This is a genomic window from Massilia sp. UYP32 (assembly GCF_050434365.1).
Classification (GTDB): Bacteria; Pseudomonadota; Gammaproteobacteria; order Burkholderiales; family Burkholderiaceae_D; genus Telluria; species Telluria timonae.
The window spans coordinates 1-56,726 of sequence record NZ_JBNDIK010000005.1 but is presented as its reverse complement, the minus strand read 5'-3'; the positions used below and the strand labels follow the sequence as shown (position 1 = coordinate 56,726).

General features: G+C 67.2%; 46 protein-coding genes, 2 tRNA genes and 1 pseudogene (1 of these 49 running past the window's edge). 25 read left to right on the top strand and 24 right to left on the bottom strand.

Annotated elements, in window-relative coordinates; translation table 11 throughout:
• Window positions 1–574, top strand: the 3' portion of a protein-coding gene (locus ABIB42_RS05275) for a hypothetical protein (protein WP_005670282.1). It extends 344 nt beyond the left edge of the window; 574 of the gene's 918 nt are visible here — the last part of the coding sequence; its start codon lies off the left edge, out of view; its stop codon occupies window positions 572–574.
• A 62-nt stretch (window positions 575–636) separates the two neighbouring features.
• On the top strand, window positions 637–1,428 hold the full coding sequence (locus ABIB42_RS05270; protein ID WP_429248003.1) for an alpha/beta fold hydrolase: 792 nt from the start codon (window positions 637–639) through the stop codon (window positions 1,426–1,428).
• Window positions 1,429–1,436: 8 nt separating this feature from the next.
• Here ABIB42_RS05270 and ABIB42_RS05265 read toward each other — a convergent pair whose 3' ends face one another.
• Entirely contained in the window at window positions 1,437–1,715 is a 279-nt protein-coding gene (locus ABIB42_RS05265) for a hypothetical protein (protein ID WP_184237413.1), read from the bottom strand.
• A 135-nt stretch (window positions 1,716–1,850) separates the two neighbouring features.
• Between ABIB42_RS05265 and dcd the strand changes: the two genes are divergently transcribed.
• The gene (gene dcd / locus ABIB42_RS05260) at window positions 1,851–2,417 is read left to right on the top strand and encodes a dCTP deaminase (protein WP_005670287.1); all 567 of its coding nucleotides are present in this window, start codon (window positions 1,851–1,853) and stop codon (window positions 2,415–2,417) included.
• A 188-nt stretch (window positions 2,418–2,605) separates the two neighbouring features.
• Here dcd and ABIB42_RS05255 read toward each other — a convergent pair whose 3' ends face one another.
• The 13 genes from ABIB42_RS05255 to wrbA form a co-directional block, all read right to left on the bottom strand.
• Complete coding sequence (locus ABIB42_RS05255) at window positions 2,606–4,864, bottom strand: arginine/lysine/ornithine decarboxylase (protein ID WP_071363048.1); 2,259 nt, start codon at window positions 4,862–4,864, stop codon at window positions 2,606–2,608.
• A 174-nt stretch (window positions 4,865–5,038) separates the two neighbouring features.
• Entirely contained in the window at window positions 5,039–5,671 is a 633-nt protein-coding gene (locus tag ABIB42_RS05250; protein ID WP_184237407.1) for a DUF4337 domain-containing protein, read from the bottom strand.
• Window positions 5,671–6,168: a dihydrofolate reductase gene (locus ABIB42_RS05245; protein ID WP_005670292.1), complete on the bottom strand. Its 498-nt coding sequence runs from the start codon at window positions 6,166–6,168 to the stop codon at window positions 5,671–5,673. The genes ABIB42_RS05250 and ABIB42_RS05245 overlap by 1 nt, the downstream gene beginning before the upstream one ends.
• Window positions 6,165–6,959, bottom strand: coding sequence for a thymidylate synthase (locus tag ABIB42_RS05240; protein ID WP_005670294.1), 795 nt, complete (start codon window positions 6,957–6,959; stop codon window positions 6,165–6,167). The genes ABIB42_RS05245 and ABIB42_RS05240 overlap by 4 nt, the downstream gene beginning before the upstream one ends.
• A 4-nt stretch (window positions 6,960–6,963) precedes the next feature.
• Entirely contained in the window at window positions 6,964–8,079 is a 1,116-nt protein-coding gene (locus ABIB42_RS05235) for a threonine aldolase family protein (RefSeq protein WP_005670296.1), read from the bottom strand.
• Between the two features lie 81 nt (window positions 8,080–8,160).
• Window positions 8,161–10,182: a methyl-accepting chemotaxis protein gene (locus tag ABIB42_RS05230; RefSeq protein ID WP_429248002.1), complete on the bottom strand. Its 2,022-nt coding sequence runs from the start codon at window positions 10,180–10,182 to the stop codon at window positions 8,161–8,163.
• A gap of 157 nt (window positions 10,183–10,339) precedes the next feature.
• Window positions 10,340–12,187 (bottom strand): ABC transporter transmembrane domain-containing protein, encoded by a 1,848-nt coding sequence (locus ABIB42_RS05225; RefSeq protein ID WP_005670301.1) that lies wholly within the window; start codon window positions 12,185–12,187, stop codon window positions 10,340–10,342.
• Window positions 12,188–12,229: 42 nt separating this feature from the next.
• Window positions 12,230–13,297: a lipocalin-like domain-containing protein gene (locus tag ABIB42_RS05220; RefSeq protein ID WP_005670303.1), complete on the bottom strand. Its 1,068-nt coding sequence runs from the start codon at window positions 13,295–13,297 to the stop codon at window positions 12,230–12,232.
• Window positions 13,297–15,846, bottom strand: coding sequence for an FtsX-like permease family protein (locus ABIB42_RS05215; RefSeq protein WP_429248001.1), 2,550 nt, complete (start codon window positions 15,844–15,846; stop codon window positions 13,297–13,299). The genes ABIB42_RS05220 and ABIB42_RS05215 overlap by 1 nt, the downstream gene beginning before the upstream one ends.
• Window positions 15,834–16,262, bottom strand: coding sequence for a DUF4124 domain-containing protein (locus ABIB42_RS05210; RefSeq protein WP_429248000.1), 429 nt, complete (start codon window positions 16,260–16,262; stop codon window positions 15,834–15,836). Before ABIB42_RS05210 ends, ABIB42_RS05215 begins: the two co-directional genes overlap by 13 nt.
• 13 nt (window positions 16,263–16,275) lie before the next feature.
• On the bottom strand, window positions 16,276–17,697 hold the full coding sequence (locus ABIB42_RS05205; protein WP_429247999.1) for an FAD-binding oxidoreductase: 1,422 nt from the start codon (window positions 17,695–17,697) through the stop codon (window positions 16,276–16,278).
• Window positions 17,690–18,091 (bottom strand): DUF2069 domain-containing protein, encoded by a 402-nt coding sequence (locus ABIB42_RS05200; protein ID WP_071363037.1) that lies wholly within the window; start codon window positions 18,089–18,091, stop codon window positions 17,690–17,692. Before ABIB42_RS05200 ends, ABIB42_RS05205 begins: the two co-directional genes overlap by 8 nt.
• Complete coding sequence (gene wrbA / locus ABIB42_RS05195) at window positions 18,091–18,702, bottom strand: NAD(P)H:quinone oxidoreductase (protein ID WP_184237383.1); 612 nt, start codon at window positions 18,700–18,702, stop codon at window positions 18,091–18,093. The genes ABIB42_RS05200 and wrbA overlap by 1 nt, the downstream gene beginning before the upstream one ends.
• A gap of 71 nt (window positions 18,703–18,773) precedes the next feature.
• On the opposite strand from wrbA, the gene ABIB42_RS05190 reads away from it, so the two are divergent.
• Together ABIB42_RS05190 and ABIB42_RS05185 are read left to right on the top strand one after the other, a co-directional pair.
• Window positions 18,774–20,183 (top strand): YihY family inner membrane protein, encoded by a 1,410-nt coding sequence (locus ABIB42_RS05190; RefSeq protein ID WP_429247998.1) that lies wholly within the window; start codon window positions 18,774–18,776, stop codon window positions 20,181–20,183.
• A 196-nt stretch (window positions 20,184–20,379) separates the two neighbouring features.
• A pseudogene (locus ABIB42_RS05185) lies at window positions 20,380–20,928 on the top strand (cytochrome-c peroxidase); the annotation flags it as partial.
• A 25-nt stretch (window positions 20,929–20,953) separates the two neighbouring features.
• On the opposite strand, the gene ABIB42_RS05180 reads toward ABIB42_RS05185, so the two are convergent.
• The 3 genes from ABIB42_RS05180 to ABIB42_RS05170 form a co-directional block, all read right to left on the bottom strand.
• Window positions 20,954–21,988, bottom strand: coding sequence for an alpha/beta hydrolase family protein (locus ABIB42_RS05180; protein WP_005670319.1), 1,035 nt, complete (start codon window positions 21,986–21,988; stop codon window positions 20,954–20,956).
• Between the two features lie 85 nt (window positions 21,989–22,073).
• Window positions 22,074–22,883 (bottom strand): alpha/beta fold hydrolase, encoded by an 810-nt coding sequence (locus ABIB42_RS05175; RefSeq protein ID WP_429247997.1) that lies wholly within the window; start codon window positions 22,881–22,883, stop codon window positions 22,074–22,076.
• A 1-nt stretch (window position 22,884) separates the two neighbouring features.
• The gene (locus ABIB42_RS05170) at window positions 22,885–24,195 is read right to left on the bottom strand and encodes an O-acetylhomoserine aminocarboxypropyltransferase (protein ID WP_429247996.1); all 1,311 of its coding nucleotides are present in this window, start codon (window positions 24,193–24,195) and stop codon (window positions 22,885–22,887) included.
• Between the two features lie 200 nt (window positions 24,196–24,395).
• Here ABIB42_RS05170 and ABIB42_RS05165 point away from each other — a divergent pair, with 200 nt between their 5' ends.
• Complete coding sequence (locus ABIB42_RS05165) at window positions 24,396–24,848, top strand: CBS domain-containing protein (RefSeq protein ID WP_005670324.1); 453 nt, start codon at window positions 24,396–24,398, stop codon at window positions 24,846–24,848.
• A 59-nt stretch (window positions 24,849–24,907) separates the two neighbouring features.
• Here the strand turns inward: ABIB42_RS05165 and ABIB42_RS05160 are convergent, their stop codons facing one another.
• Window positions 24,908–27,154 carry a GGDEF/EAL domain-containing response regulator gene (locus tag ABIB42_RS05160; protein ID WP_005670325.1) on the bottom strand — a complete coding sequence of 749 codons (2,247 nt, stop codon included), beginning with the start codon at window positions 27,152–27,154 and terminating at the stop codon, window positions 24,908–24,910.
• A 203-nt stretch (window positions 27,155–27,357) separates the two neighbouring features.
• On the opposite strand from ABIB42_RS05160, the gene aroC reads away from it, so the two are divergent.
• Window positions 27,358–28,452, top strand: a complete 1,095-nt coding sequence (gene aroC, locus ABIB42_RS05155; protein ID WP_273027812.1) for a chorismate synthase — start codon at window positions 27,358–27,360, stop codon at window positions 28,450–28,452.
• Window positions 28,453–28,511: 59 nt separating this feature from the next.
• Here the strand turns inward: aroC and ABIB42_RS05150 are convergent, their stop codons facing one another.
• Together ABIB42_RS05150 and ABIB42_RS05145 are read right to left on the bottom strand one after the other, a co-directional pair.
• The gene (locus ABIB42_RS05150) at window positions 28,512–30,029 is read right to left on the bottom strand and encodes an HDOD domain-containing protein (RefSeq protein ID WP_429247995.1); all 1,518 of its coding nucleotides are present in this window, start codon (window positions 30,027–30,029) and stop codon (window positions 28,512–28,514) included.
• Entirely contained in the window at window positions 30,026–31,777 is a 1,752-nt protein-coding gene (locus ABIB42_RS05145; RefSeq protein WP_143054593.1) for a putative bifunctional diguanylate cyclase/phosphodiesterase, read from the bottom strand. Before ABIB42_RS05145 ends, ABIB42_RS05150 begins: the two co-directional genes overlap by 4 nt.
• 348 nt (window positions 31,778–32,125) lie before the next feature.
• Between ABIB42_RS05145 and ABIB42_RS05140 the strand changes: the two genes are divergently transcribed.
• From ABIB42_RS05140 to ABIB42_RS05125, 4 genes are all read left to right on the top strand, one after another.
• Complete coding sequence (locus ABIB42_RS05140; RefSeq protein WP_273027824.1) at window positions 32,126–33,817, top strand: isovaleryl-CoA dehydrogenase; 1,692 nt, start codon at window positions 32,126–32,128, stop codon at window positions 33,815–33,817.
• 96 nt (window positions 33,818–33,913) lie between these two features.
• Window positions 33,914–34,564 (top strand): uracil phosphoribosyltransferase, encoded by a 651-nt coding sequence (gene upp, locus ABIB42_RS05135; RefSeq protein ID WP_005670336.1) that lies wholly within the window; start codon window positions 33,914–33,916, stop codon window positions 34,562–34,564.
• Between the two features lie 9 nt (window positions 34,565–34,573).
• Window positions 34,574–34,945 carry an Hpt domain-containing protein gene (locus tag ABIB42_RS05130; RefSeq protein WP_005670338.1) on the top strand — a complete coding sequence of 124 codons (372 nt, stop codon included), beginning with the start codon at window positions 34,574–34,576 and terminating at the stop codon, window positions 34,943–34,945.
• Window positions 34,946–35,287: 342 nt separating this feature from the next.
• Window positions 35,288–35,491, top strand: coding sequence for a cold-shock protein (locus ABIB42_RS05125; RefSeq protein WP_005670341.1), 204 nt, complete (start codon window positions 35,288–35,290; stop codon window positions 35,489–35,491).
• Between the two features lie 111 nt (window positions 35,492–35,602).
• Here ABIB42_RS05125 and ABIB42_RS05120 read toward each other — a convergent pair whose 3' ends face one another.
• Complete coding sequence (locus ABIB42_RS05120; RefSeq protein WP_184237356.1) at window positions 35,603–36,508, bottom strand: LysR family transcriptional regulator; 906 nt, start codon at window positions 36,506–36,508, stop codon at window positions 35,603–35,605.
• A 171-nt stretch (window positions 36,509–36,679) separates the two neighbouring features.
• On the opposite strand from ABIB42_RS05120, the gene aceB reads away from it, so the two are divergent.
• Entirely contained in the window at window positions 36,680–38,269 is a 1,590-nt protein-coding gene (gene aceB, locus ABIB42_RS05115; protein ID WP_273035497.1) for a malate synthase A, read from the top strand.
• Window positions 38,270–38,318: 49 nt separating this feature from the next.
• Here aceB and gloB read toward each other — a convergent pair whose 3' ends face one another.
• Entirely contained in the window at window positions 38,319–39,119 is an 801-nt protein-coding gene (gene gloB / locus ABIB42_RS05110) for a hydroxyacylglutathione hydrolase (RefSeq protein WP_429247994.1), read from the bottom strand.
• Between the two features lie 26 nt (window positions 39,120–39,145).
• Here gloB and ABIB42_RS05105 point away from each other — a divergent pair, with 26 nt between their 5' ends.
• The 7 genes from ABIB42_RS05105 to ABIB42_RS05075 all read left to right on the top strand — a co-directional run bounded on the left by ABIB42_RS05105 (window position 39,146) and on the right by ABIB42_RS05075 (window position 42,891).
• Complete coding sequence (locus tag ABIB42_RS05105) at window positions 39,146–39,916, top strand: class I SAM-dependent methyltransferase (protein WP_219863938.1); 771 nt, start codon at window positions 39,146–39,148, stop codon at window positions 39,914–39,916.
• Window positions 39,913–40,383, top strand: coding sequence for a ribonuclease HI (gene rnhA, locus ABIB42_RS05100; RefSeq protein ID WP_312488470.1), 471 nt, complete (start codon window positions 39,913–39,915; stop codon window positions 40,381–40,383). Before ABIB42_RS05105 ends, rnhA begins: the two co-directional genes overlap by 4 nt.
• A 73-nt stretch (window positions 40,384–40,456) precedes the next feature.
• Entirely contained in the window at window positions 40,457–41,164 is a 708-nt protein-coding gene (gene dnaQ / locus ABIB42_RS05095; RefSeq protein WP_005670354.1) for a DNA polymerase III subunit epsilon, read from the top strand.
• Window positions 41,165–41,201: 37 nt separating this feature from the next.
• Window positions 41,202–41,276 (top strand) — tRNA-Val (locus ABIB42_RS05090).
• Between the two features lie 163 nt (window positions 41,277–41,439).
• Window positions 41,440–41,514, top strand: a tRNA-Val gene (locus tag ABIB42_RS05085).
• A gap of 480 nt (window positions 41,515–41,994) precedes the next feature.
• Complete coding sequence (locus tag ABIB42_RS05080; protein WP_429247993.1) at window positions 41,995–42,432, top strand: BPSL0067 family protein; 438 nt, start codon at window positions 41,995–41,997, stop codon at window positions 42,430–42,432.
• A 12-nt stretch (window positions 42,433–42,444) separates the two neighbouring features.
• Window positions 42,445–42,891, top strand: coding sequence for an STY0301 family protein (locus ABIB42_RS05075; RefSeq protein ID WP_429247992.1), 447 nt, complete (start codon window positions 42,445–42,447; stop codon window positions 42,889–42,891).
• Between the two features lie 92 nt (window positions 42,892–42,983).
• On the opposite strand, the gene ABIB42_RS05070 is transcribed toward ABIB42_RS05075, so the two are convergent.
• Window positions 42,984–43,613 carry an SAM-dependent methyltransferase gene (locus tag ABIB42_RS05070; protein ID WP_005670358.1) on the bottom strand — a complete coding sequence of 210 codons (630 nt, stop codon included), beginning with the start codon at window positions 43,611–43,613 and terminating at the stop codon, window positions 42,984–42,986.
• A gap of 143 nt (window positions 43,614–43,756) precedes the next feature.
• On the opposite strand from ABIB42_RS05070, the gene ABIB42_RS05065 reads away from it, so the two are divergent.
• The gene (locus tag ABIB42_RS05065) at window positions 43,757–45,751 is read left to right on the top strand and encodes an MHYT domain-containing protein (protein WP_429247991.1); all 1,995 of its coding nucleotides are present in this window, start codon (window positions 43,757–43,759) and stop codon (window positions 45,749–45,751) included.
• Here the strand turns inward: ABIB42_RS05065 and ABIB42_RS05060 are convergent.
• Window positions 45,748–47,757: a diguanylate cyclase gene (locus ABIB42_RS05060; RefSeq protein WP_429247990.1), complete on the bottom strand. Its 2,010-nt coding sequence runs from the start codon at window positions 47,755–47,757 to the stop codon at window positions 45,748–45,750. The two genes, ABIB42_RS05065 and ABIB42_RS05060, sit on opposite strands and share 4 nt — an antisense overlap.
• 373 nt (window positions 47,758–48,130) lie before the next feature.
• On the opposite strand from ABIB42_RS05060, the gene ABIB42_RS05055 reads away from it, so the two are divergent.
• The 5 genes from ABIB42_RS05055 to cphA all read left to right on the top strand — a co-directional run bounded on the left by ABIB42_RS05055 (window position 48,131) and on the right by cphA (window position 56,447).
• Window positions 48,131–49,528: an amino acid permease gene (locus tag ABIB42_RS05055; protein ID WP_040777768.1), complete on the top strand. Its 1,398-nt coding sequence runs from the start codon at window positions 48,131–48,133 to the stop codon at window positions 49,526–49,528.
• Window positions 49,529–49,637: 109 nt separating this feature from the next.
• Window positions 49,638–50,252, top strand: coding sequence for an isochorismatase family protein (locus tag ABIB42_RS05050; protein ID WP_429247989.1), 615 nt, complete (start codon window positions 49,638–49,640; stop codon window positions 50,250–50,252).
• Between the two features lie 95 nt (window positions 50,253–50,347).
• Window positions 50,348–52,123, top strand: a complete 1,776-nt coding sequence (locus ABIB42_RS05045; RefSeq protein ID WP_429247988.1) for a thiamine pyrophosphate-requiring protein — start codon at window positions 50,348–50,350, stop codon at window positions 52,121–52,123.
• A 146-nt stretch (window positions 52,124–52,269) separates the two neighbouring features.
• A complete protein-coding gene (locus tag ABIB42_RS05040) occupies window positions 52,270–53,724 on the top strand; it encodes an iron-containing redox enzyme family protein (protein WP_157225697.1) in 1,455 nt (484 codons plus the stop codon).
• Window positions 53,725–53,813: 89 nt separating this feature from the next.
• Window positions 53,814–56,447, top strand: a complete 2,634-nt coding sequence (cphA, locus tag ABIB42_RS05035) for a cyanophycin synthetase (protein WP_429247987.1) — start codon at window positions 53,814–53,816, stop codon at window positions 56,445–56,447.
• Window positions 56,448–56,726: the final 279 nt, after the last annotated feature.

Sequence of the window (56,726 nt, the reverse complement as noted above, 5' to 3'; positions counted from 1 at the left end):
GGCCAATGCCCTGATCCTGTCCGGCATCGTGCGCAGCGATATTCGCGCCAGCGTGGGTGGCGCCAGCGGCGTGGCCCAGGGCGTGCCGCTGGTGATCCGGCTGAAGATCGAGAACGTGACCCAGGGCTGCGCCGCGGCCGGCGGCGCGGCCGTCTATCTGTGGCATTGCACGCGCGAAGGCGGCTACTCGATGTACTCGAGCGGCATCGTGGACGAGAACTACCTGCGCGGCGTGCAGGAAGCCGACAGCGAAGGCTGGGTCACGTTCACGACCATCTTCCCGGGCTGCTATGACGGCCGCATGCCGCACGTGCACTTCGAGGTCTATCCAAGCCTGGCCAAGGCCAACAGCGCGGCCAACCGGATCAAGACCTCGCAGTTCGCCTTCCCGCAGGCGACGCTCATTGATGCCTACGCCAGCAGCGGCTACGCCAGCAGCGTGCGCAACCTGGCCCGCATCAGCTACGCGACGGACAACGTCTTCAGCGACGGCACGGCGCTGCAGATGGCGAGCGTAACAGGCAATGCGGTCCAGGGCTATACCGCCGAGCTGGTAGTAGGCGTTTCCTTCTAAAGGCGGAGCGCCCGGCGGCGCTGGACATTACAATGGGGCGCTCCTGCATTCGATCGCGCCCCATGTCCAGACCCCTGCTTCATTTCGCCCATGGCAACAGCTACCCGGCCGGCACCTACAACCGTTTGCTGGCGCTGCTGCGCGAGCACTACGACGTGCGCACCCTGGACATGCACGGCCACGATCCGCGCCATCCGGTCGCCGACGGCTGGGGCGCGCTGGTCGACGAACTGGTCGAACACCTGGAAGGCTATGGCCAGCCGGCGATCCTGGTCGGCCATTCGCTGGGCGGGATGCTGTGCATGCTGGCGGCCAAGCGCCGCCCGGACCTGGCGCGCTGCGTGGTGATGCTCGATTCGCCGGTGGTGGCGGGTTGGCGCGCGCTGGGCTGGCGCCTGGCCAAGCTGGCCGGCTGGGGCGAACGCCTGTCGCCGGCGCGTTTCGCCCGCAAGCGCCGCGAGCTGTGGCCCAGCCGCGAAGCCGCGTATGCGCATTTCAGCGCCAAGCCGATCTTCCAGGCCTGGGCCCCGGGCGCACTGGACGACTACCTGGAACACGGCCTGGCGCCGCACCCGGACGGCGTCACCCTGCGCTTCCGGCGCGACGTCGAATCGGCCATCTACCAGACGCTCCCGCACCACATGGATGCGGTGCTGCGCGCACCGTTCCCGGTGCCGGTCGGCTTCATCGCAGGCACCCGCTCGGAAGAAATGCGCCAGGCCGGCATGGGCCCGACGCGCAAGCTGGTGGGAGAGAACCTGGTGATGATCGAAGGCGGCCACCTGTATCCGCTGGAGAAGCCGCAGGAGACGGCGCGCCTGGCGCACGCCATGATCGAGCGGCTGCTGGCTTAGCCGCTATCTCAGTTGCTGTTGAGCGGCCTGACGGAGGTGTCGAGCGCATTGCGCGCGTCCTGCGCGCCGACGGTCTTGACGGTGCGGTCGCCGCCATCCGCATTGCGCTTGCGGATGCGCGAGCCGGTCATCGGTTCGTCGAGCGGCGCATTGGCGGCGGTTTGCTGCGCGGCCGCGGCCGGGGGCGACGCGGGCGCCTGCTCGGTGGCGGGCGGGGAAGCGCATCCGGCGAGGGCGGCCAGGAGCAGTACCAACGGGACTTTCGAGACGACCATATGAATCTCCATGTAGTGTATTGACTTATGGTATTCAACATCGCGTCGGTGGGCAATCAAATATTCCTGGCGCATGCGCGCCGACCCGCACCGGCGCCGGCATTTCGCGTAAAATCGCGGGATTTTCTTCCTGCTGGAATACCAATAATGACTATCAAGAGCGATAAATGGATCCGCCGCATGGCGGAGAGCACCGGCATGATCGAGCCGTTCGAGCCGAAGCAGGTCCGGGAGCAGGACGGCCGCCGCATCATCTCCTTCGGCACCTCCTCGTACGGCTACGACATCCGCTGCGCCGACGAATTCAAGGTGTTCACCAACATCAACAGCACCATCGTCGACCCGAAGAACTTCGATTCGAACTCCTTCGTCGACGTCAAGAGCGACGTCTGCATCATCCCGCCGAACTCGTTCGCGCTGGCGCGCACCATCGAATACTTCCGCATCCCGCGCAACGTGCTGACCGTCTGCCTGGGCAAGTCGACCTATGCGCGCTGCGGCATCATCGTCAACGTGACGCCGTTCGAGCCGGAATGGGAAGGCTACGTGACCCTGGAGTTCTCGAACACGACCCCGCTGCCGGCCAAGATCTATGCCGGCGAGGGCTGCGCCCAGGTGCTGTTCTTCGAAAGCGACGAAGTCTGCGAGACCTCGTACAAGGACCGTGGCGGCAAGTACCAGGGCCAGCACGGCGTGACCCTGCCGAAGACCTGATCGGTCATCAGTCTTCCTGGCGCGCCGCGCGCGCCGGCAGGAAGCGCAGCACCTTCTCCTGAGCGAAGATCAGGTTCATCGTGGCCGGACGCCTGGTCGGTCGCGTTCATGCGCTGCGACGACACGCGAAAAAAAAGGCCCGGAATCGCTCCGGGCCTCTCTCGGCGGGCGGAGGGCTCGCCCCCCGCTTACGCGTCCTGCATCACGCAATCGACGAAGTAGCCGCGCTTGCCGTCGACTTCGCGCTTGACCAGGCCGTGGACGTCGGTCTCGAAGCCCGGGAAGCGTTCATTGAAGTCGCGCGCGAAGCGCAGGTAGTCGACGATGGTCTTGTTGAAGCGCTCGCCCGGGATCAGGAGCGGAATGCCCGGCGGGTAAGGCGTCAAGAGGATCGCCGTGATGCGGCCTTCCAGTTCGTCGATCGCGACGCGCTCGATTTTCCGGTGCGCCATATTGGCGAAGGCGTCCGACGGCTTCATGGCAGGCACCATGTCCGACAGGTACATCTCGGTCGTCAGGCGCGCCACGTCGCGCGACTTGTAGAAGGTGTGGATCTCGGTGCACAGGTCGCGCAGGCCGCGGGTCTCGTAGCGCGGGTTGGCCGAGGCGAACTGCGGCATCACGCGCCACATCGGCTGGTTGCGGTCGTAGTCGTCCTTGAACTGCTGCAGCGCCGTCACCAGCGTGTTCCAGCGGCCCTTGGTGATGCCGATGGTGAACATGATGAAGAACGAGTACAGGCCGCACTTCTCGATGATGACGCCGTGCTCGGCCAGGTACTTGGTGACGATCGAGGCCGGGATGCCGGTCTCGCCGAACTGGCCCGACAGGTCCAGGCCCGGGGTCACGATGGTGGCCTTGATCGGGTCGAGCATATTGAAGCCTGGCGCCAGCTTGCCGAAGCCGTGCCAGTTCTCTTCGGCGCGGATCATCCAGTCGTCCTGGGTGCCGATGCCTTCTTCCGAGAACTTATCCGGACCCCAGACCTGGAACCACCAGTCGTCGCCGAAGTCCTCGTCGACCTTCCTCATCGCGCGGCGGAAGTCCAGCGCTTCCAGGATCGATTCCTCGACCAGGGCGGTGCCGCCCGGCGCTTCCATCATGGCCGCGGCGACGTCGCACGACGCGATGATCGAGTACTGCGGCGAGGTCGAGGTGTGCATCAGGTAGGCTTCGTTGAAGGCGTCCTGGTCGAGCTTGACCGATTCGGATTCGCGCACCAGCACCTGCGATGCCTGCGACAGGCCGGCCAGCAGCTTGTGCGTCGACTGGGTCGAGAAGATCATCGACTCCTTGGCGCGCGGGCGGTCCTGGCCGATCGCGTGCATGTTCTTGTAGAAGTCGTGGAAGGTCGCGTGCGGCAGCCAGGCTTCGTCGAAGTGCAGGGTGTCGATCTTCCCGTCCAGCATTTCGCGCAGGGTCTCGACGTTGTACACGACGCCGTCGTAGGTCGACTGGGTGATGGTGAGGATGCGCGGCTTCTTGTTGACGGCGTCGCGCGCGAACGGATTCGCCTCGATCTTGCGGGCGATCGATTCGGGCGTGAACTCTTCGAGCGGGATCGGGCCGATGATGCCCAGGTGATTCCGGGTCGGCATCAGGAACACGGGGATCGCGCCGCACATGATGATCGAGTGCAGGATCGACTTGTGGCAGTTGCGGTCCACGACGACGATGTCGCCCGGCGCCACGGTCGAGTGCCACACCATCTTGTTCGAGGTCGAGGTGCCGTTGGTCACGAAGTAGCAGTGGTCGGCGCTGTAGATGCGCGCGGCGTTGCGCTCGGACTTGGCCACCGGGCCGGTGTGATCGAGCAGCTGGCCCAGTTCCTCGACCGCGTTGCAGACGTCGGCGCGCAGCATGTTCTCGCCGAAGAACTGGTGGAACATCTGGCCGATCGGCGACTTCAGGAAAGCCACGCCGCCCGAGTGGCCCGGGCAGTGCCACGAATAGGAGCCGTCGTAGGCGTAGTTGACCAGCGCGCGGAAGAACGGCGGCGCCAGGCTGTCGAGGTAGGCCTTGGCCTCGCGGATGATGTGGCGCGCCACGAATTCCGGGGTGTCCTCGAACATGTGGATGAAGCCGTGCAGCTCCTTCAGGATGTCGTTCGGGATGTGGCGGCTGGTGCGGGTCTCGCCGTAGATATAGATCGGGATGTTGGCGTTCTTGTGACGGATTTCCTTCACGAAGGCGCGCAGGCCGGTCAGCGCGAAATCGGTCTCTTCGAGCGAGCCGCCGCCGAATTCCTCGTCGTCGATCGACAGGACGAAGGCCGATGCGCGCGATTGCTGCTGGGCGAACTGGGACAGGTCGCCATAGCTGGTCACGCCGACGACCTCCATGCCTTCCTGTTCCATCGCGGCCGCCAGGGCGCGAATGCCGAGACCGGAGGTGTTCTCCGAGCGGAAGTCCTCATCGATGATGACGATAGGGAAACGAAATTTCATGGACAGCTCCAAAACGAAGCGCCGTGGAAGCGGCAGGTCCGCCGGTCATTCCGGGGGAGCTGGCCGCCGCGCACGGCACCGTAGAAAAATGAGAAGCGGATTTTCGCAGAAAACGCGGGTCCCGGTGCAAGTTTTTTTGCTAGGTTAGCCACTGTTCCGGAAGGGTGGCGCACTCTAGTCGATTCTTCGGCCCGCGCGCCGGATGCCCTCGGTCAGCAGCGCCGCCGCCAGCGCGCCGACCAGCGGGATCGGCGACAGCGCGGTGACGCTGCCGTGCACGAAGGCGAACAGCCCCAGCGTGATGCCGAAGGCCGCCACCGCGCCGGTGAGCGTGAGCAGCCAGGTGCGGCGCGCCAGCAGCGCGACGGCGGCCAGCGAGATCGCGATCTGCTGGGCCACCGAGGCCGCGGCCCACTGGCGCTGGCGGTGCAGGGCTTCCTCGGAGCGGCGGTTCGACTCGCTCGACGCCGCTTCCCAGCGCTCGGCTTCCTTGCGGATGACGTCCTTCTCTTCGCGGTAGCGCTCGGCCTCGCCGCGGTAGCGCGCGCCGTCGACCCCGGGCAGGGTCGCGGCCAGCTCGGCCAGGTTCTGACGGCTCGACTTGGCCTGGTAGTGGCTCCAGGCATTGGCGGCGCTGGTCTTTTCCATCGCCGCCTGGGTCTTGTGCAGGCTGGCGTCGTTGTGCGACGAGGTGCCCAGGAAGGCGAACAGGGTGCCGAGCGTGGCCAGCACCGCGATCAGTACCGCGACGCGGGCGGCGAATCCGTCGCCGCCGCGCGAGCCCGGTGGGCGTGCGGTTTCGCTCATCAGGCGGCCCTGCGTTCGTAGGTCACGAAGGCATAGTCGAATCCCTGCTCTTCGGCGCGGTGGGTTTCGCGCGCGGTCTCGACCCATACGTCCGGGTCGATCGGCGGGAAGAAGGCATCGCAGCGGAAGGCGTGGTCGATGTGGGTGACGATCATGGCGTCGGCGACGTTCATGGCTTCGATGAAGACCTGGGCGCCGCCGATGATGCTGGCCGGCTCGCCATCGAGCAACGCGATGGCGGCGCCCAGCGAGGCCGCGCTGTCGACGCCTTCGTGCGACCAGCCGGCATTGCGGGTGACCACGATGTTGCGGCGCTTGGGCAGCGGGCGGCCGATCGAGTCGAAGGTCTTGCGGCCCATGATGATGGGCTTGCCCAGGGTGACGCGCTTGAAGTGCGCCAGGTCTTCGGGCAGGTGCCAGGGCAGCTGGTTGTCCAGGCCGATGCCGTTGTTGGCGTCGACCGCGACCACGAGGGTCAGGCGGGGCGCGCTGTTCATACGGCCACCGGCGCCTTGATCGCGGGATGCGGATCGTAACCCGTGATCTCGAAGTCCTCGAAGCGGTAGTCGAACAGCGAGTCCGGCTTGCGCTTGATCTCGAGGCGCGGCAGCGCGCGGGTCTCGCGCGACAGCTGCAGCTCGACCTGCTCCATGTGGTTCGAATACAGGTGGCAGTCGCCGCCGGTCCAGACGAAGTCGCCCACCTCCAGGCCCGCCTGCTGCGCCATCATGTGGGTCAGGATCGCGTACGAGGCGATGTTGAAGGGCACGCCCAGGAAGATGTCGGCGCTGCGCTGGTACAGCTGGCAGGACAGCTTGCCGTCGGCCACGTAGAACTGGAACAGCGCATGGCAGGGCGGCAGCTTCATCTGCGGCACGTCGGCCACGTTCCAGGCCGAGACGATCATGCGGCGCGAGTCGGGCGTGGTGCGGATCTGGTCGAGCACCTGCGCGATCTGGTCGATGTGTTCGCCCGACGGGGTCGGCCAGTTGCGCCACTGGTAGCCATAGATCGGGCCCAGGTTGCCTTCTGCGTCGGCCCATTCGTCCCAGATGCTGACGCCGTTCTCCTTCAGGTAGGCGATATTGGTCGAGCCCTGCAGGAACCAGATCAGTTCATGGATGATCGACTTCAGGTGCACCTTCTTGGTGGTGAGGAGCGGGAAGCCTTCCTGCAGGTCGAAGCGCATCTGGTAGCCGAACACCGAGCGGGTGCCGGTGCCGGTGCGGTCGGTCTTGATGGCGCCATGCTCTTTCACATGGCGCATGAATTCGAGATATTGGCGCATTGCGTTACGGTTTCGGAGAATCTGTCATTTTAGCATTCGCCACCAGTGCCGCGGCAAACCGCCGCAGCGCTTCGCGCACCGTTTCGTCGGACATCGACAGCAGGTTGTCGCCGACGTAGATCTCGACGACGCTCGACGCCGGCAGCGCGCCATGCACGGCGCGGTTGAACATCCAGATGCCGTGCTCGCGCGCCAGCGCATCGCGCACCGCCAGCGCGCGCTCGCGGTCGACCGGCAGGTGGACATGCAGCATATTGGATTGAGGCGCGGCGGGATTGACGCGCAGTTCGGGATGCGCGCGCAAGGCCTGGTAAAGAAAGCGGGTGCGCTCGAAATACGCCGGCATCGCCGCCAGCCGCTCGTCGAACTGCATCGCCGCCGCCACGATGTAGGGCGAGCGGTGGATGACGTTGCCGCCCTGGCGCCGGAACCACTCGGCGCAGCGATCCACGAAGGCGCGGCTGCCGAGCAGCATGGCGCCGCCCAGCCCGCCGATGCCCTTGTACAGCGACACGTACACCGAATCGAAGCCGGCCGCGATCTCGGCCACGCCGCGGCCATGACCGGCTTGCGCCTCCCACAGGCGCGCGCCATCCATGTGCAGGTGGATGCCGCGGCTGCGGCAGTGGCGCTTGATCGCTTCCAGCTCGTCCCAGCTTGATAGCTGGCCGCCGATCTCGCGCATCGGGATCTCGAGGCCAACGGCGCCGAGGCGGTCCGGCACCGCCGCCAGGTCGGCCTCGACCCAGGGGCGGTGACGGTCGCCCACGGACAGCGCCTGGAAATGGTCCAGCATCTGGTAGTTGGAACGTTCGTGAACGAAGATGTGCGAGGTCGGATGCAGGGCCACCAGGCGGCTGCCCCGGTCCGACGCCCCGAGCCGCAGCGCCGTGACCTGGGCCATGGTGCCGCTGATGCAGAACACGGCCGCCTCGAAGCCCAGCAGGGCGGCGACCTTGCGTTCGAAGTCCTGGATCAGGGCGCCGTTGCCATAGACGTCGTGGTCGACGTCGTGCTCCTCGCACCAGGCGGCCATGGCGGCGAACAGTTCGGCCGGACGCCGCTGGCGATGGCCGGGGAAGATGGTGTGGCAGCGGCGCTGCAGGTCGGTGTCGGACAAAACGGGCTCCTGGAAGGCGAGCCGTTACTGTACACCGCCGCCGGCGCGGTTCAAAGAACCGCATGGGGAGCTCTGAGAAACTCAGTTCGCGATCAGCGCGCGGCGGGCAGGGGCCGCCAGCGTGGCGGCCTCGCGCTCGTCGGCCAGGCGGAAGCGGCGCACCGAACGCGCCAGCGCGTCGGCCTGCTCGTGCATGGCCTGGGCGGCGGCGCTGGCCTCTTCGACCAGGGCCGCGTTCTGCTGGGTCACGGTGTCCATCTCGACCACCGAGCGGTTGATCTCTTCGATGCCCTGCGTCTGTTCCTGGCTGGCGCTGCTGATCTCGGACATGATGTCGGTCACGCGCTGCACGCTGTCCAGCACTTCCTGCATCGTGACACCGGCCTGGGCGACCAGCTGGCTGCCGGCATCGACTTCGCTGTTGGACGCTTCGATCAGGACCTTGATCTCCTTGGCGGCGGCGGCCGAGCGCTGGGCCAGGTTGCGCACCTCGCTCGCCACGACCGCGAAGCCGCGGCCCTGTTCGCCGGCGCGCGCCGCCTCCACGGCCGCATTCAGCGCCAGGATATTGGTCTGGAACGCGATGCCGTCGATGACGCTGGTGATGTCCGAGATCTTGCGCGACGCCTGGGAAATCGAATCCATGCGCGCCACCACCTGCGACACCGTGCTGCCGCCTTTCTGGGCGACTTCGGACGCGCTGCGGGCCAACTGGTCGGCCTGGCGCGCATTGTCGGCGTTCTGGCGCACGGTCGTGGTCAGCTGGTCCATCGACGAGGCGGTGGTGGCCAGGCTGGCCGCCTGTTCCTCGGTGCGGCTGCACAGGTCGAGGTTGCCGGTCGAGATTTCCTGCGAGGCGGTGGCGATGTGCTCGGCGCCGTCGCGCACCTGGCCGACCACGCTCGAGAGGCGCGCGCCGATCTCGTTGATGGCGCCGGTGAGGCGGCCGATCTCGTCGTCGCGGCGCGCCTTGACCTGGGCGGTCAGGTCGCCGTCGGCGATGCGGGCGGCGACCGCCTGCACTTCGGCCAGCGGACGGGTGACGGTGGCGCGCACCAGGAAGTACAGCACGCTGGCCAGCACGGCGAGCGCCGCCAGGCCGAACAGGATGAAGCGGTTGCGCAGCTCGGTTGCGGCGGCGGTGATCTCGTCGCGGTAGGTGCCGCCGGCGATGACCCAGTTCCAGTCCTTCATCTCGGAATAGGCCGCGAATTTTTCGCGTGCCTGGAGCTCGCCCGGATTCTGCCAGTCGTAGCTGATCGTGCCCTCCTTCTTCTCCAGCATTTCCTTGATGAAGGCATGGCCGTCGGCCGACTGGCTGTCGAGGATGTTCTCGCCTTCCTTGCTCGGGTGGACGATCAGGTCGCCATAGGTCTTCGGCGCCGACGACAGCACGAAGAAGTAGCCGGTCTCGCCGACCTTGACGGCGCGGATGCGCTCCTTCAGGGCGGCCACGTCGGCGGTGATGTCGACGCCGACGTAGAGCGCGCCGACCACCTTGCCGGAGGCGTCGCGCACCGGCTCGTACTGGGTGATGAACTGCTTGCCGAACAGCGTGGTCAGGCCCACGTAGTTGCGGCCGGCGCGCAGCGCCGGGTAGGCCGGCGAGGCCTTGTCGAGGGCGGTGCCGACCGCGCGCTCGCCGTTTTCCTTCTTGACCGACGTCGACACGCGCACGAAGTCTTCGCCGGACGCGGCGAAGATGGTGGCGTTGCCGCCGGTGCGTTCGGTGAAGGCGTCCGGGGCGCTGAAGTCGAGGTTGAGCGCTTGGCCGGCCACGCTCAGGGTCGGCACCTGGCGGCCGCCGATGTCGACGGTGGTCGCTTCGTCAAGCGCGAAGTCGCCCGGCAGGCCGGCGCGGAAGATGCGGCCGAAGCTGACCGCCTGGCTGCTGACGGTCTTGTTGAACAGCTCGACGGTGCTGGAGACGCCGTGCAGCTCGTTCCTCACGCTGTCGATGGCGCGCCGTTCCAGCATGCCGAAGGTCAGGACGGTGATGGTCGCGATCAGGGCGGCAATGATGGCGCCGGCCAGCAAAAAGGTGACGGCGCTGATGCGCGTGCCAACATTCCAGCTGGCTGGACTAAATTTGCGGTTGCTCATTTATAGCGAGGAAAAATAGAGGGATATAAGCCGCGATCATACCTCGCAAACTTTTCCTACCGCAATATTTAGTGAGTTTTGGAATGCTACCTGGTCGCTCTGTAACAACAGCTTGATGGATTGCTACGTGATACTACGGATTGCCCGGAGCGCCTCGTCATGCTGCCACCGGCGCATGGGTCTGGAACTGCAGCGCAGCCAGGTTGGCATACACGCCACGCAGGGCGATCAGCTCGGCGTGGGTGCCGGATTCGACGATCCGGCCTTCGTCCAGCACGATGATGCGGTCGGCCCGCTGCACGGTGGCCAGGCGGTGGGCGATGATGATGGTGGTGCGGCCGACCATCGCCGCTTCGAGCGCGCGCTGGACCAGGCGTTCGGATTCGGCGTCGAGCGCGCTGGTGGCTTCGTCCAGCAGCAGCAGCGGCGGGTTCTTGAGCAGGGCGCGCGCGATCGCGATGCGCTGGCGCTGGCCGCCCGACAGGCGCACCCCGCGCTCGCCCAGGAACGACGCGTAGCCTTGCGGCAGGCGCTCGATGAAATCGTGGGCCGCGGCCATCCTGGCCGCCGCGATCACCTCGTCGTCGCTCGCGTCCGGACGGCCGTAGCGGATGTTTTCCATGGCGTCGAGCGAGAAGATCACGGTATCTTGCGGCACGATGCCGACCGCGCCGCGCAGCGTCTGCAGCGCCAGGTCACGCACGTCCACGCCGTCGAGGCGGATGCTGCCGGCCTGCGGATCGTAGAAGCGCAGCAGCAGCTGGAACAGGGTGGTCTTGCCGGCGCCGGAAGGGCCGACCACGGCCACCGTCTCGCCGGGGCGGATCTCGAGCGCGAGATGCGACAGGGCGGCTTCGTCCAGGCGCGACGGATAGGCGAAGGTCACGTCGTCGAGCGTCACGCGGGCGCCATTCTCGGTGCGCGCGGGCAGGTTTTTGGGTTGCAGCGGATCCTGGATCTCGGATTGCGCGCCGAGCAGTTCGAGCAGGCGTTCGGTGGCGCCGGCGGCGCGCTGGGCGTCGCCCATCACTTCCGACAGGGCGCCGACCGAACCGGCCACGATGCCGGCGTACAGGATGAACTGGCCCAGGTCGCCGCCGGTCATGGTGCCTTCGAGCACGGCGTGTGCGCCGAGCCACAGCACGAACACGATGGCGCCGAACACCAGCACGATGGCCAGCATGGTGAGCGTGGCGCGGGCGCGGATGCGGCGCATCGCGGTGCTGAAGGCGCCTTCGACTTCCCTCGAGAAGCGGCCCGATTCATGGCCCTCGCGGGTAAATGCCTGCACGGTCGGCATCGCGTTCAGGATCTCGCCGGCCACCGCCGAGGCGTCGGCGATGCGGTCCTGCGAATCGCGCGACAGCTTGCGCACGCGGCGCCCGAACAGCACGATCGGCAGCACCACCAGCACCAGCAGGCCCAGGATGATGGAGGTCAGGCGCGGGCTGGTCACGAACAGCATCACCAGGCCGCCGAAGAACAGCAGCGTGTTGCGCAGCGCCAGCGAGATGCTGGTGCCGACCACGGTCTGGATCAGGGTGGTGTCGGTGGTCAGGCGCGACAGCACTTCGCCGGTGCGGGTGGTCTCGAAGAATTCGGGGCTCTGGCGCACCACGTGGCCGTAGACGCTGCTCCTGATATCCGCGGTGACGCGCTCGCCCAGCCACGACACCATGTAGAAGCGCGCCGCGGTGGCCACCGCGAGCACCGCGGCGACGCCGAACAGGGCCAGGAAGGTGGCGTTGATGTGTTCCAGGCTGCCGCCTTCGATCGCGGCGCCGGCGGCCGCGCTGGCTGAAGCTGCGCCGAAGCCCAGGTCGATCATCTGCTTGAAGGCCGCCGGGATCGCCAGGGTGGCGCCGGCGGCGAACAGCAGCGCGATGCCGGCCAGCAGGAACTGGCGGCGATAGGGACGCAGGAAGGGGCTCAAGCCCCTGAGGGTGGCCAGGCTGCTCTTGCGGGATGATTCTGGGTCGGTCTTGCTGGTGTTACGGGTGGTCATCGTGTTTTGGCGTGTCGGTCGTTCTTGTTATCGTTATTGTTATTAAAGCTTCATGGGTTGCACATAGCCGGTCATCTCGAGGTAGCCGCGGCCCACCCGGCGGCCGTTCTGCTGGATCGTGACCGCGCCTTCCCAGTACACGGCGCCGGTCGAGCGGCGCGAGTCGAGTTCCTGGTCTTGCTGCAGCGGCACCACCTGCCAGGCCTGGCCGCCCGTGCTGATCGTGGTCGCGATCGGATACGTGGCGCCGGTGCGCGGCGATTTCCAGTGCGTCTGCGGCGCGAAGGTGATCTGCTCGGGCGCGTAGTGCAGCACCTTGCCGGCCTTGTCGCGCCGGGTGGCGTGCGCCCATAGTTTACCACCTTGGCGGTCGCGGATCTGGAAAGCCATCAGGGCGCCGCCGTCGTCGAGGTTGGCGCCGACCCAATCCCAGCCCACGGCGTCCGGCTGCAGCGCCTCGCTCGACCATTCGTGGTCGAGCCACGCGCTGCCGCTCACCTGCGTGGCCGCCATGCCGGCGCGGCCGACCGTGCCGCTCACTTCCAGGTGCGGTTCGCTGTAGTAGTAGCTCGCGTGCCGGGCGCTGGGACCCTTGCGCGAATAGCCGCCCTGGCCCTGCACCAGCACCGGCTGGGTCGGGCGCAGGCGCAGTTCGAGCGTCAGCTGGTTGGAGCGGACGGTGACCCGGTAGACGCCGCCCGCATCGCGGACCATGCGCCAGTCGTCGAGTTTGAGGTCGGTGTTGCCGGGCCGCGCCCAGGCCATGCTGAAGCCCTCGCGCGCGCTGCGCTCGTCGTGCACCAGGCGGCCGACCTGGGGATCGGACAGCGCCGCGTGGCCGATCACCAGCTGGCGCGGCGCGAAATGGCTCGGGTTGGCGTTGTCGGCGCCGGTGCGGCTGCGAAAGAAGGTGACCTGGAAGCCGAGCGGGCGCTTGTCGGGCGTCTCGACCCAGCCGGTGACGTACCACCACTCGGTGCGAAACTCCGGATGGGCGCCGTAGTCGCGCGGGAACGACAGGCCGGCGCCCGGGGTGACCGGCGCATACACGGGCGCCGCGGCATGGGCAGACAGCGACAGCAAGACCAACAGGCACAGAATAAAACGCATTACCAATCCTCTCTGACCGCGCGCACCGGGCCGCCGGACAATGCCTGGCGTCCCGAGACGAGCGCGGTAGCAACCGATGCAGCGACCAGCACCGCGGCCACGCTGCCGAGCAGGGGCCAGGGCAGGTGCAAGCCCATGGTCCAGTGGAAGGACTGCGGGTTGATCACGTACACCAGGATCAGGCTGATCACCAGCCCGAGCGCGAAACCGGCGACGACGCCGAGGCCTGTCAGCAACCCGCCCTCGAAGGCGAGCAGTTGCAAGACCTGGCGCCGGGTGACGCCGACGTGGCGCAGCATACCGAATTCTCGCGCCCTTGCCAAAGTCTGGGCCGAAAAACTCGCCGCGATGCCCGACAGGCCGATGGCGATCGCGATCGCCTCGAGCAGGTAAGTGACGGCGAAACTGCGGTCGAAGATCTTGAGGCTGGTGGCGCGGATGTCGCCGGGCCGCATCAGGTTCAGCGAGGGTCCGAACGGCAGCGCGCGCAGGCTGCCTTCCAGCGTCGCGGCGTCCACGCCGCGCGCGCTCCACAGGGCGGCGTCGGTGACCTCGCGCTCGCCCGTCAGCCGGCGGTAGTCCTGCAGCTGGATCACGACCGAGCCGCCCTGGTTGGCGTAGTCGCGCCAGGCGCCGGCGACGAAGAACTCCACCTGCGCCCCGCCAAGGGGCAGGCGAAGGCGCTGCCCTACGCGGGCGCCGTACAGGTCGAGCATCGCCTCCGACACCCAGGCGGGGCGGCTGCCTGGCGGGATTGGCGCCGATTGACCGACCAGGTACAGCAGGCGCGCCGGATCGCTGGCGTCAATGTCGCGGGCGATGACGACGACCGGCGGCCGCTCGGGCGCGAGCGACACGCGCCGGGTGCGCAAGAATTGCGCTTTCTCGACGCCTGGAAGATCGATCAGCGCGGCCTGCTGCTCGCCGCTCAGGAAGCCGGTGGCGCCGGCATCGACCGTGCGCACGTACAGGTCGGCCGGCAGGATGTGGCCCATCCAGTCGTCGACCGAGACCCGAAAGCTCGACACCATGATCCCCATCGCCACCATCAGGCTGAAGCTGGCCAGGATGCCGCCCAGGGCGATCGAGGCCTGGCCCGGCGCGTTGGCCAGGCGCGCCAGCGACAGCGCCAGCACCGCCGGACTGCGCTTGCGCCGCCCGAGGAAGGCTGCGAGCGCGCGGAAGGTTAGCGCCGCGAAGCGCGGCATCAGGCCGATGCCGCCGACCAGCAGCAGGGCGATCGCCAGGTAGCCGAACAGCGGCAGCTCGAACACCGGCGGCGCGAAGGCGAACAGCGCGGCCAGCGCCAGGCACACGAGCGAGGGCCAGACCCGTGCCAGGCGCGTGAGCGGCGCCTCGTCGGCCCCGGACTTGATGGCCACCGCCGGCCGCGCGCGCGCCGCCTCCCAGGCCGGCGCCAGGCAGCCCAGCAGGGCCACGCCCAGGCCCAACGCGAAGAACACCAGGGCGGCGCCGGGCGTGAACGCGACCTGCGGGCGGATGCCGGGGAAGTAGCCGGCGCCGAGGTCGCCGCCAAAGAAATGCAGTGCCGCGGCGGCCAGCGCATAGCCGGCGCCGATGCCGAGCAGCGCCCCGAGCACGCCCAGGCTGCCCCCTTCGAGCAGCACCTGGCGCAGCAACTGGCCGCGCTCCAGGCCCAGCACCCGCAGCAGCGCGAACTGGCTGCGGCGGCGCATCACCGACAGCGCCTGCGTCGAAAACACGAGGAAGGCGCCGGTGAACAGCGCCACCAGCGCCAGCACGGTCAGGTTGACGCGGTAGGCGCGGCTCATGTTGGCGGTGCGGCTTTCCTGGTCGGCGTCGTTCGGCTGGCCGACCGTGAAGCGGCCCGGCCAGGTGGTGTCGAGTTGGGCGGCGAGATTGCGCTGGAAGGCGGCGCGGTCGACGCCGTCGCGCAATTTGAGGTCGACCCGCGACAGCTGGCCGAGCCGGTTGAGGCGCCACTGGGCGGCGCCGATGTCCATCACCGCCAGGCGCTGGCCGGCGCGGGCACGCTGGACCGGCCCGGCCACGCGCAGGGCGACCACCCCGGTGCCGGCGCGCAGCGCCAGGGTGTCGCCGCGCCGCTTGTTCAGCCAGGCCTCGGCCGCCGGCGACAGAAAGAGCGCGTCGTCGGCCAGGATGTCGAGCCGGCGGCCCGGGCCCGTCACGCCGAGCAGGTCGGGCGAGATGGCGCCGGCGCGAAACGGATCGATGCCGATGATGCGGAGCAGCCCCTCGGCCCCCGGCACGCCGGCCTGGACGTCGAGGATGGGCGAGGCCAGCGCCACCTCGGGATGTTCGGCCAGGAAGGGATAGACGGATTCGTCGAACAGTGGCTCGCGGCCCTGGACCTGGATGTCGGCCTGGCCCGACAGGCTCTTGACGGCGGCCGAGAATTCATTGAAGGCGGCGGCGTTGATCAGGTGGATGGCGAAGCCCATCGCCACCCCGACGGCGATTGCCGCGATGGCGACCAGCGCCCGCACCGGATGCGCGCGCCACTCGCCGAGGAGCAGCCAGCGCGACAGCCGGCTCAGGCCGGGCATTCCACCGCCAGCGTTTCGGCCTGGCGCCGCGCCTTGATCCGCGCCGCCTCCTTGGCGTCGCCGCGCGCGCGCGCCAGGTCTTCCTCGAGCCACTGGCGCTGCAGGCGCAGCTTGTCGCAGCGCTTGCGCAGGGCCAGCGCTGCGCGCCGGGCGCGTTCGCCGTCGCGTTCTTCGCGCAGGGTCTGGTCAGCGCGTTGCTTGTCGATACCCATGGCCAGGTCGCGCGCGCGATCCAGGCGCGCCAGCGTTTCGGGATCGGGCGGCGGCGCGGCGCGCACGGGCAACTCCGCGCCGGCGCCGGGGCAGGGGCGGTCGGCGTAGGTCACGCGCCCACTCTCCTGGCATTTGTAGATGGCGCCAGCGGCCTGGGCCTGGCACAGGATGCAGGCCGTGGCGATCGAGAGCAAGCGGTGCATGCGCGACTCCTGGTCATAGTATCTTCCCAGGATTCATGATGCCGAGCGGGTCGAGCGCGGCTTTGATGGCACGCATCATGCCAAGTTCGACCGGCGACTTGTAGTGCGCCAGTTCTTCGCGCTTGAGCATGCCGATGCCGTGTTCGGCCGAGATCGAGCCGCCGGAATCCACGACCAGGTCGTGCACGATGCGGTTGACCAGCGCCTGGTTTTCCAGGAAGGCCGCGTGCGACTCCCCGGCCGGCGGCGCCACGTTGTAGTGCAGGTTGCCGTCGCCCAGGTGGCCGAAGGTCACCGGCTGGCAGCCGGGAAAAGCTGCCTGCAGCGCGGCGTCGGCGCGCGCGATGAAGTCGGGGATGCGCGACACCGCCAGCGAAATATCGTGCTTGATGTTCTTGCCGGCCGCCGCCTGCGCCAGCGGGATGTGCTCGCGCAGCCGCCACAGGTCCAGGGCCTGCTTGTGCGAGGTCGCCACCACGGCGTCGCGCGCGGCGCCGGCCTCCAGTGCCTCGCCTATGCCCGATTCCAGCAGGCCGTGGGCGTGTTCATCGGATTCATTGCTCGAGAGCTCGACCAAGGCGTATTGCGGATGCCGATCCGCGAACGGCCGCGGCAGGTCGGGAAATTGCGCCGCGACCAGGTCCAGGCAAAACGCGGACATCAGCTCGAAGCCGGTCAGCGCCGCCCCGCAGCGCGCCTGCAGCAGGCCGAGCAGATCGACGGCCTGGCGCGGTGAGTCGAGGGCGACCAGCGCGGTGAGGGCGGCGCGCGGCGCCGGGTACAGTTTCAGCACCGCCGCCGTGATCACGCCCAGCGTGCCTTCGGCGCCGATGAAGAGCTCGCGTAGCGCATAGCCGGTATTGTCCTTGCGCAGGCCGCGCAAGCCGTCCCAGATCTCGCCCTGGGCGTTGACGACTTCGAGGCCCAGGCACAGCTCGCGGGTATTGCCGTAGCGTAGGACGGCGGTGCCGCCGGCATTGGTCGACAGGTTGCCGCCGATCGTGCAGCTGCCTTCGGCCGCCAGCGACAGCGGATACAGCATCCCGGCCTCGCTCGCCGCAGCCTGCACATCGGCCAGGATGCAGCCGGCCTCCACCGTCATGGTGCGGTTCAGGGGATCGATGGCGCGGATGCGGTTCAGGCGCCGCAGCGACAGCACGATGGCCCGGCCCGAGGTGTCCGGGACGCTGCCCATGACCAGGCCGGTGCGCCCGCCTTGCGGGACGATCGGCACGCGCGCCGCAGCGCAGGCGGCGACGATGGCGGCCACTTGCGCGGTGTCGGATGGCAGGACCACCGCCAGGCCGCGTCCGTTGTAGCGGCCGCGCCAGTCCGCCATGAACGGCGCCATGGCGGCCTCGTCGGTGATCACGTGGGCGTCGCCGGCGATCGCGCGGCAGCGCGCCAGCAGGGCATCGGGGCACGGCTCAGCCATGCGGCACTTTGACCTTGTCCAGCAATTCCTTGGCCAGGCGCTGCGCCTCTTTCTTGTAGGGGCGCAGGTAGAGCAGGGCGCAGAAGTAATACACCACGACCAGGGCGATCTCGCCGATGGCCATGTGGCGCGAGGCCGGACTCTGGTCGGCCCAGGCGCGCACCACGCCTTCGGCAAAATAGATCAGGATCAGCATCGACGACCATTGCAGGGTGTACAGGTCGCGCTTGATGACGCCGCGCAGCGGCAACAACAGGGGCAAAGCCTTCAGGGCCAGCAGCCAGCTACCAGGCTGCAGGGGCGCCACGTAGGCTTCCCAGGCGACCAGCCAGCCGATCAGCCAGATCAGGCTGGCGATCGCTCCCACGTGAAAGACTTTTTTCCCTGTTCCCATCAGCGGTTTCCCTGCAGTTTCAGGGCCGCCTCTGCCAGGCGGCGACCGAGCGCTATCGCCAGCGTACGCTCTTCTTCGGTAACGGGGCGCTTGCCATCGACGCCGGCCCAGTGGGTCGCGCCGTAGGGGCTGCCGCCGCTGGCGGTGTTCATCAGTTCGGGATGGGTGTAGGGCAGGCCCATCACCATCATCCCGTGGTGCAGCAAGGGGATCATCATCGACAGCAGGGTCGCTTCCTGGCCGCCGTGCAGGCTGCCGGTGGAGGCGAAGACCACGGCCGGCTTGCCGGACAGCGACCCGTTGACCCATTCGGTCGCGGTGCCGTCGAGGAAGTATTTCATGCTCGCGGCCATATTGCCGAAGCGCGTAGGCGAGCCCAGCGCCAGGGCAGCGCATTCGCGCAGGTCGTCCAGTTCGACATAGGGCGAGCCCTGGTCGGGAATCCCGGGCGCGGTCGCTTCGGCCACCGACGACACCGGCGGCACGGTGCGCAGCCGGGCCTCGGCCCCCGGCACGCTGTCGATGCCCTGGGCGATCAGTTCGGCCAGCTTGCGCGTGGCGCCATGGCGCGAATAGTAGAGGACGAGGATGCTCAGTGGGGTCATGTTCATCCTTGGTATTATAGTGCGGTTTGTTGAAATGACATGCTGGCGACGATGACGAATACGGTAAATCCAACACCATGGTGAACAAGACGGTGACCGGGGCGGTGAGTGGCTTGTCGCGCGCGAGTGGCGAGTTCGCGGGTGGCGGCGCCGAGCGTGGCCTGACCTGGCCCGAGGCGCGCGACCTGGTGCGCTTCGCCGTGCGTCGTCTGCGCGAAGAGCGCCTGCCGCAGGTGGCGGGCAGCCTGACCTTCACCACGACCCTGGCCCTGGTGCCGTTGCTCACCATCGTGCTGGCGATCTTTACCATGTTCCCGGCCTTCGGCCAGGTGCGCGAGATGATCGACGCCTGGTTCGTGCAGAACCTGATGCCCAAGGCCATCGCCAGCACCATCAGCGGCAACCTGACCCAGTTCGCCGACAAGGCCAAGGGGCTGTCGGCCCTCGGGGCGGTGGCGCTGCTGTTCACCACGGCCGCCACGATGAGCCTGATCGAGCGCGTGTTCAACCAGATCTGGAGCGTGCGCCAGCCGCGCCCGCTTCCTCAGCGCCTGCTGGTCTACTGGGCCCTGCTGACGCTGGGGCCGCTGCTGTTCGGCCTGTCGATCAGTTTCACCTCGCAACTGGTGGACGTGACCGGCGGCCTGGAGCAGGGCGCCTCCCTGCTCGGCACCCTGTTCTTCACCCTGGCCTCGGTGGCGGTCACCACCGCCGGCTACACCTTGCTGTACGTCGTGGTGCCCAACCGCAAGGTGGCCTGGCGCGACGCGTTCTGGGGCGCGCTGGCGGCGGCGATCGCCTTCGAGATCGCCAAGCGCGGCTTCGGCCTGTTCATCCGCCAGTTCCCGACCTACGCCATCATCTATGGCGCGCTGGCGGCGCTGCCATTGTTCCTGGTCTGGATCTATGTCACCTGGATGATCACGCTGGTCGGCGCGGTATTGACGGCGGCGCTGCCGGTGGTCAAGCATGAACGCTGGTGGTACCAGCCGGCGCCGGGTGGCGCCTTCGTCGACGCGATGTCGGTGCTCAAGGTGTTGTACGGCAGCGCGAAGCTGAGCGGCAATGCGCTGGTGGCGAGCAGCACGATCCGCGATCACACCCGGATCGGCTACGACGAGCTGGGCCGCCTGCTGGACCGGATGGTGATCGAGGGCTGGGTCGGCCGGGTGCAGGACGACGCCCCGGCGCGGGCCGGCTGGCGTTTCAACCGCGGCGGCAGCCAGGAGAACTGGGTGCTGCTGGCCGATCCGGCGAGCCTGCGCCTGGCCGACGTCTACCGGCTGTTCGTGTTCGACTGCGCGGCGGCGGAAGGCGCGCAGCGCGAAGAGGGCGGGCCGGACACGCCGCTGGCGCTCGACGTCGGCAACCTCGCGCGCCAGGTCGAGGAGGCGGTCGAGGCGGGGCTGGAGCAGACGCTGGCGGCGCACTTCGGCGATCCCGAAGATGCCGTGCTGGCGGACATCGAGGCGCGCGCTACCAGCTGAGCTTGCCGTCGTGACGGCGCTTTCTTGACTCACGCTATGTTTTGACGCGTTGGCCGGGCCGGCGATATTGCCTCCGGCGACACTCACGCTTAGGCTGAAGACACTGTCCGGAAATCAATACCGGGCGTGTTTTTCCAGCCAGGAGTGATGATGAACACCATGCGGATGCCAACCCCGGCGAGATGGCGCTCACGCGATATTCGGCCACGACAAGCTCACCATCGACGAGGTCACGTCCGCCATCACCGCCTTCGAGGAAACGCTGGTCACGCCCAATGCGCGCTTCGACAAGTGGCTGCAGGGGGACAAGACGGCGATCAATGCGCAGGAGTTGCGGGGCTACGAGTTGTTCAAGAGCAGCGGCTGCATCGCCTGCCACAACGGCCCGAACGTCGGCGGCGTCTCGTTCCAGAAGATGGGCCTGATCGAAGCCTGCAAGACGACCAGCACGGCCGAAGGCCGCTTTGCCGTCACCAAGCAGGACATCGACCGCTTCTATTTCAAGGTGCCGACCTTGCGCAACGTCGAGCTGACCTATCCCTATTTCCATGACGGCGCGGCCGATACCCTGGGCCAGGCCGTGGACACGATGGGCCGCCTGCAACTGGGCAGGAAGTTCAGCGAGGCCGAGATCGCCGACGTGGTCGCCTTCCTGAAGACGCTGACCGGCGAGCAGCCCCGGGTCGTGCTGCCGATCCTGCCGCCGTCGAGCGACGCGACCAAGCGGCCTCAGCCTTTCGACTGAGTGGGCAGCTGGGTTGGCGTTCTGGTCAAAGCGAAGCCGGGGTGGCTTTCAGATGCTGGTCGAAGAATTCGATGACGCTGGCGTTCATGCGCGCATGGAAGGCTGGCCGGTCGAATCCCTCGCCATCGTCGCACAGCGCCGGTGGTCCCAGGACGCCGCACGGCACCAGGAATGAAAAATGTCCGGCCCCGGGAACCGAGTGGAATTGTGCGCGCTCGCCCAGCGCATCGCGCAGCGGCTTGCTGTTGCTGGCATAGCTGACGAGCCGATCCTGCTCGCCACTCCACAGCTGGACGGGCACGCGGACGTCCCGCAAGGCATCCGGTCCCATCAGGAAGCCCAGGCCGGGCGCCGCCACGACCAGGGCCTTGATTCGTGGATCATGGGAATAGTTGTTGCCCAGTTGCGCTGCCTCGGGGTCCAGCAGCGGAGAGTGCCCGTCCCGGAACAGCTGGCAAACGAACTCGGGCGTCTCGGCGCAATGGTGTGCAATCTGGCGCAGGTCCGGCCGGGCGCCGGCGGAGGCCAGCAACGTGGCGCCGCCCGCGGAGAACCCATACGCCCCGATCCGGCCCGGGTCGATGGCTGCGCTGCCTCTCCACCTCGTGAGCAGATGGTCGATGGCGATGCCGACCTGCCTGGTGCGTCCGCTGATCCAGGGCACGGTGCCGGCAGCGCTCTGGTCGATGTGATTGTCGCCGGGGTGCATGGGCGCCGCGACGACGTAGCCGGCATCGGACAGCGCGAGCGCCAGGTCTGCGTGGCTGCCCGGACCGCCGGCATTTCCGTGTGAAATCACCACCAGCGGCAAGTTCCGTCCTGATACCGGCGCATCGCGCGCCACTGCCATCAGCCTGAGGCCGAGCCAGGTGGTCGGCCAGGCGCGCGCTTCGGTCGGATACCAGATGGCGACCGCGAATGCCTGGCCATCGGTGTCGTTCACGCGGACCAGATCGAATCCAACGGGGCGCTCGGCGCGCAAGGCGGTCCCGACCAGGACGATGCCGAACGCAGTGGCCCCGGCGAGCAAGACGATCGACAGGCGGCGAATCCATTTCATCGTCATTTTCCGAATAGGAAAGAATCGCCTTATATTGCCCCTAAAAACAGGAAAAGAACATCCTCCGGAAATAAATTTTCCCTTGTTATCGGCTCATTGCAACAAAGCCGAGCAAGGCGTCGAGCACCGCATCCGGCGCTTCGCTCATCATCGCGTGGCCGGCGTCGACGGTGACGATCTTGCCGTGCCGGAGCGCACCGGTCAGCAGCTTCGTCGAGCGCGGCGGCGTCATCATGTCCTTCATGCCCTGCACGAACAGCGTCGGACAGGCAACCGAGGCGGCGGCAGTCTCGCCATTCGCATACGCATTGCAGGCGGCGAAATCCGTATGGAACAGCTGCGGCGCGCCGCGCGCCGCCATGCGCTGCATCAGGCGCCGCGCGGTGTTGATCACGGAGATGCCCGGACCGGCGGTCGAGGGGCCGGGCAGCCAGGAGGCATGCGACCAGGCGGCGACCATGTCGATGGCCGCGTCCTGTTCGGTGCGCGCGGCTTCCAGCAGCGCGTCCGATACCCGCATCGGGTAGGCGGCGCCCAGCAGGGCCAGGCCGCTCACGCGCTCTGGCGCGCGGTGGGTCGCATCCAGCGCGATGAGCGCGCCCATGCTGTGCCCGGCCAGGACGGCGCGCTTTACGCCGGCCACGGCAAGCAAAGCCAGGATCCAGTCCGCCATCGCTTCGACGCGCTGCAAGGGCGGGCCGCTGCTGCGGCCGTGCCCCGGCAGATCCGGCGCCAGCACCGCGTAGCCGCGATGGGCGAGGGCGCGGCTCTGCAGGGCCCAGACGGAATGGTCGTTCTGCGCGCCGTGAAGCAGCACGACGGCCGGCTGGCCTGGGTCGAATGCCTTGCCGCCGGTGTAGCAGTAGGCCTGATGGCCATGAACGTCGAGCAGCATCTCAGGCCCCCTTCGCGGCCAGTTTCAAGCCACGCTTCAAGTCGTCGATCAGGTCGTCCGGGTCTTCCAGCCCGATCGACAGGCGCAATGTGCCTTCCGTGACCCCGCTGGCCGCCAGGTGCCCGGCCGGCACCCGGAAATGGGTGGTCGATGCCGGATGGATGACCAGCGACCTGGCGTCGCCCACGTTCGCCAGATGCGAGAACACCTGCAAACCGTCGGCGAAACGGCGGCCGGCGGCGCGGTCGCCTTTCAGCTCGAAGGTGAAGACCGCGCCGCAGCCTTTCGGCAGGATACGCTGCGCCAGCGCATGGTCCGGGTGGCTGTCGAGTTCCGGATAGGACACCGACGCCACCATCGGCTGCGTGGCGAGGAACTCGACCACGCGCCGGGTATTGGCGACGTGGCGCTCCATGCGCAGGCCGAGCGTCTCGACGCCCTGCAGGATGGCGAAGGCGTTGTGCGGGCTCATTGCGGCGCCGAAGTCGCGCAAGCCTTCGCGCCGCGCGCGCAGGGCGAAGGCGCCGACGGTCGACTCTTCGCTGAACACCATGCCATGAAAGCCCTCATATGGCTCGCACAGGGTGGCGAAGCGGCCGCTCCGGTCATGCGCGGCCTGCCAGTCGAAGGTGCCGCCATCGACCAGCAGGCCGCCGATCGCGGTGCCGTGGCCGCACAGGAACTTGGTGGCCGAGTGGAACAGCAGGTCGGCGCCCAGCTCGAAGGGGCGCTGCAGGTAAGGGGTGGTGAAGGTCGCATCGACCATCAGCGGCAGGTCGTGCGCGTGCCCGAGCCCCGCGATCGCCGGGATGTCGAGCACGTCCAGGCCCGGATTGCCCAGCGTTTCGCCGAACAGCAGCTTGGTCGATGGCTTGATCGCGGCGCGCCAGGCATCGAGGTCGCGCGGGTCGACGAAAGTGGTCTCGACGCCGAACCTGCGCAGGGTATGGGCCAGCAGGTTGTGCGAACCGCCGTACAGCGCGCGCGAGGCCACGATATGGTCGCCGGCGCCCACCAGCGTGCTCAATCCCAGGTGCATGGCCGCCTGGCCGCTGGCGGTGGCGATGCCAGCCACGCCGCCTTCGAGCGCCGCGATGCGCTCTTCGAGCAACGCATTGGTCGGATTCGAGATGCGCGAATACACATGGCCGCTCTGTTCCATATTGAACAGCGCCGCGCCATGCCCGGAATCGCGGAAGGCGAACGAGGACGTGAAATGGATCGGCGTGGCGCGCGCGCCGGTGGCGGGATCGGGTGCGCTGCCCGCGTGCAGGGACAGGGTGTCGAAACCGGGAGGTCGGGGAGCGCTCATGCTGGACTCGTATCAAAGGGATGGCGCATCCTAGCAGTTATGGGTCTTTGCGCAATCTGCGCTGCACCATCTTGTCACTGAGCGCGCACCATGATGCAGCGCAACGCTGGATTTTTTGGCGGGCATAGGCTACAGTCGGTGTTATGCCTTATACAAATTTATCCAGTATCAGCAATATTGACGAAGCGGGGGTGGCGAACATGAAAGTTTCGGAAATCCTGCAAGTGAAGGGCAATATCCTGTACACCGTGACGCCTGACCAGCCGCTGGTCGACGCGGTGACCACGATGTCCGAGAACGATATCGGTTCGCTGGTGGTGATGGAGTACGGCGACCTGGTCGGGATGCTGACCTTCCGCGAAGTGCTCAAGGCGCTGCACGCGAACGGCGGCTCGGTCGGCGCCGGCACCGTGCGCCGCCACATGGACGACAGCCCGATCACCGTGACCCCGGACACCGAAGTCAACGAGGTGCGCCGCATCATGCTCGAAAAGCATGCGCGCTACCTGCCGGTGATGGACGCCCGCACCCTGCTGGGCGTGATCTCGTTCTACGACGTCGCGCGCGCCGTGCTCGAAGCGCAAAGCTTCGAGAACCGCATGCTCAAGGCGTATATCCGCGATTGGCCGGCGGAGCAGAACGCGCCGGATTGAACCTCCGCGGGAATGACGCTGGTTTGATGTATCGATGACGATGCCGATCGCGGCATCGTTCACGCCGCGCGCGTCATCGGATTCCCCGCCAGCCACTCCAGCAACCCTTCCGGCGACAGCGGCCGCGCATACAGGAAGCCCTGCGCCAGCGGGCAGCCGAGCTGGCGCAGGATCTGCGCCTGGCGCTCGTCCTCGACTCCTTCGGCGATCACCGACAATCCCAGGTTGCGGCCCAGCTGCACCACCATCTGCGCGATGCTGCTGCCGCGCGCCGATCCGGTGATCTCGGTGACGAAGGTGCGGTCGATCTTGAGCCGGTCCACTTGCAGGCGCTGCAGATGCGAGAGCGACGAGAAGCCGGTGCCGAAATCGTCGATCGCGATCGACACGCCGGTGCGCTTGACCTGGGCCAGCTTCTCGACCAGCAGCGCCGGCTCTTCCATCGCCATCGATTCCGTGATCTCCAGCTCGATGTAGTCGGGCGGCGCGCCGGTGTCGGCCAGCGCGCGCTGCAGCATGTCGACGAAGTGCGGATGCCGGAACTGCACCTGCGAGACGTTCACCGACATCGTGAACTCGCGGTGACCCGCCGCGCGCAGGCGCATCAGTTCGGCGCAGGCCTGGCGCAGCACCCATTCGCCGATCTCGACGATCAGGCCCGAATATTCCGCGATCGGGATGAAGCGGTCGGGCGGCACCAGGCGGCCGTCATCCAGGCGCCAGCGCAGCAGCGCCTCGGCGCCGAACGGGCGGTTGGTGGCGAGGTCGACTTGGGGTTGGTAGTGCAGGAACAGCTGGCCGCGCTGGAAGCCGCTGCGCAGCGCGTGCATCATGCGCACGCGCTCGCGGATCTCGACGCCCATGCTGCGCGAAAAATAGAAGTGGCCGGCGCGCTGCTGCGACTTGGCGCGCTTGAGCGCGATGTCGGCGTCCTTCAGGGCGTTGGCGCCGCTGCCGTCGTGTTCCGGCAGGCGCACCAGGCCAAGGGTGGCGGACACCAGCACGTCCTGGCCGTCGATGCGGAACGATTCGCGGAACAGGGCCTGGATCTGGACCGGCTGCACCGCGTCGGCGTCGCCCAGCACGCAGAAGATGTCGCCGCCGATGCGGCCGATCTCCAGGCCAGGGGCCAGACGCGATGTCAGGCGCTGGCCGACCGCCACCAGCAGCAGGTCGCCGAAATGGTGGCCGAGGGCGTCGTTGGTTTCGGCAAAATGGTCGAGGTCGACCAGGGCCAGCACCGCGCCCGCGCGGCCCGGGCCGGCCAGGATGGCCTCGAGCAGCTCGACCATGCGGGTGCGGTTCGGCAGGCCGGTAAGCGGATCGTGGAACGCCGACTTGTTCAGGCTGGTGACCAGCTCGCAGTTGTCGAGGCATACCGCCACCATGCCGCAGAACACCTTCAGCAGGCGCCGCTCGACCTCGTCCATCGGCCGCTCGAGCGGGATGCAGGCCGCGAAATCGCGTCCGGCCTTGCCCGGGAAGTACATATTCAGCAGGCCGTCCTCGGCGCCGCACTGGCGCTGGAGCAGGGTGCGCTCGGCGGCGACCGCGAAATGGCCGGTCAATTCGCGGCCGTCGAGGTTGCGGCAGGCGCCAGCGGCGGCCACCGCGCGCAGGGTCTCGGGGCGGCCATGGCCGCTGTCGCGCGTGCACAGCACGCCCTCGGGCGGCTGGCCGACCAGGCGCCCGGCCTGGGCCAGGATGCCGGCCGCCACGTCGCGCACGCCGTGCAGGGTCATCAGCTCGGCGCAGGCGGAGACGATGTGTTCCATGCCGATGCGGTTGGCCTCGAGCGCGCGGATCTGCTGGTAAGAGCGGATCGCGGCCGCCACCGTCGTATACAGCTTGGTGCGGGTCAGCTCGGACTTGGTGCGGTAATCGTTGATGTCGTAGCCGCGGATGGCTTCCATCTCGGGCGCATAGCCGGGCTGGCCGGTGCGCAGGATGATGCGCACGTCGTGCAGGCCCAGCTCGTCGCGGATGCGGCGCACCAGCAGCAGGCCGGCGTCGGCCCTTTCCATCACCACGTCCAGCAGGATGACGGCGATATCGTGTTCACGCGCCAGCAGGTCGAAGGCTTCGCTGGCGGAATAAGCGTGCAGGAAGACCAGCGGGCGGCCCTGCATCTCGACGTTGCCGAGAGCAAAGGTGGTGGTCGAGTGCACGTCGGCATCGTCGTCGACCACCAGGATCCGCCATGCTGGACTCGGGGATGCGGCGGCGGCGGCTTCGTCGGCAAAGACGAGGTCGTCGGTAACGCTGTCATCCTTCAGTGGTCCTGATGGCGTAATCGATGCGGGCATGTGCTACGTCTCCAGGTTGGCTCGGCATGGATAACTTCAGTATATATGCAATTGTAAAAAGGAAAGAGCCCGTTCCGGGGCTGTTAGCGAAAAATATATCCATGAGGAAACATATTTGCGACAGTCGATCGTTCGATGTTCGTTTCTGCTTGCCAGACGGCCTGTTAAAATGGTAATTCGATCAATCCGAACTCATCATTACCATGTCCGGCAATACATTTGGCAAGCTGTTTTCCGTCACCACCTTCGGCGAATCGCATGGTCCCGCGATCGGCTGCGTCATCGACGGCTGCCCGCCCGGCATGACCCTGAGCGAGGCCGACATCCAACCGGAGCTCGACCGCCGCAAGCCCGGCACCTCGCGCCACGTCACCCAGCGCCAGGAGGCGGACCGGGTCGAGATCCTGTCCGGGGTCTACCAGGGCGTCACCACCGGCACGCCGATCGCGCTCCTGATCCGCAATGAAGACCAGCGCAGCAAGGACTACGGCAATATCGCCGAAAGCTTCCGCCCCGGCCATGCCGACTACACCTACTGGCATAAATACGGCGTGCGCGACCCGCGTGGCGGCGGCCGTTCGTCGGCGCGCCTGACCGCGCCGGTGGTCGGCGCCGGCGCCGTGGCCAAGAAGTGGCTGCGCGAGAAGTACGGCACCGAACTGATGGGTTATATGAGCGCGCTGGGCGACATCGCCGTGCCCTTCGAAGGCTGGGAGCACGTGCACGCCAATCCCTTCTTCGCCGCCACCGGCGACGCGGCGCTGCTTGCCCGCATGGAAGATGCGATGGACCAGCTGCGCCGCGACGGCGACTCGATCGGCGCCCGCATCGACGTGGTGGCCACCGGGGTGCCGGTGGGTCTGGGCCAGCCGATCTACGACAAGCTCGACGCCGACATCGCCTACGCGATGATGGGCATTAACGCGGTCAAGGGCGTGGAAATCGGCGCCGGCTTCGCCTCGGTGGCGCAGCGCGGCTCGGAGCACGGCGACGAGCTGACCCTCGAAGGCTTCGTCGGCAACCACGCCGGTGGCGTGCTGGGCGGGATCTCGACCGGCCAGGACATCACGGTGTCGCTGGCGATCAAGCCGACGTCCTCGATCCGCGTGCCGCGCCGCTCGATCGACAAGGCCGGCAATCCGGCGACGGTGGAAACCTTCGGCCGCCACGATCCCTGCGTGGGCATCCGGGCGACGCCGATCGCTGAGGCGATGCTGGCGCTGGTGCTGATCGATCACGCCCTGATGAACCGGGCGCAGTGCGGCGACGTGCAGGTCGCCACGCCGAAGCTGAAATGATCGCGTGGTCGGCGGCCAGGCCGTCGACCCCGCGTGGGTCGTGAACGCCGATCGCGCGATCAGACCCGCGTCATGATCGCTTCCATCTGATGGCGCCGCTCGACCGTGCGCACCACCAGCGCGCGCAGGTCGTTCAGCAGCGAGAACTCGGTCTGGCTCAGGATCACCTGCGGGAAGGTGTCGTCCCAGTCGCCATAGATGAATCCCGCCGGCTGCCCGTGGGCGCACAGCGGAATGATCACGAAGCAGCGCGCCTCGGCCAGCGTGCCTTTCCACCAGCCCGGCAGCTTGGTCGCGAACTTGGTGTCGTGCGCGTTTTCGATGAAGATCACGCGGTCGCTTCCCAGCGCCGCGTGGAACACGTTCGGCTCGTAGACGTCGTCGAACGCCAGGTTCGGCAGCATTGCCTTGGCGTCCTCGCCCAGTCCCAGGCGCGCCGAGTAGCGGCCTTCGCGCCGATTGCGAAGAAAAGCAAACGAGCGCGAGAACGACAGGCCCTCGTGCATCGACTCGAGGGCCATCGAGATCATCTGGCCGGCGGTGGCGGTGGCGCCGGCGTCGCGCATGTCGGCCACGCCGCTCATCAGGATCTTGTTGCCGGCAATGCGCTTCCGGGTGGCCGCGGCCTGTTGCGCGCGTTTTTCGGCCGGCTTGGCCAGCGGCGCGATCGACAGGTCGGACGCGGCTTCCACCCTGGCCTTGTCGATCGAGGCCAGGATGCCGCTCGCCGGCAGGCCCAGCATCGGGGCGAAGCGCTCGGCCAGTTGCGCGACCTTTTCGGCGCCGGCCGCGTCGTCGGCCCACAGGGCGTCGGCGGCCTGGGTCGACATGCTGCCCAGCGCGGCCAGCCAGTCCTCGTGGGCGAAGCCTTCGAAGCGCTCGCCCGGCTCGACCCGGCGCATGCCGGCCACCAGGTTGCGCGGCAGGCCCCAATGGGCGGCGGTGGCGCGGCCCACTTCTTCCAGCGACAGGCCGAGCACTTCCTGGGCGGCGTTCTCTTCGCGGCCTTCGCCGGCCGCTTCGCGCATCCTGGTCCAGCGCTCCGGCATGTAGAAGGTCAGCATCATGCGGCCCAGCGAGTGCAGGATCGAGCACACCACGGCTTCTTCCGGGTCGCGCGAGCGGGCGTCGGCCGCCAGTTGCTGCGCCACCATCCCGGCCAGCACCGCCTTTTCCATCTCGACGTGGGCGGCCTCGGTGTCCGGGCTGCTGCGGCTCAGCTCCTCGATCAGCTTGAGGCCGAGCGCCAGGTGGCCGATCGACTCGGTGCCCAGCACCAGCACCGCCTTGGAGATGGTGTTGACGTGCTGGCCGAAGGCCGCATACATGCTGCTGTTGGCCAGGCGCAGCACCTTCTGGGTCAGCACCGGGTCGGACAGCACCGTCTGCGTCATCGAGAAGTCGCGCTCGTCCTCGCCGCGCATCGAGGCCAGGATGGCGCTGATGGCCTTGGTAAAGCCCGGCATGTCGCCCTGGCGCCGGATGCGCTCCCACAGCAGGGCGAGGGTGGCTTGCGACTTCGCCGAGTGCGGGCTGGTGGCCGGCGCAGTGGCCGTGATGCTGGCTTGTGTGGTCATGATTTTCCTGTCCGGTGGTCGGCCGGCAGAAGAGCGGTATAGAGATTTTCCTTGAGCGCCGTGACGGCCACGTTGGCCGGCATCGGCTTGCCCGTCAGGTAGCCCTGGACGTAATGGCAGCCCTGGTCGTCGAGCCAGGCCAGCTGCTCCTGGGTTTCGACGCCTTCGGCCACCACCGACAGGGAGAGGTGGCCGGCCAGGTCGAGTATCGCGTTGCAGATGGCGGCGTCCTTGTTCGACGCCGGCAGGTCCTTCACGAAGGCGCGGTCGATCTTGAGCACCGAGATCGGGAAGCGCTTGAGGTAGGCCAGCGACGAATAGCCGGTGCCGAAATCGTCGATCGCGATGCGCGCATGGCGCTCCACCATGCGCGCCAGGATGTCCTCGGCGTGCGCGGGGTCGACCATCAGGGTGCCTTCGGTGATCTCGAGCACCAGCTGGCGGCCGTCGAGGCCGGACAACGCCAGGGCGTCGTCCAGCACCGTCAGGAAGCGGTCGCTGCGGAACTGGCGTGGGCTGATGTTCACCGAGATGTACAGCTCGCGCCCGGCCACTTCCTGGAACTGGCGGATCTGCATGCAGGCCGCCTTCAGGGCCCAGGCCCCGAGCAGGTTGATCAGGCCGTTGTTCTCGGCGATCGGGATGAAGCGCACCGGCGGCACCATGCCCAGGGTCGGGTGCTTCCAGCGCATCAGGGTCTCGAAGCCCTCGATGATGCGGCTCTTGGCGTTCACGATCGGCTGGTAATACAGCAGGAACTCGCCCTCGCGCACCGCGTTGAACATGGCCGCCTCGAGCGAGATGTCGTGCTGCGGCGGGCCCTGGTCGCCGGGGCTGTAGACCACGGCGCGGCCCTTGCCGGTTTCCTTGGCGCGCGACAGGGCGGCGTCGGCCAATGTCACCAGGCGCACCTCGTCTTCGGCGTGGTCCGGGTAGACCGCCACGCCGATCGAGGCGCCCAGGTAGATCGTGTGGCCGCCGGCCTCGAACGGCGACTGCAGGGTCGCCATCAGGCGTCCCGTGACGAGCTTGATCTGCGGCTCGGTGAAGGTCCCCGGCAGCACCGCCACGAATTCGTCGCCGCCGACCCGGGCCAGGGTGTCGCTGTCGCGCAGGGTGCGGCGCAGGCGCGCGGCCGCCATCTGCAGCACGGTGTCGCCCAGCGGGTGGCCCAGGCCGTCGTTGACCTTTTTAAAGCCGTCCAGGCCGATGGCGGCGACCGAGAAGCCGTGGCCCGAGCGGCGCGCGTTGGCGATCACCATCCGGATCCGGTCCGACAGCAGCACCCGGTTGGGCAGCTCGGTCAGGGCGTCGTGGGTCGCCATGTGGCGCAGGCGTTCTTCGGTCGCATGCTGGACCGACATGTCGCGGCCGATCACCAGCAGCGGGGCGGCGTCGCCGGTGGCCAGGCGCGCGATCCTGAGTTCGAACCAGATGTCGCGCTCGCCCGAGCGGAAACGGGTCTCGACCAGCACCGCATCAAAGCCGGCGGCGGCGCCGGCCAGCGCATTGCGCAGCGCCGGCTGGTCGATCTCGTGCGCCAGCGACAGCAGCGAACAGCCGGCTTCGAAGCCCGACAGCTGCTTCGCGCGCGTGCCGGCCGCGTGGATCGCGCCATCGGGCGCGACCCGGAACACGGCGTCGCCGGCCGTCTCCAGCAAGCCGTCGAGCAGCGCCGCGGGCAGCGCCGCGGTGTGCACATGAGCGGCCGGCTGGGGCGGGGGCACGGCGGAGGAACTGGTGTGCATGTTGTCCAGGAGCTTTCTTGCTTTATCGTTGCGGCACGTGCACGTCATGCCAATGTCACATGTGAATCCGTGCAAGTCTACCAAATCAGGGATGACTCTATCACTGAAAAATTCCGCAAAGCATTAGAAAGCACAAGTCATGCGGTGATTTCATCCTTATCGGGTCTGAGCGGCCTGCTTGCCCGGCAAGCATGTTGGCGCTAACCTGCTTGTTGGAGGGTCAAGATTCTCACCGTGTATTGTCGCTTATTCTTGATTGTAACGACATAATAACGTGCAATTATGATGCCGCAATGCAACATTTTACCGCAACCTTGACGACGAGCAGATGTGCGCAGAGGAGGGATGATGGACAGGTTCGCCACCCACGAGGTCGAAAACCAGGCGCCCGCGTTCTGCGGCATCAATCTGTATGCCTGCGATCCGGCGCTGCAAGAGGCGCTGCTGCGCGAGGGCGGCGGCTGGGCGGCGCCGCAGCTCGAGGCGCTCGGACAGCGGCTCGGCAGCGCCGAGGTCCAGGAGCTGGCGCGCCTTGCCAACGCCCATGGCCCGCTGCTGGCGAGCTTCGACCGCGCCGGGCGCCGCATCGACGAGCCCGAATTCCACCCCGCCTGGCATGCCCTGATGAGCCTGATGATCGGCGCCGGCGCCCACAGCGCGCCCTGGAGCGATCCGCGCCCCGGCGCCCAGGTGGCGCGGGCGGCGCAATACCTGCTGTTCGGCCAGGCCGAGAACGGCGCCCAGTGCCCGGTGACGATGACCTATGCGGCGGTGCCGGCGCTGCGGCGCGCGCCAGGGCTGGCGCAGGTGTGGCTGCCCAGGATCCTGTCGCGCGACTACGATCCCCGCCCCTTGCCGGTGGCGCACAAGCGCGGCGCCCTGATTGGCATGGGCATGACCGAGAAGCAGGGCGGTTCCGACGTGCGCGCCAACACCACGCGCGCCACGCCGCTGGGGGCGGACGAGCTGCGCGACGAAGGACCGGCGGGCGCGGGCGCCTGGCGCATCGTCGGCCACAAATGGTTCTATTCGGTGCCGCAGGCCGACGCCCACCTGGTGCTGGCGCGCTGCGACGAGCCGGCTGACGACCCGGGCGCGGGCTCCCTGAGTTGCTTCCTGGTGCCGCGCTTTCTCGCCGACGGCCGGCGCAACGCGGTGCGGGTGCAGCGTCTGAAGGACAAGCTGGGCAACCGCTCGAACGCCTCGTCCGAGGTCGAATTCTGCGGCGCGCTCGGCTGGATGATCGGCGAGCCGGGGCGCGGCATCCCGACCATCCTCGAGATGGGCAGCCATACCCGCCTCGATTGCGTGCTCGGCAGCGCCGGCATCATGCGCGCCGCCCTGTGCCAGGCGCTGCACCATGCGCGCGGGCGCATGGCCTTCGGCCGGCCGCTGGCCGAGCAACCCCTGATGCAGAACGTGCTGGCCGACCTGGCGCTCGAATCCGAGGCCGCCACCGCCTTCGCCCTGCGCCTGGCGCGCTGCTTCGACGAGGGACAGGAGCCGTCCCAGGCGCTGCTGGGCCGCATCCTGACCGCGGCCGGCAAGTACTGGATCTGCAAGCGCGGCCCCGGCTTCGGGGCGGAGGCGATGGAAGTCATGGGCGGCAACGGCTATGTCGAGGACGGCCCGCTGGCGCGCCTGTACCGCGAGCTGCCGGTCAATTCGATCTGGGAAGGGTCGGGCAACGTGATGTGCCTGGACCTGCTGCGCGCGCTCGGCAAGGCCCCGGACGCCGCGCGCGCGGCGCTGGCGGCCGAGTTGGCGCCGGCGGCGGGGCTGGACGAGCGCTTCGCCGACCACGCGGCGGCGCTGCTGGACGGCCTGGCGGCGCGCCTGTCGGACGAAGCCGGCGCGCGGGTGCTGGCCGAGCAGATCGTGGTGGCGGTGCAGGCCGCGCTCCTGCTGCGCCATGCGCCGCCGTATGTTGGCGAGGCCTTCTTGCTCACGCGCATACTGCAGCCGGTGGGCGGGGCCTACGGCCGGTTGCCTGCCGGCATTGACCTGGAGGCGATCCTCGCGCGCGCCCTCGTGGTATGAAATGCATTTTTTTTCACGTGCAGGCCGGGACAAACGGCCGTGTGGCTGGGATAATGCGCGCTTGCATGCTTCACACAGAATCCATTGAATCCCGCCATGAAACAAGACCCGCGCTTCCCGAATCTCTATATCCTGAACCACCCGCTGATCCAGCACAAGCTGTCGCATATGCGCGAGCACGACACCTCGACGCGCACCTTCCGCGAACTGCTGCGCGAGATCACGCTGCTGATGGGATACGAGATCACGCGCGACCTGCCGCTGACCACGCGCTCGATCAAGACCCCGCTGGTGACCATCGATGCGCCGGTCATCGCAGGCAAGAAGCTGGCCGTGGTGCCGATCCTGCGCGCCGGCATCGGCATGAGCGACGGCCTGCTGGAGCTGGTGCCGTCGGCGCGCGTCGGCCACATCGGCGTGTTCCGCGACCCGGAAACCCACGAGCCGGTCGAGTACATGGTGCGCCTGCCCGACACCACCGAGCGCACCTTCATCCTGTGCGACCCGATGGTTGCCACAGGTAACTCGGCGGTGCACGCGATCGACGTGCTCAAGAAGCGCGGCGTACCGGACGAACAGATCCTGTTCCTGGCCCTGGTGGCGGCGCCGGAAGGCGTGCAGGTATTCCAGGACGCGCATCCGAACGTCAAGCTGTTCGTCGCTTCGCTCGACTCGCACCTGGACGAGGATGCCTACATCATCCCGGGCCTGGGCGATGCGGGCGACCGCATCTTCGGCACCAAGTAAGCGTCGCCCATGGCAACCGTGCAGCCGGCCGACCAGCAGTTCTTCGCGCGCCTCGCCGAACTCAACGAGAAGTTCGCGGCGCGGCTGCCGTCGACCATGGAGCGCCTGGCGGCGCTGTCGCAGCAACTGGAGCGCGCCGGCGAGCCGGGCTTCGACGTCGCGCCGGCGGCCGGCGAAGTGCAGGCCATGCTGCACACGCTGGCCGGCTCGGCGGCCACCTTCGGCTTTCGCGGCCTGGGCCACCATGCGCGCCTGCTGGAACAGCGGCTAAGGGTGTTGCGCGCTTTCGATGTGGTGGCCGCCACGGAGTGGCAAGCCTGGCGCGCGGAACTCGACGAATACGTCCGCGTCGCGCATCGCGACCCAAAATCCCTTGGCTGAGCGCTCGCCAGGGCGCTCACTCGCGCGCGGCGCTACGCAAGCGGCATGCGCAAACTCGCGGCAGAGCGGAATTTGATTCATCGCAAACATTTGGTCGAGTCTTACGCCTATATTTTCCCTCGTACGGGATAAAAACGCGCGCTCTCCTATTTATTGAATTTTAGAATCGTTGCAGCCAGGCGGTTTTTTTATTTAACGAAGAGGGTGCGCGCCGGTTTTATTCGGTATAATACGGGATCGTTGGGTTCGAGGTAGTAGTGCAGTCTGTCTGTCATTTCTTTCTTGCTTCTTCAAACGATCTGAAACGGGCGCAAGCCCAACTAACCGAAATAGGAAATTGTAATGGCAACTGGCATCGTTAAATGGTTCAATGACTCGAAGGGCTTCGGCTTCATCACCCCTGATGAAGGCGGCGAAGATCTGTTCGCGCACTTCTCGGCTATCCAGAGCACCGGCTTCAAGTCGCTGCAGGAGAACCAGCGCGTTTCGTTCGACGTGACCACCGGTCCGAAGGGCAAGCAAGCCTCGAACATCCAGCCTCTGTAATAGCCCAAGGGCTTTACGAGATAAAAATCCCCGGAATTGCCGGGGATTTTTTTTGCCTGTACTCCTCGAATCTTCCTCCGGCCTTCCCTGGCCCGGGCGGTAGCGGCGGCCTCAGGAATGGCGCCAGTAATCCGGCGCGGCGTAGCTGCGGCGCAGGAAATCCACGAAGGCGCGGATCCGCAGCGGCAGGTGGCGACGCTGGGCGAACACGGCATGGACGTCGTTGCCGGGCGCGGCGAAGTCGTCCAGCACGGTCACCAGTTCGCCGCTCGCGATCTGGCCGCCCACTTCCCACATCGAGCGCCAGGCCAGGCCCTTGCCGGCCAGCGCCCAGGCGTGCAGCACGGCGCCGTCGTTGCACACCATATTGCCGCCCACTTTCAGGGTCACCGGCTTGCCGTCGTCGATGAAGGTCCAGCCGCGCTGGCTGCCTTCGCTGCTGATCGGCAGACAATTGTGGCGCGTCAGGTCGGCCAGTTGGCGCGGCCAGCCGTGGCGCTTGAGATAGGCCGGTGAGGCCACCACCACGCGCCGGTTGTCGGCCAGCTTGACGCCGACCAGGTTCGAGTCGTCGAGGCTGGCGATGCGGATGGCCACGTCCACGCCTTCGGCCACCAGGTCGACCACGCGGTCGGACAGGTTCAGGTTGATGCTGACGTCGCGGTGTTCGGCCAGGAACGAGGGCAGCAGCGGCGCCACGTGCTGGCGCCCGAAGCCGGCCGGCGCCGACACCGTCAGGTGGCCCGAGGCGCGCATGCTGTGCTCCGAAATGGCCGACTCGGCGTCGCCCACCTCGGCCAGGATGCGCTGGCAATCCTCGAGGAAGGCGCTGCCTTCGTCGGTCAGGACCAGGCGCCGCGTCGTGCGCTGCAGCAGCTTGACCCCGAGCCGGGCCTCGAGCGCGTCGAGGCGGCGGCCGATCATGGCCGGGGCGATGCCCTCGGCGCGCGCCGCGGCGGACAGGCTGCCGCGCGCGACGACCTCGACGAAGGTCGCCATCTGGGTGAATTTGCCCATGTTCTTTACCCGTTCCCGCCTCTTATTTGATACAAAAACACACGGATGCTGTGAGAATTTGTATGGTTTAGCGCTATTCAGGTGAATATACTTGATGCAAAGACAAACGCCAAGAAGCGCCCGTGGCGGGCGCGGCGTCGCACGCATTGTTCATCAAACTCAGGAGGCCCTATGTCCCTCACCATCCCCGCCGGCATGCAGATCACGGGCGAAATCAAGCCTGGCTACGAAAACATCCTGGTCCCGGAAGCCCTCGAACTCGTGGCCCGGCTGGCGCGCGCCTTCGCCCCGCGCCGCCAGGAATTGCTGGCCGCGCGCGCAGAGCGGGCGCGCCGGCTCGACGCCGGCGAACGTCCGGACTTCTTATCCGAGACCGCCCATATCCGCGACGGCGACTGGCGGATCGCGCCGATCCCGCCGGCGCTGGCTTGCCGGCGCGTCGAAATCACCGGCCCGGTCGAGCGCAAGATGGTCATCAACGCCCTCAATTCGGGCGCCGACAGCTATATGACCGACTTCGAGGATTCGAACACGCCGAACTGGGACAACCAGATCCAGGGCCAGGTCAACCTGTTCGATGCTGTCCGCAAAACCATTTCGCTGGAGCAGAACGGCAAGTCCTACCGGCTCAATGACAAGGTGGCGACCCTGATCGTGCGTCCGCGCGGCTGGCACCTGGACGAAAAGCACGTGCTGGTCGACGGCCAGCGCGTCTCGGGCGGCATCGTCGATTTCGCGCTGTTCATGTTCCACAACGCGAAGGAATTGCTGGCGCGCGGGGCCGGTCCGTACTTTTACCTGCCGAAGCTGGAATCGCACCTCGAAGCGCGCCTGTGGAACGACGTGTTCGTGATGACCCAGGACGCGCTGGGCCTGCCGCAGGGCACGATCAAGGCGACGGTGCTGATCGAGACCATTCTTGCCGCCTTCGAGATGGACGAGATCCTGTACGAGTTGCGCGAGCACAGCGCCGGCCTGAACGCCGGCCGCTGGGATTACATCTTCTCGTGCATCAAGAAGTTCAAGCATGACCGCGACTTCTGCCTGGCCGACCGCGCCAAGGTGACGATGACGGCGCCGTTCATGCGCGCCTATGCGCTGCTGCTGCTCAAGACCTGCCACCGGCGCGGCGCGCCGGCCATCGGCGGCATGTCGGCCCTGATTCCGATCAAGAACGATCCCGAGAAAAACGAGATCGCGATGGGCGGCGTGCGCACCGACAAGGCGCGCGATGCCACGGATGGCTATGACGGCGGCTGGGTCGCGCACCCGGGCCTGGTCGGGCTGGCGATGGAAGAGTTCACCAAGGTGCTGGGCGACAGGCCCAACCAGTTCGAGAAGCAGCGTCCGGATGTCGAGGTGACGGCCGCGCAATTGCTCGATTTCCAGCCCGAGACGCCGATCACCGAAGCCGGCCTGCGCTACAACATCAATGTCGGCATCCACTACCTGGGCGCCTGGCTGGCCGGCAATGGCTGCGTGCCGATCCACAACCTGATGGAAGACGCGGCGACGGCCGAGATCAGCCGCTCGCAGGTGTGGCAGTGGATCCGTTCGCCGAAGGGTGTGCTGGACGATGGCCGCAAGGTCACGGCGGACATGGTGCGGGCGATGATTCCCGAGGAGCTGGACAAGGTGAAGGTGGTGGCGGCCGACGGCACCCATGCGAGCTACGAGCGCGCGGCGGTGATCTTCGAACAGATGTCGACCTCGGACGAATTCGCCGAGTTCCTGACCTTGCCGCTGTACGAAGAGATCTGATGCATCCACGTGGGCGGCCCTGGCCGTCCACGCGTCGGGGCGGCCTCGCTCAGAACGTATTCTTCCACTCGCGCAGCGCCGCGAAGGTGTCGACCGGCGTCGCCTCGGGCTGCAGGCGGCCCGCGTCGACCAGGCTGTGCGCGATGCGCGGCAGCCGATAGCGCAGGAAGGGATTGGTCGCCTTCTCGAGCGCGATCGTCGACGGGATCGTCGGCTGGCCGGCCTCGCGCCGGGCGCCATCGGCCAGCACGCGCGCATCGAGCGCGGCATTGCCCGGCTCGACCGCCTGGGCGAAGCGCAGGTTCGACAGCGTATATTCGTGCGCGCAATACACCAGCGTCTCGTCCGGTAGCGTCGTGAATTTCTCGAGCGACTCCATCATCTGGCGCGGCGTGCCTTCGAACAGCCGCCCGCAGCCCGCGCCGAACAGCGTGTCGCCGCAGAACAGCCAAGGTGCGTCTTCGTCGCGCCGCACGTAGGCGATGTGGCCCAGCGTATGGCCCGGCACGTCCAGCACGTCGAGGGCAAGATCCAGCCCCGGCACCGCGATGCGTTCACCCTCGCCGAGCGGATGCGTCACGAGCGCGATGCCGTCGTCCCGCGGTCCGAACACGGGCACGTCCCACTCCTCGAGCAAGCCCGGCACACCCCCGATATGGTCAGCATGATGATGGGTGAGTAAAATGGCGGTCAGGCGCAGCTTGTGCGCGGCCAGGGCGGCCTTGACCGGTCCGGCCTCGCCAGGGTCGACGATGGCCGCGTTGCTGCCGTCGTGAATGAGCCAGAGATAATTGTCTTTAAAGGCAGGAAGCGTCAATACCGCCAGGTGTGTGCGGGGAAGAGTCGTCATGGTGAACCGTGGGTCAAAGAGGTGGCATGGATAGCGCATCCGAGAAATCCATTATAGCGCTCGACAACTGGCTGCAATCGCCGGCGGGCGCCTACGTGCGCGCGTTCGAGCAGGCTTGCCTGGACGAGCTCACGGTGGATATCTTCGGCTTCAACGCGCTGCAGATCGGCGTGCCCCAGCTCGATGCGCTGGCGGCCAGCCGCATGCCCAATAAATGGCAGGCGGCGACGCGCACGGCGCATGCGGACGAACTCGCGTTCGCCGCGGGCGGCAAGCAGATCGCGGTCGCGGTCGACTTCGAGGAGCTGCCGTTCGCCACCAGCAGCATCGACCTGGTGGTGCTGCCGCACGTGCTGGAGTTCGCGCTCGAGCCGCACCAGGTCTTGCGCGAAGTCGAGCGGGTCTTGATTCCGGAGGGGCAGGTGATCATCTGCGGCTTCAACCCGGCCAGCCTGTGGGGCATGCGCCAGGGCTTCCGGCGCGTCACGCAGAGCGACTACCTGCCCGAGTCCGGTGAATTCATTTCTTTGCCGCGTCTCAAAGACTGGCTAAAATTGCTGAACCTGGGCGTGACCCGCAGCCATTTTGGCTGCTACGCCCCGCCGTGCCGCACGGCCCACTGGCTCAGCCGCTTCGCGATGATGGAATCGGCGGGCGCGCGCTGGTGGCCGTATCTCGGCGCGGTCTACGTGGTGCATGCGATCAAGCGGGTCAAGGGCATGCACATCATCGGTCCCGCATGGAACAAGAAAGCGAGCAAGCGCCCGGCGGCAGTGCCGGCCGCGAACAGGGAATGAGCGAACAACAAAACACGACGGCAGCAACCCCGACCCAGGTCGAGATCTACACCGACGGCGCCTGCAAGGGCAATCCGGGCACGGGCGGCTGGGGCGCGCTCCTGGTCTCGAACGGCCACGAGAAGGAAATCTTCGGCGGCGAGCCGAACACTACCAATAACCGCATGGAATTGCGCGCCGTGATCGAGGCGCTGGGCGTCCTGAACCGTCCGTGCAAGGTCGTGCTGCATACCGACAGCCAGTACGTGCAGAAGGGGATCTCGGAATGGATCCACGGCTGGAAGGCGCGCGGCTGGAAGACGGCGGCGAAAGAGCCGGTCAAGAACGACGACCTGTGGAAGGCGCTCGACCTGGCCCAGCAGCAGCACGCCGTCGAATGGCGCTGGGTGCGCGGCCACAACGGCCACCCGGGCAACGAGCGGGCCGACGTGCTGGCCAATCGCGGCGCCGCCTCGGTGCGGCGCTGAGCCTTTCATCGCCGGAAGGCAAGGGCGGGCTTTGTTATACTTCGGTCCGCTTCATTTCATCAAGTAGAACATCATGCGCCAGATCGTCCTCGACACTGAAACCACCGGCCTGAATCCTCGCACGGGCGACCGCGTCATCGAGGTCGGCTGCGTCGAAATCTTCAACCGCAAGCTCACCGGCAATAATTTTCATCGCTATATCAATCCCGAGCGCGAGTCGGACGAGGCGGCGCTCGCCGTCCACGGTTTGACCACCGAGTTCTTGAGCGACAAGCCGAAGTTCCATGAGATCGCCGAAGAATTGCGCGAGTTCGTGCAGGGCGCCGAGGTCATCATCCACAACGCGCCGTTCGACCTGGGCTTCCTGAACCACGAATTCACCCGCATCGGCCTGCCGCCGTTCGTCGAGCACTGCAGCGGCGTGATCGACACCCTGGTGCACGCCAAGGAACTCCATCCGGGCAAGCGCAATTCGCTGGACGCGCTGTGCGACCGCTACGAGATCTCGAACGCGCACCGCAAGCTGCACGGCGCGCTGCTCGACTCGGAGCTGCTGGCCGACGTCTACCTGGCGATGACCCGCGGCCAGAACTCGCTGACGATGGACGTCGAAGTCGAAAGCGCGAACGCCGGCGACGCGCTCGAAGTGGTGCCGCTGGGCGAGATCATCGTGGTCGCGGCCAGCGCCGACGAACTCGCGGCGCACGACGACGTGCTGGTCGGCCTCGACAAGAACGTGAAAGGCAGCTGCGTGTGGAGGAATTATTCTCCGCAGGGGTGACGAGACAGTGATTCTGTGCCATAATACGCCTCGCTTCGGGAGGTTAGCTCAGGGGTAGAGCACTGCATTCACACTGCAGGGGTCGCAAGTTCGAAACTTGCACTTCCCACCAGAATTCGCAAGGGCCAGCAGCAATGCTGGCCTTTTGTTTTCCGCGAGCGTGGCAGGTACCGCTGCCTGGCCGTGTTTCTTTCGAGATCACGGCATCGGTACAAATAAGTTGGTCGATTGCCATTTGGAATAATCAAGACTCTATGGCATAATACGGCCTCGTTGGGAGGTTAGCTCAGGGGTAGAGCACTGCATTCACACTGCAGGGGTCGCAAGTTCGAAACTTGCACTTCCCACCAACAGGATTCTTCGAAACGCCCGCGCCATGCGGGCGTTTTGCGTTTGTGCTGTACCCGTTGCCATGAATCCCGGTCCACCTTCCTATCCCCCGTCGCGGCCTTGTTCCAGCGGTCAGATGTGCTTCCTCATTGCAGCGCCTGTATTGCGAGTTTGCTGGCAGTGAGCTGTCTTTCGGCCACTGAGCGATCTGCCTGAGCGACCAACGCGCAGGGCTGCCCAGCCCGGCTTGATCCACGCCCAGGCAGCGCGCACCGGGTCGTTGTCCCAGCGCTGTCGAACGGGGCGCTCCGGCGCCGAAGGCGCCAGCGGGCGCTCGACGGCGGGCGAGCCACTTCTATCCAGCAGCTGCAGCGTATTGCGCTCGGGGCCATCAACAGATCGCGGGTACAGCGCCACCAAAATCAGGTCAACGTCGACTGGCTCAAAGTAGGTTTCCTGTCGGCAGATAGCATCGACGTATTGCGACGTCGGGGACTTCAATGCCGCACGTTTATCAGAACGTTTCTGACCTTCAGGGCAAGGATCAAGTAGAGAACGGGGAATGTGTCCGTCTCGTCCAACACTTTCTTCCGCACGTGGGTCATACATCGACCTGGAGGCCTGGGGAGCGCGTTATCGACATACTGGAACGCGGTGGGCATATTGAGCAGGGAACTGCCGTCGCTACCTTTGTGAATGGCAGGTATCCCACTGGCGCCCACAAGCATGCGGGTTTCTACGACGGTGTGGTTACCAGCTGCGCCGCAAAGACAAGTGCAGGTCGTTGTAGTGTCATGGGCATAGTCCTGATGGATCAGTGGCGGGCAAAGCCCAGGATTGCAAGGCGTACGGTTTATCGGCGGGGTGGTATGTATTCGAACGGGGACTTCCCCGATATCTCCAATAATGCCGAAGCCCTTTACATCATTGCACGCTGACCGGAGAGTCCAATGCACCTGAACCTGCTATCCGTTGTAGCCTGTGTGGCTGTGGGCATCTCCTGTGGTTCGGCGAAAGCTGAACAGCGCATTGTCTGTCCTCCGGCAGTCATGTCCGACCAGATTAAAGTCCAAGGCCCCCCTGGCTGGGCTGGAGCCTACCTGCCGGACATCAAGCTGAAGCTCGACAGTGCAGGCGCCCGCCTTGGGCCACTGGAGCAGGAAGGCGTGCTCAAGGGTGATGTTATCCAGAAGGGCGACACGGTGGAGCACAAGTTCTCGCTGACCGGGGGCGTCGCCGATCAGCTGGACAAATGGATGGTCTGTACGTACGGAGGCAATGTATATCTGGCCCAGAAGTTGCCGAGCGCCACAAAGGAATGTACCGTTACCTATCGGCGTGAAACAGACTCGAAAGCCGACCCGCCGTATGCCATGTCGGCCATTTCGTGCAAGTAGGACGTGCGGCCGTCGTCTTCGTCATCGCTGCGGCCCGACCGACATATCGCCGCAGTAAGGCCGTGAAGTCGTGGCGAGCCGGCTGGCGCTGGTCAAGGCTGCGCTCGACGCTTTTGTTCGATCTCCTGCTTGAGCTCCTCGGTGATCGTCCACGCATACACCGTCTTGTCGCGCACGCGCACGATTTGCTCCGGCGGCCACTGCGCGCCCATGTGAAAATCGTGCGAAACGACACGCGCGCCGACCCGCAACTGGCGCCATAGCTGCGGCATCAGCCGCAGGTTGACCTCGAACAGCAGGTACAGCATGACCACGCTGGCCGGACTGAAATCGGTGCGGAACAGGTCGGCCTGGCGAAAGCGCACGCGATCCTGCACCCCGGCCGCGCGCGCGTTGGCATGCGCCTCCCGGATGCGGTCGGGATCGAGATCGATGCCGACGCCGCGCGCGCCATACTTGCGGGCGGCCGAGATCACGATGCGGCCGTCGCCGCAGCCGAGGTCGTATACCACGTCGCCGCGGCCGACCTTCGCCATCGACAGCATGCGGTCGACGATGTCCTGCGGGGTCGTCACATACGGCACCTTGGGCAGGGGGCGCTCGGCGAGCGCGGGCCGGATCGTGGCCGGGGCCAGCGCCAGGCCGGCCAGCACGGCGGCGCCGTGCAGCAGGGCGCGGCGCTCATGGGCGACAGGCGCGGCGGTCGTCGGTTCGTCGGACAAGGCATTTCCTTCTGAAGAGGCGTTGAACGGGCCGTGCAAGCGTACCCGATATCGACCGCCAGGTCGTGTACACTGGCTCCGGCCGGCATGCGGCGCGCCGTCAGGCCGATCATAAAACAGGAATCCAAAAAGAGCGGGATAGCATGGTGAACGGGTATTACGAGCCGCTGCTGGTCGTCGTGTCGATCATGGTGGCCATCCTGGCGTCGTACACGGCCCTCAGCCTGGCGATGCGGGTGCGCCAGGCCCAGGGCCGCGCGCCATACTTCTGGATTGCCGGCGGCGCGCTGGCAATGGGCAGCGGCATCTGGGCCATGCACTTCATCGGCATGCTGGCCTTCCGCCTGCCGATCCCGGTCGGCTACGATCCCCTGATCACCTTCGTCTCCTGGCTGCTGCCGGTGGTCGCGTCCGGCCTGGCGCTGTGGCATGTGCGGCACCGCGAATTCCGGCGCCGCCAGCTGGTCTGGAGCGCCATCCTGATGGGCCTGGGCATCAACGCCATGCACTACACCGGCATGGCCGGCATGCGCATGGACCCCGCCATCACCTACACCCCCTGGCTGTTCGCGCTGTCGGTCGCGATCGCGATTGGCGCCTCGGCGCTGGCGCTGCAGCTCGGCCTGCGCCTGCGCGAGGATGATCACGGCCGCGGCGGCGCGCGGCGCGCCGTGCAGCTCGCGGCCAGCGTCATCATGGGCGGCGCGATCTCCGGCATGCACTATACGGGCATGGCCGCCGCCCACTTCGAGGCCGGCAGCGTGTGCCGCGCCGCGCTCGGCGGCGTCGACCAGGATCACCTGGCGGCCCTGGTCACGGTGGCCACCGTGGCCCTGCTCAGCATCGCGCTGCTGGCCACCATCTTCGACGCGCGTCTGGATGCGCGCAACCGCACGATCGCCGAATCGCTGCAGGCGGCGGCCGAGCGCCAGCAACTGTATCTCGACGAGCAGCGCGCCCGCGTCGAGGCCGAGCACGTCAGCCAGATGAAGGACGAGTTCCTCGCCACCCTGTCGCACGAGCTGCGCACGCCGCTCAACGCCATGCTCGGCTGGTCGCAACTGCTGTTGCAGGGCCACCGCGACGGCGCCATGCTGCGCCGCGGCCTGGAAACCATCGAGCGCAACGCGCGCGCCCAGTCGCAGCTGATCGAAGACATGCTCGACATGAGCCGCCTGCTGGCCGGCAAGGTGCGGATCGACGCGGCCCCGATCCAGCCCCAGGATTTCGTCAACGCGGCGCTCGAGACCGCGCGTCCGGCGGCGCTGGCGCGCAGCATCGCCCTGAACGCCAGCATCGACCACGGCGCCCGCCCGGTGCGCGGCGACCTGGCGCGCATGCAGCAGGTGATGTCGAACCTGCTGTCGAACGCCATCAAGTTCACCGAGCCGGGCGGCGTGGTGACGGTCACGCTGCGGATTGACGGCGAAGGCGACGAGCGCGCGGTGGCGATCGACGTGGCCGACACCGGCGCCGGCATCGCGCCCGAATTCCTGCCCTATGTGTTCGATCGCTTCCGCCAGGCCGATTCCTCGTCGGCGCGGCGTCACGGCGGCCTGGGGCTGGGCCTGGCGATCGCGCGCCAGCTGGTCGAGCTGCAGGGCGGCGCGATCAGCGTGGCCAGCCGCGGCGAAGGGCAGGGCGCCACCTTCACCCTGCACCTGCCGCTGGCCGCGCCCGGCGCGGCGCCGGCGGCGCGGCTGGAGCCCCTCGCCGGCCTGCCGCTGACGCCGCCCGAGCTGGCCGGCATGACGGTGCTGGTGATCGACGACGAACTCGATTCGCTGGAACTGGTGCAGCAGGTGCTGGCCGCCAGCGACGCCACGATCCTGACCGCCACCGGCGCGCGCGAGGCGCTGCGCCTGGTCGAGGCGCGCCGGCCCGACCTCGTCATCAGCGACATCGGCATGCCGCTGGTGGATGGTTTCGAGATGATCCGCCGCATCCGCTCGCTGCCGGATCGCGAGATCGCGGGCGTGCCGGCCATCGCCCTGACCGCGTTCTCGCGGCGCGAAGACCAGCAGCGCGCGCTGGAAGCGGGATTCGACGACTACCTGGCCAAGCCGGTGGCCCCGGCGACCTTGCTGCAGACGGTGGCGGCGATCGTCGCCCGCCGCAACCTGCTGCGTTCGCTTTAAGCGCCCGGCAGCACCAGGTCGAGCTCCAGGCCGCCTTCCGGACGGCGCAGGCCGGCCACCAGATAGCCGCGGTTGCGGCCCGCCTCCTTGCCCTTGTACAGCGCGCGGTCGGCCAGCGCGATCGCCTGCTCCCAGTCGGGCTGGACCGCGGCTTGCGCGCCGGCGCGCTCGCCATCCGGCGCGAACGGCAGCGACACCGCGCCGGCGGTGGCGCTGACCCGGAGCGCGCTGCCGTCTTCCAGCATGATCGGCGTGGCGGCGATCGCGTCCAGGATGCGCTTGACCAGCAGCGGGCGCTGTTCCTGGGTCACGCCCTGCGAATACACCAGGAATTCTTCTCCGCCCCAGCGCAGCACCATGTCCGATTCGCGCATCGCGGCGCGCAGGCGTTTGCCGACTTCGACCAGCACCGCGTCGCCTGCCGCGTGGCCATGCTCGTCGTTGATGCGCTTGAAGTGGTCGATGTCGAGCAGGGTGAAGCAGTCGGCCGAGTCCAGGCGCGGCGGCGCTTCGCCGGTGCGGCTGCGCATGCGGTCGAGGAAGGAGCGCCGGTTGAACAGACCGGTGAGCGGATCGTGCGCCGAGCGGTAGGCCAGCTCGTCGTTCAGTTCGGAAAGGCGGCGGCCGGTGAGCACCGATTTGCGGTACATCCACAGCACGCCGGCGCACAGGAACAATGCCAGCGACGCCCCCAGCGACGCGGCGGTCTGGAGCAGGCTGCGGTGGCGCAGCTCGGCATCCTTGACGGCGTTCTCCTGGCGCAGGGCGGCGATCTGGGCGGCGCGCTCGCGCGCCTTGAACTGTTCTTGCAGCGCCGAGATCGCCTTGTTGCGTTCATCGAGCGCCAGTTCCTGGATCACGGCTTCGCGTTCGCGCGTCGTGGCCAGGGCTTCGCGGAAGCGTCCGGCGGTTTCCAGCGCCTGGCTCTTCTCGGCCAGCAAGCGGCCGACGGTCGACATGGCGCCGGCCTTGCGCATCGCGGCGATCACCGCGTCGACCTGCTGCAAGCCTTCGCGCTGGCGGCCCTGGCCGAACAGGGCGAAGCCGAGGTTGGCCTTCGCCATCTGCAGGCTGATCCGGTCTTCGCTGCGCTCGGCCGGGACCAGGGCGGCGCGCGCCGCTTCCTCGGCTTGCTGGTAGCGGCCTGCCTTCAGGTGGGCGCCGGCGATATTGCCCAGCACATTCACTTCGAGCGCGATCAACTGGTGGGCATGGGCCAGCTCGAGCGCGCGCCCGAAGGCTTGCTGGGCGGCCTCGAGCTCGTCCTGCACCACCAGGGCCCGACCCTCGAAAAAGTGAACGGCGGCAGCGGTGCGCGGCGGCAGCCGGGTCGCGCCGGCGCGGATCTCGCGCAGTGTCTCGAGCGCCCGAACCGGATCGCGCGCGTTGACGTACATGCGCGCCAGCGCCAGCCGGATGTCGGCTTCGCGCGGGCTCCACAGGTCCGGATGGCGCCGCACCATGTCGAGCGCGCGCAGGAAGTGGCGCAACGCGCGGTCGTGCTGGCCGAGCGCGCTGTAGGCCATGCCGTGCAGCCCTTCGGAGCTGGCGCTGAATTCGAGACTGCCCAGCTTGCGGTAGCGTGCGTCAAGGGCCTCGAGCTGGCCGAGGGCCGCGGCCGGATCGTTGTTCTCGATCAGGCGCAGCACCCGCGCCAGGCTGGCCAGCGCGAGATTGAGCGGATCGCGTTCGGCCTCGGCCAGGCCGATGATAAGCTCGTTGGTTTCGAAGGCGTCGCGGAAGTTCCCGGCATCGGCCTGGATCCGTCGCAACAGGCGCAGGTAATGGATGCGCACCGCGTAGGGTGCGCCGGCGATCAGTTTCGGGCCTTCCTGCACCAGGATGGCGCGTGCCTGCGCATTATCGTGCTCGGCCATGGCCGCGATCTCGTCCAGCCGCGCATGCGGCTGCAAGGCCGCCGGCGCCGGCCCGGCGAGCATGGCCAGCAGTGCGCCACTCGCGAGCGCCAGCGTGAATCGGGACGGGCGTCCATTGGGAAGAGTCATGGTGGCGGGATCGAGGGCGTGGCAGCGAGGGCGGGGCGGGACGGGTCAGCCCATTATCGAATGTTGATTTGAGGAAATCAAGCACAGGGACCCGGGCTGCGATGTTTACGCAACGGCTGTGTTCAAGAAGCAGAAATTCCCTGCCGGCATGTAAATTGCAGAAGATTTGTCAGATTGCTTTGATTCGCAACAGCATTCTGGTTATATTTGCACGTCTGCAAAAAGTTGACGGTTTGCAGGTGCAGCAAAAGCGGTTTCAAGTCAGGCATGCCGGCCCAACAGGCAGGATCTCGAGAGCGTGCCCGCACGACCTGCGGGCACGGCGCAATGACAAGACGCGGGACCACACACCTATTTGATTGGAGAACACGTAGTGAGTATTTTTAGAACCAAGAATCTGGATGCCATGCTGGCGGCCAGCGCCAAGCCGGGCGGACTCAAAAAGGTGCTCGGCCCGACCGACCTGATCCTGCTCGGTATTGGCGCCATCGTCGGCACCGGTATTTTCGTGCTCACCGGCACGGGCGCCGTCACCGCCGGCCCCGCGCTGACCATCTCCTTCATCGTGGCCGCCATGGCCTGCTGCTTCGCCGCCCTGTGCTACGCCGAGTTCGCCTCGACCGTGCCGGTTGCCGGCTCGATCTATACCTATAGTTACGCCACCCTGGGCGAATTCGTCGCCTGGATGATCGGCTGGGACCTGCTGCTCGAGTACGGCCTGGCCACCTCGACCGTCGCGGTTGGCTGGTCCGGTTATTTTCAGTCGCTGATGTCGGGCTTCGGCCTGGTGCTGCCGGACGCGCTGACCGCCGCCCCGGGCGCCCGCCCCGGCGTCGACACCCTGTTCAACCTTCCGGCTTTCCTGATCATGATCGCGCTGACCGCGATGCTGTCGCTGGGCATGCGCGAATCGGCGCGCGTCAACAACGTCATGGTCATCATCAAGACCGGCGTCGTGCTGCTGTTCATCGCCGTCGGCGTCGGCCATGTCCGTCCGGAGAACTGGGAGCCGTTCATGCCCTACGGCATGGGTGGCGTGATGAGCGCCGCCGCGCTGGTGTTCTTCGCCTTCATCGGCTTCGACGCCGTCACCTCGGCCGCCGAGGAAGTCAAGAACCCGAAGCGTGACCTGCCAATCGGCATCATCGGTTCACTGGTGGTCTGCACCATCCTGTACGTCGTGGTCGCCGCGATCATGACCGGCATCGTACCGCACCTGGACTTCAAGGGCGTCGACCACCCGGTCTCGCTGGCGCTGCAGGTGGCGGGCGAGAACTGGGTCGCCGGCTTCGTCGACCTGGCCGCCATCCTGGGCATGAGCACCGTGATCCTGGTGATGGCCTATGGCCAGACCCGCATCCTGTTCGCCATGTCGCGCGACGGCCTGCTGCCGTCGAAACTGTCGACCGTGCATCCGAAATACGGCACCCCGTTCTTCGCCACCTGGCTGGTGGGCATCATCTTCGGCCTGATCGCCGCCGTGGTGCCGCTGAACGTGCTGGCCGAGCTGGTGAACATCGGCACCCTGGCCGCCTTCACCCTGGTCTCGATCGCCGTGATCGTGCTGCGCAAGAAGCGTCCGGACCTGCCGCGCGCGTTCCGCTGCCCTGGCGTGCCGGTGATCCCGGGCCTGGCGATCGTGTTCTGCCTGGTCCTGATGTCCTTCCTGAGCTGGCATACCTGGCTGGCGTTCGCCATCTGGCTGGCGATCGGCGCCGCCGTCTACTTCGGTTATGCACGCCAGCGCTCGCTGCTGAACAAGCCGCAGTAATCGCTATATGCGGCGGGCCATTCCGGCCCGCCGCCTCGCCCTGGCCGGCGCTTCATGTTAATCTGCCATCTTTGACGCCGCGTGTGCGTCCTCGAAGTGGAGATGTCTCATGAGCGCCATCGTGCTCGGCCAGGGCGATGCCCTCCTGATCGTCGACCTGCAGGTCGACTTCCTTCCCGGCGGAAAACTGGGCGTCCCGCATGGCGACCAGGTCATCGCGCCGATCAACCGCCTGATCGACCTGTACCGGGCGCGCGCGCTGCCGGTCTATGCTTCGCGCGACTGGCATCCCGAACTGCATTGCTCCTTCGCCGGCCAGGGCGGCCCGTGGCCGCCGCATTGCGTCGCCGGCACCGACGGCGCCGGCTTTTCTTCCGAACTGAACCTGCCGGACGACGTCATCGTCGTGTCCAAGGCCGACACGGTCGAGGTCGATGCCTATTCCGCCTTCAGCGGCACCGGGCTGGCCCCGGCGCTGCGCGCGCGCGGCATCCGGCGTCTCGCCGTGTGCGGCCTGGCCACCGATTATTGCGTGCTCAACACCGTGCTCGACGGCCTGCCCGACTTCGAGATCCTGATCGTGGCCGAGGCCATGCGCGCGGTCGACGTCCAGCCCGGCGACGGCGACCACGCGATGACCCGCATGCTGGGCGCCGGCGCGGTGCCGGTGCGGCTGTCGGAGCATGGCCTGGTGGCCGACGTGGAGCTGGGCGCGCGTCTTTGACGCCGCGCGATTGCGTCCCTCTGGACGCTGGCGCACGGTAGTCCCTGCAGGGTCGTCCTAGGATCGCCTTTCCATCTTTGCGAAAGGACACCGGCATGACCAGCACCGTAGGAGATTTCCTGATCGAGCGTCTCGGGCAATGGGGCGTGCAGCGCGTCTATGGCTATCCGGGCGACGGCATCAACGGCATCCTGGCCGCTTTCGGGCGCCAGGACGCGATCGAATTCGTCCAGTGCCGCCACGAAGAGATGTCGGCCTTCATGGCTTGCGGCCACGCCAAGTTCACCAACGAGGTGGGCGTATGCCTGGCGACTTCCGGTCCCGGCGCCATCCACTTGCTCAATGGCCTGTACGACGCCAAGCTCGATTACCAGCCGGTGGTCGCCATCGTCGGCCAGCAGCAGCGCTCCGCACTCGGCGCCCACTACCAGCAAGAGGTCGACCTGGTCACGCTGTTCAAGGACGTGGCGGGCGAGTTCGTGCAGATGGCGACCGACGCCGCCCAGGTGCGCCACCTGGTCGACCGCGCATTCCGGATCGCCGGGGCGCGGCGCTGCGTGACCTGCATCATCATCCCGAACGACTTGCAGGAAGAAGACGCGGTGCCGCATCCGCCGCGCGAGCACGGCAACACCTTCTCGGGCGTCGGCGCCGCGCTGGAGGCGGCGGTGCCGCCCCCGGAAGCGCTGCGCGCCGCCGCCGACCTGCTCAATGCCGGCGACAGGGTCGCGATCCTGGCCGGCGCCGGCGCCCACGGCGCGCTGGACGAACTGGTCGAGGCGGCCGAGCTGCTTGGCGCCGGCATCGCCAAGGCGCTGCTGGGCAAGGCCGTGGTGCCGGACGACCTGCCGTTCTGCACCGGCACCATCGGCATGATCGGCACCCAGGCCAGCGACGCGATGATGAAGGAATGCGACACGCTCCTGATGGTCGGCTCCAGCTTCCCGTACGCCGAATTCCTGCCGCAGGAAGGCAGCGTGAAGGCGGTGCAGATCGACGTCGACGCGACCATGCTTGGCCTGCGCTATCCGATGGACGTGAATCTGGCGGGCGACGCACGCGCGACCCTGCGCGCTTTGATCCCGCTGTTGCGGCGCAAGGACGATCGCTCCTGGCGTGCGCGCATCGAGTCGAACGTGGCCGAGAGCTGGCGCGTGCTGGACGAACGCGCGCGTCAGCCGGGCAAGCCGGTCAACCCGCAGCGCGCCTTCAGCGAGCTGTCGCCGCGCCTGCCGTCAGACGTGATCTTGACCGGCGATTCGGGCTCGGTGTCGGCCTGGTATGCGCTGCACCTGCGCCTGCGGCGCGGGATGATGGCGTCGCTGTCGGGCGGCCTGGCGACCATGGGGTCGGCAGTGCCGTATGCGATGGCGGCCAAGATGGCGCATCCGGGACGGCCGGTGATCGCCCTGGCCGGCGACGGCGCCATGCAGATGAACGGCATGAACGGCCTGATCACGATCGCGCGCCACTGGCGCGACTGGGCCAATCCCACGCTCGTGGTGCTGGTCCTGAACAACCGCGACCTGAACTTCGTGACCTGGGAACAGCGCGGCATGCAGGGCGAGCCGAAGTACGAGGCGTCGCAGCAACTGCCCGACTTCTCGTACGCGGAATATGCGCGCATGCTCGGGCTGGAAGGCGTTCGGGTCGACGATCCGGACGCGCTGGGAGCGGCCTGGGACCAGGCCCTGGCGGCCGGCCGGCCCTTCGTGCTCGAAGTGCTGGCCGATCCGAACATTCCGCCATTCCCGCCGCACATCGTCGATGCCCAGGCCGAGAAATATCGGCAGGCGCAAGAGAAGGGCGATCCCGAGGCGGCCGACGTCGAACGCGGCATGCGCCAGCAGGGTGGCGACGCATCGGCGTAAGCAAATTGGCAAGCGATTGCTGCGCTGCGAGATATTATTTTGTAATCCCTCTCTTACATCCTCGCAGCGCGCCTACCGATTTTCGCAACATGGTCCAGCTTGGATAATGTCGGTAATCGTCCATGGGACACTTCACGATGCGAGACATGACACCAATGTTGTTAGCCGACGCGCCGCGCGTCGAGACCGCGCCCCTTGCCACCGCAGAAGGCGCGAAGGACCTGTACTTTTCGCTGTACGCCGATCCGTCAGCGACGCCCCAACAGGCCAAGGACTTCGTGGCCGCCCAGATCGCGGTCGCGCGCGAGCTGCCGTCCGACCTGCCCGCGAACCTGGACCAGCTGCAGGCGTGGATCGAACAGCGCACCGAGATCGTCGGCCAGCAGTACCGCGACTACCTCGCGGCGCGCAAGAACGGTGCGCCGCGCCGCTATTTCTCGTGCCGCGCGCATGCGCTGTACTTCATCAAGGGCGTGGCCCCGACCAAGCTGGTCGACGGCGCCTGGCTGTATGGCCTGACGCGCCAGTGGGACGACGTCGCCTTCCACCCCTTGATCAAGACCTATCTCGAAGAACTGGGCGACGGCCTGCCGGACAAGAACCATGTGACGCTGTACCGCAAGCTGCTGGCCACCCACGGCTGCGAAAGCTGGGAAGACCTGGGCGACGACCATTTCCTGCAAGGCGCGCTGCAGCTGGCGCTGGGCCACCACGCCGAGCATTTCCTGCCCGAAGTCGTCGGCTACAACCTGGGCTACGAACAGCTGCCGCTGCATCTGTTGATCACGTCCTATGAGCTGAACGAACTGGGCATCGACCCGTATTACTTCACCCTGCACGTGACGGTCGATAACGCCGCCAGCGGCCATGCGCGCAAGGCGGTGCAGGCGGTGCACGACCTGATGCCGAAGGTCGGCGACCGCGAAGCCTTCTGGCAGCGCGTGGTCGACGGCTACCGCCTGAACGAACTGGGCGCCAGCACGACCTCGGTGATCGGCGAGTTCGACCTGCAATCCGAACTGGTCGGCATCCTGGCCGCCAAGAGCGGCGTGGGCAAGAACATGCACTCGGATTACTGCCGCGTCGCCGGCCGCTCGGTCAACGACTGGCTGACCGACCCGGCGCAGATCCCGGCCTTCCTGGCCGCCCTCGAAGGCGCCGGCTGGATCAAGCGCGGCGAGGACGTCGAGCATAGCCGCTTCTGGCGCCTGGTCGAAGGCGAGCGGGCCGAGATGTTCGGCGTGTTCAACGCCTACGAATTGCAGGTGCTGCGCGACTGGATCACCTCCACCGCCGACGGCAAGCCGGCCAGCGCCCAGCGCGTGCTGACCGCGCGCGCGCGCCAGCGCACCCTCGACCAACTGGGGCAGGGGGCGCAGCGCAGCCATGCGCATCCAGTGCGCGGCCTGATCCGCCGCCACGCCAACCTGGACGATGCCGACGCCGATAACGAGCTGCGCCTGCTGGAGCAGCAGGTGGCGGCGGCCAACGGCAAGCAGGAGGCCATGCAGCTGCTCGGCCGCCTGCTGTCGCCCGAGATTCACCATACGGCGGTGGGCCTGATGGCTACCCGCATGTACACGCAACTGTTCGACGCCTGAAGCGCCCGCACTGCGACAAACGGCCGGCACGCGATAGAGAGCGCGTGCCGGCCGTGGCTACAAATAAGACTATTACAAGGAAATCACACGTGCAAATCCTCGAACAACGCTTCCTGCGCGGACCGAACGTCCACGCCGATTCGCCATGCCTGCTGTCGGTGGTCGACCTGCAGGACCTGTACGGCAAGTCCACCAGGGACCTGCCCGGCTTCAACCACGCGCTGCTCGAGCTGCTGCCGTCGCTGCACGGCGAGCGCCTGCCCGCCGGCCAGCCCGGCGGCTTCGCCCAGCGCCTGCGCGAAGGCACCTACCTGGGCCGCGTGATCGAGCACGTGACCCTGGAACTGCAAACCCTGGCCGGCGCGCCGGCCAGCTTTGGCCGCACGCGCCCGGTGAGCGGCCGTCCGGGCCAGTTCCGCATCGTGTGCGCCTACAGCTGCGAGAAGCTGGCCGAGCCGGCGTTCGACCTGGCGCTCGACCTGGTCACCGCGCTGGCGCACGGCGACGGTTTCGAACTGGGGCCGCGCCTGGAGGAGCTGCGCGAGATCGCCGGACGTTATGCGATCGGCACCAGCACCGCCGCGGTGATCGCGGCGGCGCAGGAGCGCGGCATTCCGGTGCAGCGCATCACCGACGAAGCCAATCTGTTCCTGCTGGGCTGGGGCGTCCGGCAAAAACGCCTGCAGGCCACGACCACCGGCGACACCAGCTTCATCGCCGTGAAGATCGCCAGCGACAAGCAGCTGACCAAGGCCTTGCTGAAGGAAGCCGGGGTGCCGGTGCCGGAGGGCGACGTGGTCACCACCGTGGAGTCGGCCCAGCGCGTGGCGCGCCGCCTGAACGGGCCGGTGACTCTGAAGCCGCTGGACGGCAACCAGGGCAAGGGCGTGACGGTCGACTGCAATACGCCGGACGACGTCGCGCGCGCGTTCGAGTTCGCGCGCCAGTACGGGCGCCGCATCATCGTCGAGCGCCATGTGAAGGGGTGCGATTATCGCGTGCTGGTCGCCGGCGGGCGCGTGGCCGCGGCCTCGCGCCGCCGTCCGGCCCACGTGGTGGGCGACGGCATCAAGACCATCCGCGAGCTGGTGGAAATCGAGAACGCCAATCCGGCGCGCGGCGCCGGCCATGCGACGATCCTGACCCGGATCGCGCTCGACGAGCATGCGGCCGACATGCTGTCGCGCCAGGGCTTCGAGTTCGACAGCGTGCTGCCCGTGGGCGTGGTGGCCGAATTGCGCGGCAACGCCAACCTGTCGACCGGCGGGACCGCCGAAGACGTGACCGACCTGCTGCCCGATTCGACGCGCCTGTTGTGCGTGCGTGCAGCCTGCAAGATCGGCCTGGACGTGGCCGGCATCGACATCGTGTGCGAGGACATCGGCCAGCCGCTGGCGGCGCAGCGCGGCGCCGTCATCGAAGTCAATGCGGCGCCCGGCATCCGCATGCACCAGTATCCGAGCGCGGGTGAGGCGCGCGACGCCGGCGAGGCGATCGTCGATGGCCTGATGGGCGCTTCCGATGGCCGCATCCCGGTGATCGCGCTGACCGGCACCAATGGCAAGACCACCACCACCTTGCTGGTCGCGCATGCGGCGCGCATGGCGGGGCGCGTCACCGGCGTGACCACCACCGAGGGCGTCTTCATCGACGGCAAGCAGGTGGTGAAGGGCGACTGCACCGGCTACTGGTCGGCGCGCACGGTGCTGCATGCGCCGGAAGTGGAAATCGCGGTGCTGGAGACGGCGCGCGGCGGCATCCTCAAGCGCGGCCTGGCGTATGACCGCTGCGACGTGGCGGTGGTGCTGAACATCGCGGCCGACCACCTGGGCCTGGACGGCGTCGACACGGTCGAGGACCTGGCGCAGGTGAAGGCGGTGGTGGCGCAATCGGCGTCGAAGGCGGTGGTGCTCAACGCCGAGGACGCGCTGTGCGTGCAGATGGCGCGCCGCGTCAAACCCGGCGCCGAAGTGCTGTTCTTCTCGATGGACGCCGAAAACCCGGTGCTGCTCAAGCACCTGGAAGACGGCGGCCGCGGCGCCTACCTGCAGGACGGCGCAGTGGTGATCGCCGACGGCCATATCCAGCAGGCGGTGATCAAGGTCGAAAGCATGCCGGTGGCCTTTGGCGGCCTGGCCCGTTTCAACATCGCCAATGCGCTGGCCGCTGCAGCGGCCCTGATGGCGTCCGACTTCAGCCACCTGCAGATCGCCGCCGGCCTGTCCACTTTTGTGTCGAACGGCCGCACCAACCCGCTGCGCACGAACATGTTCGACGTGCGCGGCGTGACGGTGATCGTCGACTACGCCCACAACCCGGCGGCATACGCCGCCATGGCCGACATGGCGCGCGGCATGCTCCCGGGCCAACTGGTCGGCATCGTGACCGCCCCCGGCGACCGCCGCGACAGCGACCTGCGCGAAGTGGGCAAAGTATGCGGCGCCCGCTTTGACGAACTGGTGGTCTACGAATCGCAAAGCCGCGGCCGCGCCGTGGGCGAAGCGGTCGACCTGATCCTGGCCGGCGCCGAAGAAGCAGTCGGCCTGACCGACACCCTGCACCGCGAACTGGAAGTAGGCAACGCCATCCGCCTGGGCCTGAGCCTGTGCGAGCCAGGCGACGTCCTGGTCTTCGCCTGCGGCTCGTCGCTCCAGGTCTTCGTCGACGCCATCCGCGCCACCGACCCCGAAAGCGCCGACCTGATCGCCGCCCAAACCACCTGACTCGGTCGCCCTGGCCGTCCCTCAATGAGGGTCAGAGTAAAATTGTTGGGCAATTTCCCAAATTCGCCCCGCAATCAATGAGGGTCAGCGTCGAATTATTGGCCAATAGCTTGGCGGACAACTAGGGTCGGAGTCGAATTAACGGCTCATCCGTGAAAGTTGTCAAACAATTCGACTCTGACCCTAATGCCGCTAAGTTAACGATCTTTGCGGCATTTTTTCGTTGTAAACGTGGCTCAGAAATGTTAACTTTCGGCCATGCTTTCTGATGCCATCCCC

What these genes read in the sequence shown, in the direction of transcription:
- ABIB42_RS05080 (WP_429247993.1), top strand. Translation starts at nt 41,995, where the DNA reads ATGCCGCACGTTTATCAGAACGTTTCTGACCTTCAGGGCAAGGATCAA.
- ABIB42_RS05165 (WP_005670324.1), top strand. Translation starts at nt 24,396, where the DNA reads ATGAAAGTTTCGGAAATCCTGCAAGTGAAGGGCAATATCCTGTACACC.
- ABIB42_RS05170 (WP_429247996.1), bottom strand. Translation starts at nt 24,195, where the DNA reads ATGAGCGCTCCCCGACCTCCCGGTTTCGACACCCTGTCCCTGCACGCG.
- ABIB42_RS05200 (WP_071363037.1), bottom strand. Translation starts at nt 18,091, where the DNA reads ATGGGAACAGGGAAAAAAGTCTTTCACGTGGGAGCGATCGCCAGCCTG.
- dcd (WP_005670287.1), top strand. Translation starts at nt 1,851, where the DNA reads ATGACTATCAAGAGCGATAAATGGATCCGCCGCATGGCGGAGAGCACC.
- gloB (WP_429247994.1), bottom strand. Translation starts at nt 39,119, where the DNA reads ATGACGACTCTTCCCCGCACACACCTGGCGGTATTGACGCTTCCTGCC.
- ABIB42_RS05250 (WP_184237407.1), bottom strand. Translation starts at nt 5,671, where the DNA reads ATGAGCGAAACCGCACGCCCACCGGGCTCGCGCGGCGGCGACGGATTC.
- ABIB42_RS05240 (WP_005670294.1), bottom strand. Translation starts at nt 6,959, where the DNA reads ATGCGCCAATATCTCGAATTCATGCGCCATGTGAAAGAGCATGGCGCC.
- ABIB42_RS05145 (WP_143054593.1), bottom strand. Translation starts at nt 31,777, where the DNA reads ATGCACACCAGTTCCTCCGCCGTGCCCCCGCCCCAGCCGGCCGCTCAT.
- ABIB42_RS05125 (WP_005670341.1), top strand. Translation starts at nt 35,288, where the DNA reads ATGGCAACTGGCATCGTTAAATGGTTCAATGACTCGAAGGGCTTCGGC.
- ABIB42_RS05045 (WP_429247988.1), top strand. Translation starts at nt 50,348, where the DNA reads ATGACCAGCACCGTAGGAGATTTCCTGATCGAGCGTCTCGGGCAATGG.
- ABIB42_RS05230 (WP_429248002.1), bottom strand. Translation starts at nt 10,182, where the DNA reads ATGAGCAACCGCAAATTTAGTCCAGCCAGCTGGAATGTTGGCACGCGC.
- ABIB42_RS05105 (WP_219863938.1), top strand. Translation starts at nt 39,146, where the DNA reads ATGGATAGCGCATCCGAGAAATCCATTATAGCGCTCGACAACTGGCTG.
- ABIB42_RS05075 (WP_429247992.1), top strand. Translation starts at nt 42,445, where the DNA reads ATGCACCTGAACCTGCTATCCGTTGTAGCCTGTGTGGCTGTGGGCATC.
- ABIB42_RS05040 (WP_157225697.1), top strand. Translation starts at nt 52,270, where the DNA reads ATGACACCAATGTTGTTAGCCGACGCGCCGCGCGTCGAGACCGCGCCC.
- ABIB42_RS05225 (WP_005670301.1), bottom strand. Translation starts at nt 12,187, where the DNA reads ATGACCACCCGTAACACCAGCAAGACCGACCCAGAATCATCCCGCAAG.
- ABIB42_RS05255 (WP_071363048.1), bottom strand. Translation starts at nt 4,864, where the DNA reads ATGAAATTTCGTTTCCCTATCGTCATCATCGATGAGGACTTCCGCTCG.
- wrbA (WP_184237383.1), bottom strand. Translation starts at nt 18,702, where the DNA reads ATGAACATGACCCCACTGAGCATCCTCGTCCTCTACTATTCGCGCCAT.
- ABIB42_RS05065 (WP_429247991.1), top strand. Translation starts at nt 43,757, where the DNA reads ATGGTGAACGGGTATTACGAGCCGCTGCTGGTCGTCGTGTCGATCATG.
- ABIB42_RS05130 (WP_005670338.1), top strand. Translation starts at nt 34,574, where the DNA reads ATGGCAACCGTGCAGCCGGCCGACCAGCAGTTCTTCGCGCGCCTCGCC.
- aceB (WP_273035497.1), top strand. Translation starts at nt 36,680, where the DNA reads ATGTCCCTCACCATCCCCGCCGGCATGCAGATCACGGGCGAAATCAAG.
- ABIB42_RS05265 (WP_184237413.1), bottom strand. Translation starts at nt 1,715, where the DNA reads ATGGAGATTCATATGGTCGTCTCGAAAGTCCCGTTGGTACTGCTCCTG.
- ABIB42_RS05270 (WP_429248003.1), top strand. Translation starts at nt 637, where the DNA reads ATGTCCAGACCCCTGCTTCATTTCGCCCATGGCAACAGCTACCCGGCC.
- ABIB42_RS05175 (WP_429247997.1), bottom strand. Translation starts at nt 22,883, where the DNA reads ATGCTGCTCGACGTTCATGGCCATCAGGCCTACTGCTACACCGGCGGC.
- ABIB42_RS05220 (WP_005670303.1), bottom strand. Translation starts at nt 13,297, where the DNA reads ATGCGTTTTATTCTGTGCCTGTTGGTCTTGCTGTCGCTGTCTGCCCAT.
- ABIB42_RS05120 (WP_184237356.1), bottom strand. Translation starts at nt 36,508, where the DNA reads ATGGGCAAATTCACCCAGATGGCGACCTTCGTCGAGGTCGTCGCGCGC.
- ABIB42_RS05215 (WP_429248001.1), bottom strand. Translation starts at nt 15,846, where the DNA reads ATGCCCGGCCTGAGCCGGCTGTCGCGCTGGCTGCTCCTCGGCGAGTGG.
- ABIB42_RS05205 (WP_429247999.1), bottom strand. Translation starts at nt 17,697, where the DNA reads ATGGCTGAGCCGTGCCCCGATGCCCTGCTGGCGCGCTGCCGCGCGATC.
- ABIB42_RS05210 (WP_429248000.1), bottom strand. Translation starts at nt 16,262, where the DNA reads ATGCACCGCTTGCTCTCGATCGCCACGGCCTGCATCCTGTGCCAGGCC.
- ABIB42_RS05180 (WP_005670319.1), bottom strand. Translation starts at nt 21,988, where the DNA reads ATGAAATGGATTCGCCGCCTGTCGATCGTCTTGCTCGCCGGGGCCACT.
- upp (WP_005670336.1), top strand. Translation starts at nt 33,914, where the DNA reads ATGAAACAAGACCCGCGCTTCCCGAATCTCTATATCCTGAACCACCCG.
- ABIB42_RS05150 (WP_429247995.1), bottom strand. Translation starts at nt 30,029, where the DNA reads ATGACCACACAAGCCAGCATCACGGCCACTGCGCCGGCCACCAGCCCG.
- rnhA (WP_312488470.1), top strand. Translation starts at nt 39,913, where the DNA reads ATGAGCGAACAACAAAACACGACGGCAGCAACCCCGACCCAGGTCGAG.
- ABIB42_RS05050 (WP_429247989.1), top strand. Translation starts at nt 49,638, where the DNA reads ATGAGCGCCATCGTGCTCGGCCAGGGCGATGCCCTCCTGATCGTCGAC.
- ABIB42_RS05160 (WP_005670325.1), bottom strand. Translation starts at nt 27,154, where the DNA reads ATGCCCGCATCGATTACGCCATCAGGACCACTGAAGGATGACAGCGTT.
- aroC (WP_273027812.1), top strand. Translation starts at nt 27,358, where the DNA reads ATGTCCGGCAATACATTTGGCAAGCTGTTTTCCGTCACCACCTTCGGC.
- ABIB42_RS05140 (WP_273027824.1), top strand. Translation starts at nt 32,126, where the DNA reads ATGGACAGGTTCGCCACCCACGAGGTCGAAAACCAGGCGCCCGCGTTC.
- dnaQ (WP_005670354.1), top strand. Translation starts at nt 40,457, where the DNA reads ATGCGCCAGATCGTCCTCGACACTGAAACCACCGGCCTGAATCCTCGC.
- ABIB42_RS05190 (WP_429247998.1), top strand. Translation starts at nt 18,774, where the DNA reads ATGGTGAACAAGACGGTGACCGGGGCGGTGAGTGGCTTGTCGCGCGCG.
- ABIB42_RS05060 (WP_429247990.1), bottom strand. Translation starts at nt 47,757, where the DNA reads ATGACTCTTCCCAATGGACGCCCGTCCCGATTCACGCTGGCGCTCGCG.
- ABIB42_RS05245 (WP_005670292.1), bottom strand. Translation starts at nt 6,168, where the DNA reads ATGAACAGCGCGCCCCGCCTGACCCTCGTGGTCGCGGTCGACGCCAAC.